The following is a 44,640-nucleotide window of genomic DNA, read 5'->3' as shown; positions in this document are numbered from 1 at the left end:
AGTAAAAATCACAAAAATGTGGCGCAAGCTAGGGGCCTGGTACTGGTTGGCTACACAAAATATCGACGACCTGCCGCGCGCCGCGGAGCCCATGCTCAACATGATTGAGTGGTGGTTGTGCCTGTCGATGCCGCCGGACGAAGTGGAAAAGATCGCTCGGTTCCGCGAACTCTCGCCCGCGCAGAAGGCATTGATGCTCTCGGCGCGCAAAGAGGCAGGCAAGTTCACCGAGGGTGTCATCCTCTCCAAAAGCATGGAGGTGTTGTTCCGCGCCGTGCCGCCGAGCCTTTACCTCGCGCTCGCGCAGACCGAGCCCGAGGAGAAGGCCGAGCGCTACCAGCTCATGCAGCAATACGGTTGCACCGAGCTGGAAGCCGCCTTCAAGGTGGCCGAGAAGATCGACCAGGCACGCGGCATCGAGTCGCCCGCCTTGGAACTTTCGTAAGCCGGAGAACGCCATGGAACAGAAACGTCCTTCCATTCCGATGCAGGTCCAGGCGTTCCGCCGTCGGCGCTGGCGGCCCCGCTGGCCCTGGGCGTTGGCCGCCGCGCTGCTTTCGCTGATGCTGATCTGGATCGTGTCCCGCTTGCCTGGCGAGTCCACGCCTCAGACTTCAGCGCCGGCCAGCGAGACGCAGGTGGCTGGGCCTCCGTGGCAGATGGGCAACCCGGCAGGCCGTTTCACGCTGACGCTCTACGCGGACCTCGAATGCCCGTTCTGCCGGTCCTATCTCCCAGTAATCAAGCGTTGGGTGGCCGGCAATGCGGACGTGGCCTTGCAATGGCATCACCTGCCGTTGGCCGCGCATGAGCCGGCCGCGTCCGCGGAAGCGCGCCTGGCGGAATGCGCGGGCGAAGCCAACGGCCATGCCGCCTTCTGGCAGGTCGTCGAGTGGGTCTATGCCCATACACGCAGCGACGGCCAGGGCGTGCCCGAGGACCTGCGCTACCCCGACCTTACGCCAGCCATCGAGCAGTGCATCGCGAGCGAGCGGCCCGACGCGGCGATTCGCACCCAAACTGCGGAAGCCACGAACAGCGGCGTGACCGCCACGCCGTCGCTGCGGCTGCACGATCGCGAAACCGGCAAGGCGATTCTGCTGCAGGGTCCGATCGAGGGCGATGCCTTGCTGTCGGCCATGGACATGCTCGCGGCCGGCGATCCCGCCGCCACACCCACATCGGAAATGCCTGCCGACGTCGTCGGCGACATGCCCAGGTAGCCCCGGTCTTCAAGGCTACGGCGCAGTCCGCTGCGCTGACCGCACCCCGTTCGCCTCGCATCCTGGTCGCGAACGATCACCGCTGCCGCGGTGATGGATGCAGTTTTTTCGTTCCCCAGGAGGGCTTGCCCTCCCAGGGCGCGCGCCCTCCGATCTCACCGTCTGGAGGTTCGCCATGTCTTTCGTCGTCAATGACTCCTGCCTGGATTCGCTTTCCGCCATCGCTGCCCAACACGAGGACTGGATCATCCAGCACGCCATCGTGCTGCTGGAGAGACGGATCTTCAAAGCTGGACCGTGCCTCAGCCGACCGGCCGCCGTGCGGGAGTACCTGCGCCTGAAACTGGTCGCCGAGCCCAATGAGATATTCGCCGCTGTGTTCCTGGACAGCATGCACCAGGTGCTGGCCTACGAGCCGTTGTTCAGGGGCACGATCAACTCGACTTCGGTCTATCCGCGTGTCGTCGTGCAGCGTGTGCTGGAGTTGAATGCCGCCGCGGTGGTCTTCGCCCACCAGCATCCCTCGGGTGTCTCCGAGCCGTCCAGCGCGGATCGCATGCTGACCCAGCAACTGCAAGCTGCGCTGGCACTCATCGATGTGCGGGTACTGGACCACATCATCGTCGGCCAGGGCGCCCCGTTCTCCTTTGCGGAGTCCGGCCTGCTGTAAGGGTTGCACTGCTTCGTTGATCAGCGCGGAGGCTTCGGCCTCCGATTTTTCTTCGCGGCGACACAAGCAGGTATGCGGGGAGGCCGCAATGCGCATTGTTTGTTGGGGCCGCATGGGGTTCGGCGTTTGACTATGGCCCTGATCAACTTCCGGGGTGCAAGACATGCCAGGAGCTTTTACCCGGTTCGCACCAGGCTGGCGAACCCTTGGCCTGGCCGTGGCGCTGCCGGCGTCTCTGGCGGTGTTCAGCCCGGCCACCTTCGCTGCCGACGTGGTGGTCGTCACCGACAGTCGCCACCCGGTCAAGACCATGGGCGGCGAACGGCTGATCGAGTTGGACCAGGCATCCCGACTCGAAGCTGAGCTTTCCGCGGATCTGCCAGCCGATTCCGAGCGGGCGGTAGCCGTCGTCCGGCAACGGCTGAACCATGGGGGCACCGACCTTCAGCGCCGCATCGGCACCGCCTACCAAGGCATCACCGACGCATGGAGCCTGGGCGTCGCCACCATCCCGGCCGTCGTGGTGGATCAACGCTATGTGGTCTATGGCGAGCCTGACATGGCCCGGGCCGTGTCCCGCATCGAGCAGCACCGGAGGACGCAGCCGTGACCCATCGCCCATTCGACCTGCTGCGCCGCCTGCGCGTCGCCGTGGCCTCGCTGCTGCTGGTCAGTGCCACGGGCAGCTACGCCCTGAACACCGCCACCATCGTGTCCTCCGTCATGTCGCCGGACTGCCTGGAGTACCGGGTGGTGGGCATCTGCTACTGGCTGTATTGCACCTGGACGGGCTGCACGGTGCGCACATCCACCAAGGTCCGGCACTACGTGCCCGATGCGGTCGTCTCCAGTTACAGCAACACCGGAGAGAACCCCTGGGTCGAAGTGCGGGCGATGAGCATGCCGAACGCCTCGGCCCAGGCGGGCGGCGACGGCACCACCAACGAAGACCACGAAAACAACCTCGCCAAATTCAAAAACAGTGACGTCATCGGACACCCCGGCGGCGAGGTGTTCAACCAGTTCGCCTCGTCCTCCGGCTACTTCTGCCAAGGCGCGGGCACGGCCTTCATGCCGTATCTGCTCAGCACCCTGGATACGCTGGCCTGGCGCTACAACGTGCCCGAGTCCGTCTATCCCGAGGCCCTGATTCCGGGAATGCGTGAGGTGGGCGCTCGTACCACCGTGAACCTCTGGGGCAATGTGTACCCCCGCGGTGGTTTCCTGCACCAGACCGACGACCACAAATCCGGGGCCGTGGTCGCCCAGCGTGCGGGCGATGTCGTCACGCGCCGCGGGCAGTTGCACGTGTACCAGCCGCTGCTCGCCAGCGCGCGCGATGGCTACTGGCCAGCCGGCGCGCTGGTCGAAGGCGATGCCTCCACCGGGAAGTGGCAAGAACTGACGCCTCGGCTGTCGAACACCTGCGTGGTTTTCCCCCACAGCGGCACGCTGACCCAGGCCCAGCAAGGCGATTACGCCTGGGCGCTGTGGCGGCCCTATGCCTGCTGCGAACGCCGTGGCCAGGTGTTTCTGGGCAGCGTCGATTTCCTCTGAGGTGCCACGATGAAGCGTCCTGAACCGATGAACCTCTCCACCAGGGCGTGCCGCCTGTTGCGCCCGACACCGCTGGCTGGCGCGCTCGCCCTGGTCTGCAGCCTGGCGTGGGCGCAGGTTGGATACCAGAACAGCGGCCCCGTCATCGGCGATGACGTCATGTACTCGATCGGTGGCGGCAGCGCCGTGTCCATGGGCCGCGCGGCCGGCATGCGCTCCATCGGCGTCGGTGTGGGCTGGAACAGCAACCTGATCTGCGGCGACATGAGCATCCAGACCACGCTGCGCAATCAGCTCAATGGGATCACGAATGGATTCCAGCAGATCATGAGCAACGTGATCCAGAGCGCGACCAGCGCGGTCGCATCGCTGCCTGCGCTGATCATCCAGCGGGCCGATCCGGGCTTGTATAACCTGTTGACCAACGGCGTGCTGCAGGCAAGGCTGGATTTCGACCGCTCGAAGCTGACGTGTCGCGCCATGGCCGAGAAGATGGCTGAGACGGCGGGCGGGCAGCTTGGCTGGAGTCAGATGGCCGAAGGCATGGCACTGCGCGATGCCGTGAGCAGCAACGATGCCGTGTCGGCCGTCGAGCAGGCCGAGACGCGCCGCGGCAACGACGGCGTGCCATGGGTGGGTGGCAGCAATGCCGGTGGCGCAGGCCAGTCCGCCATCCGGGTGGTCGGCGACGTCACCCGCGCGGGCTACAACCTGGTCAACGGTCGTGGCGTGACGGACACGTCCTCCATCGCGTCCGCCAGTTGTGCGAGCCTGTCCTGCCAGACCTGGACGTCGCCGCAGCAGGCGACCGAATGGGCCACGCGGGTCCTCGGAGAGCAGGTGCAGCGCACCTGCGACTCCTGCACCAAGACCGAGACGGTGCCCGGCGTCGGGCTGACGCCGCTGATCCAGGAAGAGTACGAGGCGAAGCTGGAGGTCCTTCAGGAGCTGGTTTCCGGCACGCGCAATACCACCTTTGAGAACCTGCGCGAGGCCGGCAGTACGTCGCTGCCAATCACGCGCGGCGTGATCGAGGCGCTGCGCGACGAGCCGGACCAGGACCTTCTGGCGCGGCGCCTCGCGTCGGAGGTGGCGCTGTCGTCGGTGCTGGAAAAAGCGCTGCTGCTCCAGCGCACGCTGCTCACGGGCAAGAAGGAGCCCAACGTCGCAGCCAACGAACTCGCGGTCGAAGCCGTGAACCACGAGAGCGACACGCTCGACCAGGAGATCCGCAACCTGAAGACGGAGCTGGAGCTGCGCCGCGAGCTGGCAAACAACTCACCGATGGCCATCATCCAGCGGCACGGCACGCGCGCGGCAGGCTCGCGCGGCATCTACGAGGGTGATCCGGTACCCGACCGCCTCGACCAGTTGCAGAAGGGCAATCCAGGAGCCAGGCCATGAGCGCGGCGCGCATGACTTGGCCCCCCTTGCGCTGGCTGTTCAGCCGGCGCGCGGCGAAGGCGCTGCTGTGGACGGTGCTGATCGTTGCCGCCGCGGTCGCGGCCAACATCGCCGGCATCTACCTGGTCGGCAGCGTTGCCGGATGGGAGCGGTGGCTCGCCGCCGCTGCGGGTTACTTCTTCGTGTGGCGGCTGTGTCTGTACGGGGCGACGGTGTACGGGTGGATCTGGATGCGCCGCCGGCTGCTGGAACGTGAGGACGACGCCCAGGCGCGGCGCCGCCTGGTGCGCACCGAGATCGCGGGCGTCATCGCCATCGTGGCGCTGGAAGCCAGCCTGCTGATGCAGGCGGGTTGAGGGGAGATGGCGCCATGACCCTGTTCACGACCGACTACCTAGAGTACTACCTGACGCTGGTGTCCTGGATCGTCAACAACGGCATCTGGGCCGTGCTGGTATCCAGCGGCGTCTTCGCGCTGCCTTTCGTGGCGATCATCGTGCAGGAGTGGTTGAAGGCCCGTGCAGAAGGCGCCGACGAGGGCAATAAAGGCGTGCTGAGCGCCGCCCGCATCGAGAACCGGGTCTTCGTCGCCATCGTGGTGGTGATGTTCGCGGGCATCCCGTTCATCGACGTGGACCTGAACACCATCCAGTACGACAGCTCGCGCTCGGCGCAATGTCAGGTCAGTGTGCCGCAGCCCTCGAATACCGGCTGGTCGCAATCTTTCAGCACGCTCAACAACCAGTCGGCGAAGGTGCCGGTGTGGTGGGCGTTCATCCACGCGCTCTCGCGCGCCGTCACCGGCGCTTCGGTGGCGGCAATCCCGTGCGGCACGGACCTGCGGCAGATGCGCATGGAGATCGACGCCACGCGCATCGACGACCCGGTACTGGCTCAGGAAGTGGCGGATTTCTCGCGGGATTGCTATGGGGCTGCACGGGCGAAATTATTCATGCAGCGCCCTCAGCTCGATGAGCAGCAGATGCACGACGTGACCTGGATCGGCTCGCGCTTCTTCACGGACACGAACGGCTATTACGACACGTATCGTTCCAGCACGCCGCGCGATGACTGGCCTTACGACAGCAACCGAGATGCAGGGCTCGCGCAGGTAGCAAGCGGCGGCGGCTACCCGACCTGCAGGCAATGGTGGGCCGACGGCAGCAATGGCCTGCGGGCGCGGCTTCTGGGCCAGGTGGACCCGAGCCTGCTCAATCGCTTGGCGGGCTGGGCTGGCTTCCTGAGCCGGGCCGACGTGGACGATTCGGTGATCCGCGCGATCGCGTCACCGCGGCAGCAGAAGCTGAACCAAGGCAGCGTCTATACGGACTACGGTGGCCAGATCGAAATGACCGACCCGAACATCATCACCCGGGCGGCAGCCGACGTAGGACTGGCGGTGGGCTCGTTGGGCTACTTCCCCTCCATGGATGCAATGCGCCAGGCCCTTCCGATGGTGCTGGCGCTCTTGAAGATGGCGCTGGTTATCTGCATTCCGGTGGTGCTCATGGTTAGCACCTACAACCTGAAAACACTCGTGACGGTCAGCGTGGTGCAGTTTGCGCTGTTCTTCGTGGATTTCTGGTTTCAACTCGCGCGCTGGATCGACAGCACCATTCTGGACGCGCTCTACGGATGGGGCTGGGGATGGAACCGGCCGCATACGAATTTCGATCTGGTCATGGGCCTCAACAATGCCTTCGGAGACATGCTGTTGAATTTCGTCATGGCGACGATGTTCATCGTGCTGCCCTTGTTCTGGGTAACCGCCTTGGGATGGGCGGGCTACGCCGTGGGGGGCATGTTGCAAGGGCTTGCTGCCGGTACGGCAGGCGCCAAAGCGGCCGGCGGCAAGGCCGCCGACATGGCCTTTGGCGACGCTATGAAGTGGGCATCGACACCTAGCAAGAAGAAATAGTGCCATGCTTCTTCGCTAGGTCTCATCAGATGGATCATGTGGATCTATCCGATACTCATCGTGGGTATAGAGGCCAAAACCGGCGTGGCCGTGCCGCCACTCTGGTTCGGGCGGCTCCCATTCGACGGTATCGTGCCCCTGGGCCACAAACACCAGCGCGACCAGCAGCAAGGCCAGCCAGAAAGCAACGTAGAGCAGCAGCCCCAGGACAGCCAGTTTGCCGGCCCACAGCAGCGCAGCAGCGCCGGCCAACGGCACACCCTTGGACACCAACCAGTTTGACGCCCGACGTTCGCTGCGCGCGTAGGCGCGCCACCCGCGGCCAAGGGCGCGGCCGAGGCGTTCTGCAGTGCTGATGCGGGTCGTGATGCTCATGGTCGTCTCCTGCTACTGAGGGATGCCTATTCGAGTTTGGTCCATTTCATTCTGCTGCGGGCTTCAAAGTGCTTCATGACGCTTCGTCATCCGGTTCCACCGGGCCGGGGTCAGGCTCCACGCCGACGCGATACGTGGCAACGAAGTGCGGCCAGTCCACATGGTCCACCAGGTCGATGTCATCGACAACGCCAACCTTTGCTGCCGCACGCTCGAACAGGGCGATGCTCTTGGCGGGATAGTTGTTGCGCGACGGATAGAGCACCCCATCGAACAGCGGCTGGCCATCGCCGCTGAACATCGCATGCACCTGGGCAGACACCTGCTGCGTGTGCGTGTAGTCGCGGCTGGCCAACTGCTCTAGGTTCAGGCCGAAGTAGCCCGCCATGACGCCCGACGCCGTGAGGTCGGCCAGGAGCACGTCGTCCATCACGCCCACCGCGCGCACCATCCGGGCCTGGACTTCTTTCAGCGCGATCGAGCGTTGCGTGTCCGCAAGCCACTGATGCTTGTGAAACACCGACTCCATCAGCGCCGTGGGCAGGTCGCGCCCCAAATAGAGCACGCCATAGGCCCGTGCCGGATCATCGTAGCGATTGGTGCTACCGCGGCCATAGTACAGCCTGCTGCCTCGATAGACGACACGGCTCACATGCTGGAGCAGTTCGCCGGCATCGATCAGGAACGAAGGCAGCTCGCGGCTCACGGCGGTCTTGCCTCAATGCACCTGAACGCCCAGCACGTTGAACACGGCCTCGGCCACGTCGTCGATCGTGCCATGCGTCACCGCATCCACCGGCGAGCGACCGCCCAAGCCTTCGAGCGGTTCGGTCAGCGCTCGGTAGATCGTCCAGGGGTCGATGCCCTCGACCTCCTGAAGCACGGTTTGGGTCAACTGCTGCTTCACCGGGTCGAGCTGCCAGTCGGGCAGCTTCTGGCCGCGCGGTCCCACGTTCAGCGCCAGCAGCCGACGGGCGAGGATGTCCTTGTAGATCTGCTGGCGCGACTTGTCCGCCAGCTTGGCGAACTCCGCGGGCGGCAGGTTGTGCGGCTGGTTGAAGGCCTCCAGCAGCACGGCGCGGCCACGCTGGACGTCGGTTTCAGTCGGTGCCCAACTCGTGTCGGCACGCAGCGCGGCCGCTTTGCGCTCCAGGGCATGCTCCACCGTTTCGCCTGCGAGGTTAGCGGGCAGTTTCACCGCTTCCACGCGCTCGTGAACGAACGCCTGCAACTCGGCCGCGAATGCCGTGGCGTCCCGGATTTCAACGGTATCCGCGAAACGGCGCACGTCCTCCACGGTGACGCGCGGAAGACGATCGGCAATGAATTCAATGGCGGTGGGCATGGTCATCTCCCAAGCAGGTTTGAGACAAGATTCACTCTAGTCGCGTTTGTCGCGTTTGTCAACTTGGACGCCTAGGGGCAACCTACCTGGCGGAAGCAGCATCTCCGCAGCATAGGCCGAGGCCATCACCTGGTCGCCGTCCAATCCATTCGAGCAGATTCCACATTGGCGCTGGAGCCGCAACCCAGGCCCCGCTATACCGAAACGGTTAAAGGCCAAAGGGCCGAAACGGCAAGGGAATGGGGTGCAAGGGGAAAGGCCCTACCTCGAAAAGGCGAAAAGGCCTCCCGGTCGGCCCGTCATCAGGACATCGACATGCTCTCCCTGTTCCAGCGAAAACGGCCCCCGGTCGCTGCCGCGCCCACGCCACCACCCGCCACCGTCCTCCCGAAAGGGCTGCTGCGGCCCGAGTCTGCCGCATCGATGCTGGCCACCCCGCGCCGGCAGAAACTGCTGGAGCACATCTGGCAGCGCACCTCGCTCTCACGCAGGCAATTCGCCACCCTGTACCGCGCGCCCCTGGAACGCTACGCCGAGTTGGTCCAGGCCTTCCCGGCCTCCGAGGCGCATCACCATGCCTATCCGGGCGGCATGCTGGACCACGGCCTCGAAATCGTTGCTTATGCGCTCAAGCTGCGCCAGTCCCATCTGCTGCCCATCGGCGCCAGTCCCGAGGACCAGGCCGCACAGTCCGAGGCCTGGACCGCCGCCGTTGCCTATGCCGCGCTGCTCCATGACATCGGCAAGATCGCCGTCGATCTGCACGTCGAGCTTGCCGACGGCAGCACTTGGCACCCGTGGCATGGCCCGTTGCACCAGCCGTACCGCTTCCGCTACCGCGACGACCGCGAATACCGCCTGCACAGTGCCGCGACAAGTTTGCTCTACCGCCAACTGCTCGACCGTGATGCCCTGGACTGGCTCAGTGGCTATCCCGACCTGTGGGCACCGCTACTCTATGTCCTGGCCGGCCAGTACGAGCACGCGGGTGTGCTGGGCGAACTTGTCGTGCAGGCCGACCGCGCCTCGGTGGCCCAGGAACTGGGCGGTGACCCGGCGCGCGCCATGGCCGCACCGAAGCACGCGCTGCAACGCAAACTGCTCGACGGATTGCGTTACCTGCTCAAGGAAGAGTTGAAGCTGAACCAGCCCGAGGCCTCAGACGGCTGGCTCACCGAGGATGCCTTGTGGCTGGTGAGCAAGACGGTCTCGGACAAGCTGCGTGCGCACCTGCTGTCCCAGGGCATCGACGGCATCCCGGCCAACAACACCGCCGTCTTCAATGTGCTGCAGGACCACGGCATATTGCAGCCGTCATACGACGGCAAGGCAGTCTGGCGCGCAACCGTGACCAGCGCCACCGGCTGGTCCCACTCGTTCACCCTGTTGCGCCTCGCACCCGCGCTGATCTGGGAGCCGGGGCAGCGGCCGGTACCATTTACCGGCACAGTGGCGATCGACGCAGCGTCCACGGGTAAGGAGGCCGATGTTTCCGCCACCCGCACGACGGAGGGGCCGCAGTCCAACTCGGACGGCCCGTCGGTTCCGCCATGGGAAAGCGGTGGCCCCCTCTCGGCGCCTCCATTGAAGGCCCAGGTCGTGCCCGACGTCATGGAGGACATGCTGTCGATGGTGGGTATGGGAGGCTCGCCCGAGACCCGGCAGGATGCGGAAGCGCTCCCCAAAGAGACGTCTACCGTGCGCCCCGAAGCACCAAGCTTGGCCGCGCCTTCGCCTTCGCCTTCGCCTTCGCCTTCGCCTTCGTCACCGGCGCCAGTGCCAGTGCCAGTGCCAGTGCCAACATCCTCGGCAGCGCCGCCATCAGGCGAGCACTTCATGGCGTGGCTGAAACAGGGCATCGCTTCCCGCCGGCTCATCATCAACGACGCAAAGGCGCTGGTGCACTCCGTGGACGACACCGCGTACCTGGTCAGTCCCGGCGTGTTCCAGCGTTACGCTCAAGAGCATCCGCAGTTGGCAGCCATTGCTCGCCAGGAAAAACTGGAGCCGTGGCAGTGGGTACAAAAACGCTTCGAGAAGCTGGCCGTGCACCGTAAGCAGGCCAGCGGCCTGAACATCTGGACTTGCCACGTCACAGGGCCGCGCAAATCGCGGCAGTTGCACGGCTACCTGCTAACGCAGCCCGGTGCGTTGTTCGAGCGAGTGCCGCCCAACAACCCCTACTTGTGCCTCGCCAACGAGGAGGCCGGGCGTGAGGCCTCGCTGGCTGCGAAATGAGGATATCCAGTGGCGAGGTCCGGATGCCCGCTTTTCGGTGCACAGGTCAGAGCGTAACCACTTGGGAAATGCCTTGCTGCGCCGCTCGGTATCGTCCGGGGGTCATACCTGTCCAGTGGCGGAACGCGCGATGGAAGACGGCGGGGGCACTGAAGCCCAAAGCATCGGATATCTCCTCCAGTGAGCCGTCGTTGCGCACAAGGTGGAGAATGGCCAGATCCCTGCGCAACTCATCCTTGATGCCCTGGAACGACAGCCCTTCCTGCTGCAGCTTGCGTATCAGTGTCCGCGAGGACATGTGCAGCCGGCTGGAAACATCATCCAGCGTCCGTCCGAGATCCATATGCAGCAACTCGCGCACCTTCAGCCGCAGGGCGTGCTCGTGGTAGGAGGTGAAAATCCAGTCGCGCGGCGCCTGCTCCAGGAAGCTGCGCGCGTCGGACGCGCTGCGTTCCGGCTGGACCTTTCCGAGTTCGGCGTGAAAGGTGACCTGAGAGTAAGGTTCGCAGAAATCGATCGGGGCCGGGAACAGGATCGAGTAGTCGGCAGCAAAGGACGGGCGTGGAAAAGCGAAGCCCACAGTGCGCACCGAGACCTCTCGGCCGGCGAGCCATGACACGATGCCGTGCGTCAGCTTCAGCATCAGTGCGTGCCCGAATCGGTTCACCCCCGTGTTGGAAGACCGCGGGACAAGGTCCAAGCGCAAGGAGGCGTCTGCCTTCGTGAGACTCAGCCTGTAGTCGTCCAGCAGCAGGTTCCAGACCTGCGTGAAGCGATACAGCGCTACCTCGATGCTTGGCGCGTCCATGACCGCTCGGACGATGTACTTCAAAGCGCCGGTCCGTATGGGCCGGCTCCACAGCCCCATCATTTCATCGCCGGTGGCGGCGGCGCTTCGCCGGTACAGCCCGACCAGTTGATCGTGCGTGAGACGCGAGCCGGGGTGGTTGATAAATGCCTTCACGATGCCGGCCTGCTGCAGGCAGCGATCCAGGGCCTGGTCCGAGCACAGCGAGCGCAGGCTGCGCAGCAGATCCTCCACCAGGTCGCATGAGACCGTGGCCGCCGCGACAGCCTTTGGGCTCGCAGGAAGCCCTCTTGGCGGCCGGACGAGATTGTCAGTTTTTGCAAACTTCACGACGCTATTGGCAATTGAGCCCAGCATCCCTGGTGGGTAATCTACGGGCATGGAAAAGATAAACGCCCCTTAATAGTATCGACTGTGAGGCTTGACCGCGACTCCAGGGGTCTATCCGCCATTTCGCGCCCAGGCCAAGCTCAATGCCCATGAATGGCGACATTGGCATGGAGCCTCGGCCTTGAACGGCATGGCCCGCTTCGGCGCGGGCCATGCCGTCACAGCGGCGGCCGATGCCCGCCGGACCGAGCACGTCGACCTGCCCGCCACAGCCCACCATGTTCATGACCCAGTGCCAGGAAAACTTCATGTCCGACCCCATTCTGCTGACCTCCGAACAAGGCAACATCGGCATCGTCACGCTCAACATGGCGCACAAGCGCAACGCGCTCAACGAGGATGCCATCGCCGCTATCGACGCCTATTTCTCGGCGGTGCCCAGCCACATCCGGACCATCCTCTTAACGGCCAAGGGCGATCACTTCTGTGCCGGCCTGGACCTCAAGGAGCACCACGACAAGGCGCGCAGCGGCGTCGAGTTCATGCGCGTCTGCCAGGGCTGGCACCGCGCGTTCGACAAGATCCAGCATGGCGGCATTCCCGTGATCGCCTGCCTGCAGGGCGCGGTCGTGGGCGGCGGTCTGGAACTGGCCAGCGCAGCGCACGTGCGCGTTGCCGACAGCCGCACCTTCTTTGCGCTGCCCGAGGGCACGCGGGGCATCTTTACGGGCGGCGGCGCGACGGTGCGCACTGCGCGGATCATTTCCGCGCCGCGCATGGTGGAGATGATGCTCACCGGACGGGTCCTCGATGCGCAGGAAGGCCGCGAACTGGGGTTGGCCCACTACGTTTGCGACACCGCGAAAGGCGACACGCCCGCACCGGAGTTGGCCCTGACTCTGGCAAAGAAGATCGCGGGCAATGCGCCGCTTTCCAACTACGCCATCGTCAGCGCCATCAGCCGCATCGCCGACATGTCGGCCACGGACGGGCTCTTCACCGAGGGGCTGGTGATGGCCATGATCCAGCAAGGTGACGATGTGCAGGAGCGCCTGGGCGAGTTCGTGAACAAGAAGGCGCACAAGGTACAACTGAATGCTTGATCTCCAAGACGCGCGCCACAGGCCTCAGCCAGCGACGCTTGATCGTGTCATGGTTGGGCTCAGGTGACTTGCAAGGACCCCCTGGCGCCCATCAGCAACTCCACCACATCGGCTGCATTGATGACGCTAAAGCGCGGGTCCATCTGCGCGGCGGTCATGCCGTTGTGGATCATGCAAGAGCCGCAAATGGCAATGCGACCTCCCTTCTCCAAGAACTTCTCCAGCAGATCGGCAACGGGTTCGAAAGGCTTGCCGATGTCCAACCCAATGGCCGCGCCGGGTTTTCCCAGCTCCACGGCTTCCACCATCAGGACGATGGTCGCCGTATGTCCCTTGAGCAGCGCGTTGAGTGCCATGGTAAAGGTCACGGTCACCTTGTTGGGATTGCTTCTCCCATCAAAAACTGTCGCAACGAAGTCGGTGGTCTGCATGGTTAGGCCTTTGTGGTAAACAGTGGTTGCGGGGATGCAAGTTGGAGGGAGCGAAGCTCTGGCACCGGATGCAGGCGGTCCGCGGCGCCGCACGACGGTCCGGGCCCAGGCTACGGGGCGCTGGCCGGCGCGCCCGGGTTGCTGGACAGCGCCGCGAACTCGTTGAAGGCGGCCACCGCGTTCGATGCGTACATCGCCGACGGGCCCCCTCCCATATAGATGGCCACGCCCAGGGCCTCATGGACCTCCGCAGCCGTCGCGCCGAGCCTGACCAATGCCTTGACATGAAAGCCGATGCAGCCATCGCACCGTGCGGCCACGCCGATCGCCAACGCGATCAGCTCTTTCGTCTTGGCGTCGAGTGCGCCGTCGGCGATGGCTGCCTTGCCCATCTCACCAAAACTCTTCATGACCTGCGGCACTCCCTTGTGCAGAGGCGCCAGATTGGCCACCACGTCCTGCGTCAGTTGCCGGTAACTTGTCGTCATCGCGAACTCCTCATGGTTTTGGAACATCGAATATGAAACGGGGTTGACCCGCACGCTCGACCGGACCCAGACGGCTTCATGGCGCGGCGGCTGCCGCCGACTGCTGGCGGTTGCGCCAAGCCAGCCAACCCAGCAGGGCCAGCACGAGCGCGATGAGCGGCAGCATCAGTCCGTTGATGGTTTCCCAGCCCGAGCTGTTCAGCAGCCGGCCCGACCCGAAAGAGGCGGCGGCCACGGTGCCGAACACCAGGAAGTCGTTGAGTGCCTGCACCTTGGCGCGCTCGGGCGCGGCGTAGCAGTCGGTCACCAGCGCCGTGGCACCGATGAAGCCGAAATTCCAGCCCACGCCCAGCAGGATCAGCGAGCCCCAGAAGTGCAGAAGTTCGAGCCCGGCCAGGGCCAGCAGGCCGGAGGTCCCGATCAACACCAGTCCGCACGCCGTGATCGCGATCTTGCCGAAACGCGCGATCAGGTGGCCGGTGACGAAACTCGGCGCGAACATGGCCAGCACGTGCCACTGGATGCCCAGCGCGGCCTCGCCCACGGTGTGGCCGCAACCCACCATGGCCATCGGCGCGGCGGTCATGATGAAAGCCATCAAACCGTAGGACACGATGCCCGCCGTGACGGCCACGACGAAGCCTGGGCTGCGCGCGATCACCGCCAGCGGGCGCGCCGCGCCCACGACGGCCGCTGCCTGGGGCGGCGGCATGCGCAGCATCAGCAGCAGCGGCAAGGCCAACAGCGCCAAGCCTGCCTGCCCGAGGAAGCTGCCAGCAAACGGCGCCATGGGCCAGGCGTCGCGCGTCCAGATGACGACCTGCGGGCCGATGACCGCGGCGATCAGGCCGCCGATCATGATGCGCGAGATGACGGTGGCGCGCTGCGGCGGCGGCACCGCATCGCTGGCCGCGAAGCGGTAGCTCTGCACGCACGCGCCGTAGAAGCCGGCCATCGCCGTGCCCATGCAGAAGGTCTCGAAGCTGCCCCACAGGACGCCCAATGCGGCGATGAGTCCGGACACCGAACCCAGCAGCGCCCCCAACGCATAAGCCGCGCGCCGGCCGAGACGACGCATCAGCAGGGCCGCGGGGATGGTCGACAGCGCCAGCCCCAGGTTGTAGAGGCTGACCGGCAGTGTGGCCAGCGAAGGGTTGCTGGCCAGCATCTGGCCCACGATGCCGCCCAGCGAAATGATGATGGGTGGCGCGGCGCCGCCCAGTGATTGGGCGGCCATCAGCAGTCCTACATTGCGTCGAGCGTCTGTCGCAATTGGCGGTGGCAGCGAAGCAGGTGGCGTCATGAAGAAATCAGGAATGAGGTGTCAGGTGAACCCATACCGCAGCATGGGAACACCGGCCGGAAGACCTGCAGCACTCCCTGCCTTGGAGGAATTTCCTTGATCTTTTATTAGTTTATGCTAAATTAGATAAACATGAAATACAAGCTGCCATGATGGTTGACAAGAAAGACCAGTCGTTTCTACAGGACGGCGCGGCCAAGGCTGCGGCCATGCTGCGGGCAGTCGGCAATGAGCATCGCCTGCTCGTTCTGTGCCTGCTGATCGAGCATGGCGAGATGACCGTCGGCGCCCTGCACGAAAACGTGGCGCTGAGCCAGTCCGCCTTGTCCCAGCATCTGGCCAAGATGCGCGAGGAAGGCCTGGTGACCTACCGGCGCGAGTCGCAGACCCTGCACTACCGTATCGACAATCCGGACGTGGCCAAGCTCATCGCCACGCTCAAGGCCATCTTTTGTCCATGATCCGCCCTAGGAGGCCCTTGCCATGTCCCTGAAATCCATCTCGCCCCAAGCCGCCAGCGAACTCGTGAACCAGGGTGCCGTCCTGGTGGACATCCGTGCGGCGGACGAACATGCCCGTGAGCGCATCGCACAGGCACGCCATGTGCCGATGGACCGCCTGCGAAGTGGCGGCCTGCCGCTCGACGGCGCTTCGGCAATCATCTTCCACTGCCGCTCGGGCAACCGGACGCGGGTGAACGCCCCGACGCTGGGTGCGTGCACGGCCTGTGACGCCTACGTGCTCGAAGGCGGCCTGGACGCATGGAAGAAAGCCGGCCTGCCCGTCGTGGCCGATGCCTCTCAACCCCTGGAACTGCAACGGCAGGTGCAGATTGTTGCGGGGTCCTTGATCGTGCTCGGTGCAGTGCTGGGTGCCACGGTCTCGCCATGGTTCCATGTGCTTTCGGGCTTCGTGGGCGCGGGGCTGGTCTTCGCCGGTGTCTCGGGGTTCTGTGGGCTCGCGCGCGTGCTGATGCGCATGCCCTGGAACCGCCGCGCGCTGCCCGGCTGAGTCAACGGGCGGGGAAGCGATTCCTTCACCCGGCAGCCGGCCGGCAGGAACATGCGACGACAGATTTTTAATTTTGAGTTAATTCGGCCCGGACACCATCTGACATTTGAGAACGCCCCAGAAAACATCCGATCAAAGGAGCATGGGCGACAACAGACGGGTCATACGTCAGCGAGGCAAAGGCACCGTGAAAATCGAACCCTTCTTTGACGAGGACAGCAGCACCTTCAGCTACATCGTGCTCGACACGAACAGCGGTCAGTGCGCCATCATCGACAGTGTGCTCGGCTACGATCCCAAATCCGGCCGCACCTCGCGCGCCGGTGCGGACCGCATGGCCGAGCGCGTGCGGGAACTGGGCGCGCGCGTCCAGTGGATTCTGGAGACGCATGTGCACGCCGATCACCTGAGTGCCGCGCCGTATCTCCAGTCGCTCGTGGGCGGCCACACCGGCATCGGGGCGAACATCCGTACCGTACAGCAGGTGTTCGGCCAGCTCTTCAACGCGGAGCCGGCGTTCGCGCGTGACGGCCGGCAGTTCGACCGTCTGTTCGACGACGGCGAGACCTTCATGCTCGGAACGCTGCAGGTGCGGGCCATGCACACCCCCGGTCATACGCCTGCGTGCATGACCTATGTGGTCGAGGACAACACCACATCTGACGCGCCTGCCGCGGCCTTCGTGGGAGACACGCTGTTCATGCCCGACTATGGCACGGCGCGCTGCGACTTTCCGGGTGGCGACGCACGCACGCTGTTTCGCTCGATCGGCCGCGTGCTCTCGCTGCCGCCTGAGACCGTGCTCTACATGTGCCACGACTACCGCCCCGGGGGACGCGAGCTTCAATGGAAAACCACCGTGGCCGAGGAGCGGGCGCACAACATCCATGTGCGCGACGGCATCAGCGAGGATGACTTCGCGGCCACGCGCGAGCAGCGCGACGCCACGCTGGCGATGCCCGTGCTGCTGCTGCCCTCCGTACAGGTGAACATGCGGGCCGGCGAGTTGCCGCCCGCCGAATCCAACGGCGTCCACTACCTCAAGATTCCCATCGATGCCCTCTGAGAGCGGCACCGACCGGCTGAAAGGACAATTTTCGGGCAGGAGACCTCATGGACATCAAAGCCTTGGATCAGGGACTGGCCGTCAGCGGCCAGATCGCTGCTACTGACCTGAAGGCCATCGCCGAAGCCGGCTACCGCGCGGTGGTTTGCAACCGGCCCGATGGAGAAGCGGGCGACCAACCCGGCTTCAGCGAAATCGAGCAAGCCGCGCAGGCACTGGGTATGGCGACGACCTACCTGCCGGTCGAGTCCGGCAAAGTGACCGACCAGCAGGCCCAGGCCTTCGGGACGCTGATGACGCAACTGCCTGGCCCGGTGTTCGCCTACTGCCGCACCGGCACGCGCTCGGCCACGCTGTGGGCGCTGAGCCAAGCACAGCGCCAGCCGCTGGCCTCCATCCTCGAAGCCGCACGCGGTGCCGGCTACGAGCTTTCCGGCGTGGCCCGGCGCATCGCCAACGGCGGTCGCACACCCACCGAGGTCGTGGACGCCACGCATGACATCGTGATCGTCGGCGCGGGCGCGGCGGGCATCGCGGTGGCGTCCAGTCTGCTCGCGCGCAAGCCGGACGCGGACATCGCCATCATCGACCCGGCGGACGTGCACTACTACCAGCCGGGGTGGACGATGGTGGGCGCGGGCATCTTTCCACCTGCGCACACGGCGCGCACGATGGCGAGCGTGCTGCCGCGCGGCGTCAAGTGGATCAAGATGGCCGTCGCCGCGTTCGAGCCCGAGCGCAACGCCGTGGTGCTCGACGGCTGCCGCGTCGTCAAATACCAGCAGCTCGTGGTCTGCCCGGGCCTGAAACTCGACTGGAACGGCATCGAGGGCCTGCCGGAGACACTGGGCCGCAACGGCGTCACCTCCAACTACCGCTACGACCTCGCGCCCTACACCTGGGAACTGGTACAGAACCTCAAGAGCGGCCAGGCCCTGTTCACGCAGCCGCCCATGCCCATCAAATGCGCGGGTGCACCGCAAAAGGCGATGTACCTCTCGGCCGATCGCTGGAAGCGGCACGGTGTGCTCAAGAACATCCACATCGAGTTCTGCAACGCGGGAGGCGTGCTCTTCGGCGTGCCGGACTACGTGCCTGCGCTCATGGAGTACGTGAAGGCTTACGGCATCGATCTGCAGTTCAACCACCAGCTCGTGGCCGTCGATGGCGCAGCGCATGAAGCCACCTTTGTCCGCACGAACGCCGACGGCACCAAAGAGCGCATCACCCGTCCATTTGACCTGCTGCACGCCGTGCCACCTCAGAAGGCGCCGGACTTCATCCGAGTGAGCCCACTGGCGGACGGTGCGGGCTGGGTGGACGTGGACCCATCGAGCCTGCGCCACAAGAAGTACGCCAACGTTTTCGCACTGGGCGACTGCACCAACACCACCAATGCCAAGACTGCCGCGGCCGCGCGCAAGCAAGCGCCGGTGGTCGCGCACAACCTGCTCGCCGCCCGGAGCGGGTCCACGCGCCTAGCCAGCTATGACGGCTATGGCTCCTGCCCGCTCACCGTCGAGCGCGGCAAGATCGTGCTGGCGGAATTTGCCTACGGCGGCAAGCTGGCACCTTCGTTTCCGAAATGGTTCATCGACGGCAAACGGCCGTCATCGCTGGCGTGGCTGCTGAAGGAACGCATCCTGCCGCCGGTCTATTGGGACGGCATGCTCAAGGGCCGCGAATGGCTCGCGCATCCTGTCCTCTCGGACGGATGAGCAGCGGCGTGCGTCGTCGCCGGGACATGGGAAGCCGACGCCTTTAGTGGGGGCGAACAGCGGGCGAAAGGAGGGCGGCATTCGGCCCTTCGACCCTCAACGCCGGCTACCCCTTCCAGGGCTGACGGTCCTTCGGGATGCGGGTGGGTACAACGGATACGTGCTCCGTTGTGATTTCCTGCGCAAGGCGAACGAGCGTTCGTCCCGACCCGTGCCAGGGCAGACCCCGGCGCAGCGTCGGCGTCTGCCGCGAGGCGAACGAGACCTTCGCATCACGACGATTCGAATACCCCGGCCGACTGTATTTGGCTCTCGCCATCCAGGCTGCCCACTGTCAAAGAACGCGGGGCGCCTCGAAGAACGTTCTTAACTTTCGCTTAATCGAGGCTGACCATCATTCTCGCGATTCACCTGTGACATTCATAAAAAAAATGCCGAGGCAAGCCCTGATGGAACACTATCGCCAACGCCAGTGGTTGGCATCGGAACCAATTCGAACGGTTGCGCGCCATTTCTGGAGCGCCCATGAATGAGAGCCTTGGGTTACTCCTTGCTCTGAGCTTCATCGTCTCGCTGGCGGCTCTGGGCGCATTGATCTGGTCCATCGTGACGCGCCAGATTCGTGCGGGAAAGAAAGAGGCTTCGACCATATTCCTGGAGGGTGAGGCCGGCACCCCGGATGACCCATCTTCATTTGATGAAGGGGCGGCCGAGCATCGATTCGACGCCTTGCGTGCCGGCGTCGACGCCCCGGGTAGGAACGTCGTACTGGTCCTGTCCATCGTTTCCTTCGTGTTCCTGATCGTTGGCTCGCTGTTCGGGATGATTGCCTCACTGAAGTTGCACTGGCCCGACTGGCTGGCGAATGAGGCGTTCACCACCTTCGGGCGCGCGCGCACCGTCCATCTGAACCTGGTCGCGTACGGCTGGCTGTCCACAGGAGGTATTGCGGTCGCGCTCTGGATCATCCCTCGCATGTTTCATACGCCCCTGCGGAGGCCCGCCATGGCGATGGTGGGCGCGGTGCTGTGGGCCCTCGGCGTGGCGGCCGGCGCCATCGCCATTGCCAATGGATGGAGCGACGGACTGGAATGGCTCGAAATCCCATGGCAGATCGACATTGTCCTGGCCCTCGGCGGCTTCTTCATCGCATGGTCCGCCATCGCGACGACCCGAAAACGCAACGTTCACCACATCTACGTCAGCGGCTGGTACTACCTCGCGGGACTGGCTTGGTTCCCCATCCTGTTCTTCATCGCGAATATCCCGGGCCTGCATTCGGGCGTGCAGCAAGCGACCACCAACTGGTGGTTCGCGCACAACGTGCTCGGCCTCTGGCTGACACCGCTGGGCCTGGGCGCGGCCTACTACCTGATTCCCAAGATCATCGGCAAGCCGATCTATTCCTACAGTGTGTCGCTGCTGGGCTTCTGGGGCCTCGCCTTGTTCTATAGCCAGGTGGGGATTCATCACCTGATCGGTGGGCCAGTGCCGACGTGGGTGGTCACGCTGTCGATCGTGCACAGCGTCATGATGTTCATTCCTGTCATCGCGGTGGCGATCAATCAGCACGTGACGGTCGCACAGAATTTCTGGGCGTTCAAGGAGTCCATGGCGCTACGCTTCGTGTCCACGGGCGCATTGATGTACACGGCCGCATCCTTCCAGGGATCGCTGGAGGCCGTACGGGCCATCAACTCGATCACCCACTTCACGCATTACACGGTAGGGCATGCGCACCTGGGGGCTTACGCATTCGTCTCCATCGTGCTGTTCGGCGCCTTTTACTATCTCTTGCCCTACCTGACAGGCAAGAACTGGCCCTGTCCGCGGCTCATCGCCCTCCACTATTGGCTGACGGTCTTGGGTTTTCTGATCTATTTCCTATCATTGACCATCGGCGGTTTTCTGCAAGGCATGTCGCTGCTCGATCCGCAGACCAGTTTCGCCGACATCACCCGCAACATCGTGCCGTATCTCGAAGGTCGATCGGTGGGCGGCGGCATGATGACGCTGGGACACTTCGTCTTTGCCTTCCATGCGATGGCCCTGCTCTGGTCGAAACGGCGAGGTGACGCATGAACCGGCTGATTCCATTGTTCGTCGGCGCTGTCGGAATCCTGGTGTTCGCGACCATCATGCTCGTGGTGCTCCCCGGCCTGCAGGTCCGTACGGTCCAGGCACCTGCGCAGTTGCAGAACTACACAATCGAACAGTTGAGAGGCCGTGCGCAGTACGTGGCCAATGGCTGTGTCTACTGTCACAGCCAGCAGCCCCGTTCGAGCGGCCAGACGCTGGCGGACCAGGCCCGGGGCTGGGGAAGGCCGTCCACGCCGGGTGATTACGCCTACGACGCCCCCCAACTGCTCGGGACGATGCGCACCGGCCCCGATTTGCTGAATGTCGGGGTGCGTCTGCCAAGCCGGGACTGGCAATTGACCCACCTGTACCAGCCCAGGGCCATTTTCGACTGGAGCATCATGCCTTCGTATCCCTTCCTCTTCGAGGTCAAGGAGAAGGCCGCGCCCGGCGAGGTCGTGGTCAAGCTGCCGCAGAAGTACCGCCCTGCGGACGGGAAGGTGGTGGTGGCCCGCCAGGAGGCGCTCGACCTGGTCGCGTACCTGTTGAGCCTGGATCGTTCCTACCCCGTCAGCGCCAAAGAGGCGACGTTGCGTGATCGTGGCTACGATCCGAAAACTCAGCAGGGCTCGCGTCAATGAGGGGCCAGATGAAATCCGATCTGAGCGGCAAGGGGCGTCGTGTTCAAGACGTGGACCCGACGTTCGACCCCTGGGAGCAATCGCGTCCCATTCCCTTGTTTGTGCTGGCCATCTTCCTGGCGCTGGCGATCTGGGGCGCTTTGAGCTACATCGCCGACCTGGCGCCGAATCGCGGGGCGGCGATTGGCGGGGCCGTTGCGCCGAAGCAGCAGGCCCCCGCAGTTGCCGCTGACGCGCCGGCGCTCGTCTTTCAGGGGAACGACATCGTCTGGGCCTGCGCGTCATGTCACGGCGACCATGGTGCCGGCGCGGGGCTGACGCCTGCGCTGGCTGGCTTGTCCGAAGCCTACATCGCGAAGCAACTCCACGACTTCGCCACCGGAAGCCGCCCCAACGAGTCCATGCAGTACGTGGCCAGCGCAATGAGCGCCGAGGAAATCGGGCAAGTCGCGGCCTACTACGCCGCGTTGCCGCGCGTTGTCGGCCCGCCCGTCGATCTGGGCGGAGACGCGGCACGTGGAGAGGCACTGAGCCGAACCGGCGACTGGAAAAAGGATATCCCGGCGTGCGTGACCTGTCATGGCCAGCAGGGCGAGGGCGTCGGTGGCCATTTCCCTGCGCTGGCGGGGCAGCAGCCCGAGTACATCTTCCACCAGTTGGTCTCATGGAAAGGCGGCCATCGCCACAACTCGCCGCAATCCTTGATGGATGACATCGCGTCGCGCATGTCGGAGCAAGACATGCGCGATGTGGCTCAGTATTTCGGATCTTTGCGTCCAGGCAGCAAAGGAGGCAATCATGATGAACAACGGTGATCGCCGCTCTGCGCATACGGGGACACTCAGGCGTGCCGGTTATGCCGCGGGGCTGGGTATCCTGCTGTTTTCGGCGGGTTACGGCATCTACGAGAGCGGCGTCATCGGGCGTCTGTACAGCGCGATCAGCGGCAAAACGGTCACGATTCCTTCGGCCGCGCCCTATTCGAGAGCAGACATGGAAGCTGCTCGCAAGGCCTATGCAAAAGACGCCAAGGCGTCTGCGCCCGGTATGCCTGTCGGTGCGGACGGCTATTACATCCCGCCTGCGGAGGATGACATTCCGAAGGGACCCTATGGCGATGCCATCCGGCGAGGAATGAAAATCTTCACCGACACTGGCGCCATGGTCAAGGACCACGTGGGCAATTCGCTGGCCTGCGCGAACTGCCACCTCGACTCGGGACGCCGCGAGAATGCCGCACCGATGTGGGCGGCTTATGCGTCCTATCCCGCTTTTCGCAGCAAGACCGGGACCATCAGCACGCTCGAAGACCGGATCATGGGATGTTTCACCTATTCGATGAACGCCCAGGCGTCGTCCTCGGGAAAGCCGCCACCTGCTGGCAGCGACGTGTACCGCGATCTCATGACTTACATGGCCTGGATGGCCGATGGGTTGCCTGCTGGCAACAAGCCGCGCGGAGCGCTCTATCCCAAGGTGGCGAAGCCAAAGGACGACTACGACGTGGGCCGAGGCCTGGCGGTCTATCAACAAAATTGCGCGCTGTGCCATGGTCCCAATGGACAGGGGACCCGGGAGGCGAACGGAAAAATGCGATTCCCCCCGCTTTGGGGAGCAGAGTCGTATAACTGGGGCGCCGGCATGGCCCGCATCGATACCGCAGCGGGCTTCATCTGGGCGAACATGCCCCTTGGAAAGCCGTACAGCCTGACTGAACAGGAGGCCTGGGACGTGGCGGCATTCATCAACAGCCACGAACGCCCCAAGGACACACGCCAGACCGGAACCGTGGCTGAGGCGCTGGAGAAATACCACGAAGGTGAGCAAAGCTACTACGGGAAGGTCTTGGGTGGGAAGCTGCTTGGGGTTGGAACGGATGCCACGAGCGGACCGTAGTCCCGGCGCGGATTTCGACTATGAGCAGGCCCGTGTCGCGGGCCGGATGGTGTTTTCCGTGGACGGGCTTTGGTGCGTGAGCTGCGCGATGGCCTTGCAGCGCGTCCTGCAGCGTGTTCCCGGCGTGGTCTCGGCGACGGTGAATTTCACCTCGGGCTCGGCACTTGTGACCTGGGCCCCGGAGTCGATCGACTTCCCCTTGCTGCTGCGAAAGGCCGAGGGCCTGGGCTACGCACTGTCGCCGTTGAAAGGCACCGATGAGCTGGAAGCGGCCCTGCAGCGGCAGGCTGGGAAGATCCGCTTGCAGCTTACCGTTGCAGTCGTCTTCGGGATGTGGAGCATGCTCGGCTCATGGGTGCTTTACCTCAATGCCGACGAGGGGGCAGCGCTCGCCATTGCTTGGGCCAGCGTCGTAGCGAGCCTTCCCGTCGTCGGATATTCGGCTTTGGACTTCTACCGCGCCGCCGCCCGTTCACTGCGTGCCGGGATCGCCGGGATGGACGTCTTTGCCTCTGTTGCTGTCCTGGGTTCCCTCTTTGTGTCGGTTGGCTCCCTGGCAATGGGGGCCGTGGCGATTTACACCGACGCTGCCACCATGTTGATCACTTTTCTGCTGATCGGACGACTGATCGAAATCCATGCCCGGCAGGAGAGCGGACTTGCCGTGCAAGCATTGCGCAGCCTTGCGCCGGAAACCGTGACCAAGCTGACTTCGTCCGGCGGCACAAAGGCCGAGAGCACCGTCCTGCTGGCAGAGCTTGCGCCCGGTGATACCGTTCTGATACGCGCCAACGAGCGCATCGCGGTCGATGGCATCGTCGTGGCGGGAAAGTCGGCCGTCGATCTCTCGCTGCTGCAAGGCGAGTCCGTTCCTCGCAGCGTTCAGCCTGGCGAGCGGGTCTTCGCCGGGTCCGTGAACCTGCGCGGTCCTCTGACGGTCCACGTGACCGCCGGTGCGGGAGAGCGAAGATTGGATGTCCTCGGCCTGCGCATGCTTGAGCTGTTTGGCGCCCGGTCGTCGTTGTCCGAGACGGCCGAGCGCTTCGTCCGGATACTGCTTCCGGTCGTGGTGACGGCATCTCTGCTCGCCTTCGTCCATTACCTGTGGAGCGGCACAAGTGCAGATCGGGCGTTGCTCGGTGCGCTGAGCATCCTTGTCGCAGCCTGCCCTTGTGCGGTCGGTCTGGCAATGCCGCTGGCCTACGCATTTACCTGCCGCGAGGCCGCTCGGCGCGGCGTCCTCTTAAGAGACTCTGCGAGCGTCGAAGCGTTGGCCCGCACGAGGATCATGGCGTTCGACAAGACAGGTACGTTGACGTGCGGTCAGATGCGTATCGTCAGCATCCAGACGCGGGAGGGATGGTCTGAACAGGACCTCATCGACCTTGCGGCAAGGGCTGAGGCCGGCGTCGTGCACCCCATCGCACACGCGGTGGTCCTCGCGGCCCGGCAGTCTGGAATGAGCAGCGCGTGCGAGCCCGACGGATGCCAGGTGACGGCATGCGCGAAAGGCGTGACGATGCAGGTGCCCGGCGGCGAGGCCGTGCGGGTGGGTGAAAGGAATTGGCTGCTTGCCGCGGGTGTCGAGGGCATGCCGCCGGAAGATGGCATGCCGGGGCTGGTACACGTTGCCAAAGGCAGGGATTGGCTCGGCTCCTTGCGACTACAGGATGCCCCTCGCGACGATGCTCGTTCGTCACTGCAGCAGTTGCGTGCGCAGGGATTGAAACTCTGGTTGCTGACCGGGGATTCCAGCGCAGCGTCCGACCGCCTGACGGCTGACCTGGGCATAGACTTCGACCGGGTCGAGACCCACTGCTCTCCAGAAGAGAAAGCCGACATCGTGGCAAAGAGCCCAGCGCCTGTCGCCTTCGTGGGAGACGGCGCCAACGATGGCTTGGTCCTGGCCCAGGCAGCCTGCGGAATCGCCATTCCAGGATCGAGTTCCGTGGCTGTTTCCGCAGCCGGGGTGGTGATCGCACACGGCAGCGTGGGCGCTGTCGTCGAGACCCGTGAGTTGGCTCGCAAGTTCGATCGCATCGTCCGGCAGAACCTCGGGTTTTCCGTCGCGTACAACCTCGCCGTGATTGTCGTGCTGTTCGAAGCAGGCGTGACGCCCTTTGCGGCCGCGCTCGCCATGCTTGCCAGCAGTGCGTCGGTATTTCTGAACACCTGCAGGCTGCTGCACGGCCGCCCTGTCTTGGACAGGTCGATGCAGGCCGACCCTGCTACATCCTGAAAGGAGCACTGGAATGCTCAGGCCGTGAGCAAGGTCGTGCGGTGGGGAAATGCCGTGACCTTGGCGCTTGCCGGCAGCGCACATGCGTTGACGTTCGCCCCGGATCCGCTGCCCCAGTGGTCGCTGCCCATCGTGCAAATCCTCGCGCTGGCGGTTCTGGCACGCGCCAGCTTCGCCGCCGAGCGCGGCCGGCAGGCATTCCTTCGCGGATGGGGGTTCGGTTTCGTCAATTTTGCGGTCGGCTTGTACTGGCTGTTCATCAGCATCCATGACTACGGTGGTTTGTCCGCGCCACTGGCCGGGGCCAGCGTCGTGGCGCTGTCTGCCTTTCTCGCGCTGTTTCCCGGTCTTGCCTGTGCGATCAGCAAGTGGCTGCAGTCCCGCATTCGGCGGCGAGCGGCACTGTCACACGTGCTGGCCTGGTCGGCTGCTTGGGCCGCCTCGGAATGGCTGCGCGGCGTGCTGTTCTCGGGCTTTCCGTGGCTGAACATTGGCTACGCCCATGTGGACAGCCCATTGGTCGGCTGGGCGCCGTTGCTGGGCGTGCATGGTGTCGCGCTGCTCGCGGCGTACCTCTCAGGGACCGTGGCGTTCCTGTCGCGTCCGGCCGCGGCGTCCATGCGTTGGAACGTGTCCTTGCTGGCGACGGTGCTGATCCTGATCGCCATGGGGTGGATACTTGCTCGTCTCGATTGGTCGACGGCCGAAGGCGAGCCATTGAATCTGAGGCTGGTACAGGCAAACATCGATCAATCGCAGAAGTTCGATCCGACGCGGCTCGAAGACGGCATCGTCAGGCACTTGCGGCTGGCTGCGCAGCCACCTGGTCCCGGAGAGCCGCATCCGGACCTGATCGTCCTGCCAGAGACGGTCGTGCCCATATTCCAAGACCAGCTCAACCCGACGATCTGGAAAGCCTGGCTTGACGTCGCCGCGCACCAGCGCAGCATGATTGCGATGGGCGTTCCTTTGCACAGCATGGCGGCCGACGGCAGCTCGCGGTACACCAACAGCGCCATCGGCTTCGACGCCGGCACACCTTTGCAGCAGCTTGTCGACGCCTCCCTGCCGCTACGCTACGACAAGCACCACCTCGTTCCGTGGGGCGAGTATGTACCGGCCGGGTTCGAGTGGTTCACGCGAATGCTGGACATGCCGCTGGGCGATTTCGATCGCGGAGCCCCGGTCCAGCTACCGTTCTCGGTGAATGATCAGCACTTGGCGTTCAACATTTGCTACGAGGATGTTTTCGGTTCCGAGCTGCTCCCGTCGCTCCTGCCGAACCCCGGCGGAGGACCCGGCGCGAGCGTGCTTGTGAACTTGAGCAACCTCGCCTGGTTCGGCCAGACCTGGGCGCTTCGCCAGCATCTGCAGATCGGGCGGATGCGCAGCATCGAGACCGCACGGCCTATGGTGACCTCCACGAATACAGGCATCACAGCCTCGATCGATCCGAAAGGACGGGTCGCTGCCGCTCTGCCGCCACACAGGCCGGGCGTGTTGTCCGTGACCGTACAAGGCATGAGCGGCCTGACGCCGTACGTTCGCCATGGCGACCAGCCCGTCCTGTTGCTCATAGGGATGGTGCTGGCTGGTCTCGCATGGCGCCCGACCCGACGGTAGCCGCAAGACCGGCAGCCGCACGAGCACTGCCATGCGCCCGATCCCCGGCGGCGGGTTACACCCAAGTCAGACGATAGATCGAACGAAGGGGAACCACATCAGCATGCATCCGTCCCTTGGCTGTAACCCCGCCATCCATGGCAGCACACCAAACCTACGGCTTTGAATCCAAACTGCGTCCTGCAGGCCAGGCTTGGCTTTTTTTGGGTGCAGGGTCAGTGGGCACGAGAAATTTCGCAACCAGACCTCCCCCTTCCCGGGGTTCGAGATTCAGTGCCCCACCAAATCTCTCTGCAATGGCCCGCACGATCGAAATGCCCAGGCCCGCCCCGTCCTTACTCTTTCGGCCCTGGTCGCCGCGCCAGAAACGTTGGCCGATTTGGGATGCCTGCTCGGCAGTCAGCCCGGGGCCACGGTCCGATACGGTAACCACACACCGCTGTGCATTCGGATCCAGGAACACGCCAACCTCGATCGCCGCATCTCGCGGCGAGTAGCGCATTGCGTTGTCAACCAGATTGCGAACTGCCGTTTCCAGCATCGACTTGGGCACCGGAGTTCCGGTGTCCTCGCCGATGATGTTCAACGACAAGCGCTCATTTTCGTGCGCCTTCCACTGTTCCAGCACGCCGCCGACAGAAGCGACCACAGAGGTGCAACCGTCCGCCTTGTCGGCAGACGTCTCGGCGCGGGCCAGCGTCATCATCTGGTCCAAGGTGCGCCGCAGTCGTTTCACGCCTTCCTCTGCACTGGAGAGAGACGATGCCACCTCGTCGCCTTCACTGAGCCGGGCCACCTGCAGATGCGTATCGATCACGGTCAACGGTGTGCGCAGCTCGTGCGCCGCGGCATCGGTGAATGCCCGCTGGCTGGCAAGTGTTCGTGCCAGGCGCTTGAGAAGCCCATTCATTGCGTCCAGAACCGGGCGCAGTTCCGAGGGCGAATGGTTGACAGCAATGGGGGACGTGTCGTCCGCGTGTTTGTCGCGCAATTGCTGCGACAGAGCCTCCAGGGGGGCCAGCCCCCGGCCAATGCCGATCCAAAGGGCAGCCAGGCCGCCAAGGAAAGCAATCAAGAATGGCACGCCAGCCACGCTCAGCAGTTCGTTGATCAGCATATCCCGCTGATCCACGCGATCCGCCGTCGTGATCTGGTAGCCATTGGCACGAAGAACGTAGACCCTCCACTGATGTCCCAAAACGTCCCGCGTGCTGAAGCCGGCCGGCAGTGACTCGAACTCCGAGTGAGGTCCAGTGGTCGTTCGTGCCAGGATCTCTCCCTGCAAGGACCGGATTTCACATGCGATGCCCTCCTTGCCGCTGACGCGCACCGCCTCGGTGAAGTCGTTGGACGCCGCATTCGGAGCCAGCGCGGCGCGTTCAAGAAGCCCGGACACCATGCGTGCCGACATGGCAAGGCGGCCGTCGAGGGTTCGGTCGAGATTGGAATGAACGCCGCGCATCATCCAGCCGGCGGCAGCACCCCACAGAACCAACAGCGAGATACCGGCGATCAGAACAGCCCGAAGGCGCAGGCTCATGATGCGAGCCTCCAGCCCAGCCGATAGCCGAGCCCCCGGACCGTCTCGATGGCTTCGGCGCCGAGCTTGCGGCGGATGTTGTGGATATGCACATTGAGCGCATTGCTGCCGATCTCTTCCCCGAGGCCATACAAGCGCTCGTTGAGCAGGTCGGGCGGGACCCACCGGCCATCGGCGTTGGCGAGATGGGCCAGCAGATCGACCTCGCGGCGCGACAAGGAGACGGACTCGCCCTGGAACCAGGCCAGCCCGCTCTCCGGCTCCAGCCGCAGGGGGCCGGCCGAGATGACCTGGGCCGCACGGCCTTGCGTGCGTCTGACCAGCGCATGCAGCCGGGCCGCGAGTTCACGCAGATCGAACGGTTTGACCATGTAGTCGTCGGCACCTTCATGCAGCCCTTTGAGCCTGTGTTCGATGGCGTCCCGCGCCGTGAGGATCAGGACAGGCAACTGAGGCTCGACGGCCCGCATGCTGGCCAGCAACTCCATGCCGTCCCGGTCGGGAAGCCCGAGATCGAGCACCAGGGCATGGAAGGTGTCTTCTGCATGCGTGGCTTCGGCTTCTTCTGCGGTGGCGACGTGATGCACCGCGATGCCGTGCTTGTGCAGACCGGCCACGATCCCTCGCCCGATCAGTTCGTCGTCTTCCACCAACAGTATTCGCATGGCGCCTACCCACCTGAGTTTGCTTGTTTGACACGCTCATGTTAGGCCAGAAATGACAGCAACGTAGGACGCAAGTTCCCGCTAATTCTCAGTTAATCGGGAGAAGACATGATTTTGAAGATTGCCCCTTGAGGGCGCACCTTCCAAGGATGCCCATGTGTATGAACTATGACCCGGCCCATGCTTGAAGCTCTCGATCTGGTGGGCATTCGGGGGGAGCACCGACTGTTTGACCATTTGACTTTCCGGATCGCGCCGGGCGAGTGCCTGTTGGTGCAAGGCGAGAACGGCAGCGGGAAGACCACGCTATTGCGATCGCTCGCAGGCTTCGCAACGCCGGATGCCGGCAGAGTTTTATGGAAAGGAAAGCCGCTACGCAATCAATGGAGTGAATACCAACGCGAACTGGTCTACAGCGGCCATGGCATTGGGCTCAAAGAAGACCTGAATGCCTTGGACAACCTGCTCGCCGCAGCCGCCATTGCAGGTGAGCCACTCACCCCGGAACGTGTGGAATCAGCGCTGGACGACGTTGGCTTGACCGAGCACAGGCATCTGCCGGTCCGGATGTTGTCGCAAGGCCAAAAGCGCCGTGCAAGCCTGGCTCGACTGCTCCTCTACAAGAGGAAATTATGGATTCTCGACGAGCCCTCCACAGCGCTGGACAAATTCGGTGCGCGATGGCTTGGTGAAGTGATCCATGGGCACCAGTCCCGTGGCGGAATGGTCGTTCTGACAAGTCACCAAGAGCTGGCCGTGAAAGCTTCTCAGACCGTCCGGATGGGGGCATGAGCCAGTGAGCCAGCCCCTCGTTGCCCATCCGGTGTTTGTCGTGATTCGCCGGGACTTGGAAGTGGCCTTGCTCCGAAGGTCAGACGCGCTGATACCTCTTTTCTTCTTTGTCGTCGTCGTCAGTCTGTTTCCCTTGGGTATCGGCCCCGAGCGCGAAATACTCCGGCGGATCGCTCCAGGCGTCCTGTGGGTGTCGGCATTGCTGGCCAGCATGCTTTCGCTGAATCGCCTGTTCGAGCAGGATCACGCCGATGGCACGCTGGAGCAGATGATGCTGTCGCCGGCGCCGTTGGCCATGTTGGTCGTCGGCAAGATCACGGCACATTGGCTGTTGTCCGGTTTGCCCTTGGCCTTGCTTGCGCCCGCGCTGGCATTGCAGTTCGACCTGCCTGCCTCGTCCCTCTGGATTCTGACCGCATCGCTCGCTATCGGTACGCCTGTGCTCAGCCTCATCGGCGCCGTCGGCGCGGGGCTGACGCTGGGCGTACGCGCAGGGGGTGTTCTCGTTGCTGTGCTGGTGCTGCCGCTCTACATCCCGGTGCTGATCTTCGGCGCCGGCGCGGTCGATGCGTCGATCCTCGGTCAGGGTGCGTCGGCCAACCTCTCCTTGCTCGCCGCCGTGTTCGTCTTGGCGGCGTTCTTCACGCCATTCGCAACGAGTGCATCGCTGCGCATCGCACTTGAGTATTGAGGAGCGAAGCGAATGGTCAACTGGTTCAAATTTTCATCTCCCAAAGCGTTTTACCCTATCGCGGGAAAGCTCATCCCTTGGCTCGGCGTGACCGCCGCGGCGCTGTCACTCGCTGGCGTCTGTGTGGGGTTCTTCTTGGCACCCACGGACGCCCAGCAGGGAGAGGGATATCGCATCATCTTCCTGCACGTGCCGGTTTCATGGATGTCCATGGTCATCTACCTGGCGATGGCGTTCTGGGCCGGCATTGGCCTGGTGTTCAACAGCCGCCTGTCGGCAATGATGGCCTCGGCGCTGGCCCCCACGGGTGCACTGTTCACCTTCCTTTCGCTGTGGACAGGCGCCTTGTGGGGAAAGCCGATGTGGGGAACCTGGTGGGTCTGGGATGCACGACTGACCTCTGAACTTGTCCTGCTGTTTCTGTACGTCGGCTTCATCGCACTCCAATCGGCGATCGAAGATCGTCGCCGTGCCGATCGGGCAGGCGCCGTGCTGGCGCTGGTCGGCGTGGTGAACATCCCTGTGATCTATTTCTCCGTGCAATGGTGGAACACCTTGCACCAGGGTGCCTCGGTATCGCTGACTCGCGCGCCCTCCATGGCGATGGTCATGTTGCTGGGCATGCTGATCATGGTTCTTGCGGCCTGGGCTTACACGGCTGCGGCGGCGCTGGCGCGCGTGCGCTGCATCATCCTGGAACGCGAACATCACGCCGGCTGGTTGCAGGACATCGAGGAGGTGAAGCGATGAACTGGGCCAGTGTCGGTGAGTTCCTGGCGATGGGTGGTTATGGTGTGTACGTTTGGGGATCCGTCCTGATGACGGTGGTGTTGCTTTGGACGGAATGCCGAATGCTTCGGCGCCGGCGCCGAGCAGCACTACGGCGCATCCAGTCGGAATTGCCGGGCAAGGAGGTGCGGCGTGAAGCCACGACATAAACGCATCGCACTCATCGTCGCCGGGCTATCCGCCATCGGCATCGCCACGGCGCTGGTGCTCAATGCCTTTCAGAGCAACCTTGTGTTTTTCTTTACGCCCTCGCAGATCAGTGCCGGGGAGGCACCATTGGAGCGCACCTTTCGAGTCGGCGGCATGGTGGAACGAGGCAGTCTGAAGCGACAGCGTGGTGAGCTTGCCGTGCAATTCGTCATCACCGATACGGTCAAAACAATCCCGGTCACTTATTCGGGCATCTTGCCCGACCTGTTCAGTGAAGGAAAAGGGGTTGTTGTTCAAGGACGGCTGGACAGTGCCGGCCTCTTTCGCGCCGAGGAGGTGCTGGCCAAGCACGACGAGAACTACATGCCACCCGAGGCCCAGCATGCACTGGACGAGGCCCAGAAGAATTCAGCTTCAAGGAAGCCTTGACCCATGATTCCAGAAATCGGCCACCTCGCCCTCATCGCCGCCTTGTTCGTGGCACTCGCTCAAGGTGTTCTTGCCCTGGCCGGCGCGGCGCGAGCCAACCTCACCTGGATCGCGTTCGCCCGTCCCGCAGCACGCACGCAATTCCTGCTGGTGATCGTCGGTTTTACAGCGCTCACCTGGGCCTTTGTCGCGAAGGACTACTCGGTCGCCTACGTCGCTCAAAATTCCAATTCTCAGCTCCCGCTGGGCTACAGAATGGCCGCGGTCTGGGGCGGACATGAGGGTTCGCTCCTGCTCTGGCTGCTGATGCAGACCGGATGGGCCTATGCGGTCAGCCGGCTGTCGAAGCAGCTTCCGGATGCCATGGTGGCGCGCGTTCTGGGTGTGCTCGGGCTGGTGACGGCCGGTTTCCTGCTGTTCGTCCTGTTGACCTCCAATCCCTTCGAACGACTTTTCCCGGTCCCGCAAGACGGATGGGATCTGAATCCGCTCTTGCAGGATATCGGCTTGATCTTTCATCCGCCGCTGCTTTACATGGGGTACGTCGGATTTTCGGTGGCCTTCGCATTCGCGATCGCCGCATTGCTTGCCGGACAACTGGACTCGACGTGGGCGCGCTGGTCGCGTCCCTGGGCCACCGCAGCCTGGGCGTTTCTGACGGTCGGCATCGCCTTGGGAAGTTGGTGGGCCTACTACGAGTTGGGCTGGGGGGGATGGTGGTTTTGGGACCCGGTCGAGAACTCATCGTTCATCCCCTGGCTGGTGGGCACTGCCTTGATCCACTCTTTGGCAGTAACGGAAAAGCGGGCCAGCTTCAAGAATTGGACGGTGCTGCTGTCCATCGGTGCATTTTCATGCTCGTTGCTTGGTGCCTTTCTGGTGCGCTCGGGCGTACTGACTTCCGTGCATGCATTTGCCACCGATCCACGGCGCGGACTGTTTATTCTGATTCTGCTGACTGTCATTGTGGGCACGTCGCTCGCTTTGTTCGCATGGCGAGCCCCCAAGGTCGGAATGGGAGGACGGTTCGACACGGTCTCCAGGGAGTCCTTGCTGCTGGCGAACAATGTGCTGCTGGTGGTCACTGCCGGCGCGGTCGCACTCGGTACGCTGTACCCACTGCTCATCGACGCGTTGGGCCTGGGCAAGCTCTCCGTCGGGCCGCCATACTTCAATGCGGTGTTCGTGCCATTGATGATCCCCGCGTTACTTCTGATTGCGGTCGGACCCGTCGCCAATTGGAAGGCCGCCCAGTTCGGTGCCATCTTCAGGCAGTTGCGCGTTCCGATGATTGCGGCACCCGTGGTGGGCCTGACCGCTCCATTCGTGCTGGGACACTGGTCAGGCTCCGCGGCGTTGGGCTTGATGCTGGCCACATGGATCGCCGTGTCCGTGGGGACGGGCATCTTCGGTCGAATGCGCGCCACCCGCGGCGGGTTGCGTGCCCAGCCGCGCAGTTGGCTTGGGATGCATATGGCGCATCTGGGCATCGCGGTATTCGTGACTGGCGTGACCATCGTCAGCGGGTATGAGACCGAGCGAGACGTTCGATTGGCCCAGGGAGAGTCCGTCAGCATCGGCGGCTACAACCTCACTTTGGTCGGCGTAAGGAGCGCGCGAGGACCCAACTACGTGACGCAGATAGGCGATATCGAACTGTCGCGCGACGGCAAGGTCTTGCGTCGGCTCCATCCGGAGAAGCGCAACTACCCGGCCTCGCAGATGCCGATGACCGAAGTGGCGATCGACGCAAATGGACTGCGCCACGTCTACGCGGCGCTCGGCGAACCGCTCGGAGAGGGCGTTTGGAGCGTTCGCGTCTACCACAAGCCGTTCGTCGACTGGATCTGGATCGGCTGCATCCTGATGGCGCTTGGCGGCGGCTTGGCCATCAGCGATCGCCGATACCGCCTGAAGCCTCGCCGTCAACACGCCGCCCAGCCATTGCCCGAGGCCACATCATGAACCGCTTCCTATGGCCGCTGCTCGGATTCTTTGTATTGGTGTCATTTCTCGCGATGGGACTGACGCTCAAGCCCAGCGAGGTGCCGTCGCCCTTGATCAACAAGCCCGCGCCACGCTTCAGTCTTCCGCAACTGCAAGCCCCGGACAAGACCTTCTCGCCCGAGAGCATGATCGGGAAAGTATGGGTACTGAACGTGTGGGCTTCCTGGTGCGCGCCCTGTCTTGAGGAGCATCCCGTCATCACCGAATTGGCCAGCAGGCATGCCGTCTCGGTGGTCGGCATGAACTACAAGGACACGCCGCAGAACGCCATCGCCTGGCTAGGACGCAATGGCAACGCCTTTGAAACGACGATCTCCGATGCGCACGGGGCTGTCGGCATCGACTTCGGGGTGTACGGCGTGCCGGAAACCTATCTGATCGACAAGGCGGGCATCATTCGCTACAAGCATACCGGGCCGATGGACGCGGGTGAAATGCGCAGCGAGCTGCTGCCGCTGGTGCAGGAGCTTGAGAAATGATCCTCTGGCGGCTGGCATTGTTTTTCTTTTTGTTCACGGCTCCGGTCTGGGCCAGCGACCAGGCGGCCGAGGACCGCATGCTGGGCATTGCATCCGAGTTGCGTTGCCTGGTTTGCCAGAACGAGTCGATTGCAGCTTCGCAGGCCGATCTCGCCGCCGACTTGCGTCAACAGATTCGCGAGCAGATCCGTGCCGGAAAAAGCGATGACGACATCCGAACCTATATGGTCGAACGATACGGCGACTTTGTGCTTTACCGCCCGCCATTGAAGCCGACAACGATGCTGCTTTGGTTTGGCCCGTTCGCGCTGCTTGCCCTGGGCTTTGTGGTCTTGGTCATGAGTCTGCGCAGCCGAAACCGCAAGCCGAAGAATGCTGCCCTCAATGAAGAGGAGCGCAGACACGCGGACGCGCTGCTGGCTCCGCCACACAATGCCCTGGACGAGTCATGAGCATCGTTTTCCTGGTTCTGGCGTCGGTGCTCGTGGGAGGCGTCTCGCTATGGCTTTCTTTCCTCCTCTGGCGAGGGGGACATGGTGCGGGCAACCAGGTTGCCCCTGACAGCGTGAACGCCGCGGTACTGCGCGATCAATGGGCGGAGTTGGAGAGAGACCACTTCAATGGCACGCTGTCGGCCCATGAATTGGCCGATGCAAGATCCGATCTGCAACGGCGAGCGCTGGATGAAACTGCTCCATCGCCGTCGAGATTGGGGCCACCTGCTGGAAGCAGGGGGGCAGCGATCACTGTCGCCATTGTGCTGCCGATCGCGACGGCGCTGACCTATTCGTACTTGGGGAATCCGGCCGCCGTGGACCCGCCACAGGTTCGCAGCGCGGGTATGACGACGCAAGCCGATGTGCAAGCCATGGTGGCCTCACTGCAGGCACGACTGGCCCAGCACCCCGATGATCCTGGAGGCTGGCTCATGCTGGCGCGTTCCTACCGCTACTTCGGCGATCATGAGCAAGCCGTCAATGCCTTCACTCGCGCCAATGAACTTGTCCAGAACGATCCACAAGCTTTGTCGGAATACGCGGAGTCGCTGTCCAGAATCCGCGGCTCCGGCTTTGAGGGAGAGCCCACCCGTATGCTTGAGCGGGCCTTGTCGCTCGATCCCAATGCAGCCCTGCCTCTGACTCTGGCCGGCGCTGCTGCGGTGCAGCGCCGGGACTACCAAGCGGCCATCGCGCACTGGCAGAAGCTGCTAGGGATGATGCCCCCCGACTCCGAGGCGGCGAAAGTCGTCGAGGCCGGGATCGAACGGGCCCGGACGGAGCAGGCGGAACTCGCCCACGGTCGATCATCAGAGCCAAGCGCAAAGCATTGATGGCATCCCGGTTCCCAGGGGCCGTGCGGGGGACCTTTAGTTTCGCTTAATCGGGTCATCGCATGATCCAGGCAGCTTTGCTTGGAGGATTCGGATTTGGCTTTTCATCGGCGCGTCGTAGCGATCTTTCTCCTGTGTTGTTGTGCGGTCGGCAGCGCGTGGGCGAATGGCCTTTTTTCCTCCTGGGGCAGCAGTGAACGGCAATTTCTGGACGTTGCCGAAGTTCTCAAGCTGGACCCTGCGCAGCAGCAGGGCGATTCGTTCTCGGCCGCTGGGCACATCGCCGATGGCTACTACGTCTATCGCCATGCCCTCAAGTTGGTCGATGCCCAGGGCCATGAGGTCAGCTTGAGCCTTCCGGCAGGAACGGCCAAACACGACGAATTCTTTGGCGACACGGAAATCTATACGGGCGAGGCGCTCAAGCTGCGCTTTCCTGCCACTGCCCCCGGCCCGCTGACGCTCCACTGGCAGGGCTGCGCGGAAGCAGGGATCTGCTATCCGCCGCAGACCATGAACGTGGCACTGCCGGCTGTGGTGGCCGGTACCTCCCCGGCCGGCAATGATTCCGTCCAGGGGAGTTCGGCCGTGGCCGCCACCCATGCAGGCAGCCAGGGTGGGCCGACCGAGGTGGCGGAGGATCAAGCCGCAGCGCAGCGGCTTGCAGCGCTGGGGCCCGTGTGGGGGACGCTGCTGTTCTTCGGCTTCGGGTTGCTGCTGGCTTTCACGCCATGCTCGCTCCCGATGATCCCCATCATCTCCACCATGGTGGTCGGCAGCCAGGCCAGGCCGCGGCGGGCTTTCTTCCTCTCCCTGTCCTATGTCTTGGCGATGGCGGGCACCTACGCCGCGGTAGGTGTGGCCGCTGGCCTGGCCGGGGCCAATCTGCAGGCCACACTGCAATCGCCTTGGCTGCTCGGAGCGTTTGCAGCCTTGTTCCTGGTCCTGGCGAGTTCCTTGTTCGGTCTGTTCGAGCTGCAGATGCCCTCGGCGCTGATCAATCGGGTCGAATCCGCTGGCAGAGAGCGCTCGGGCGGGAGCCTCCCCGGCGCGGCGGCGCTGGGCTTCCTCTCGGCGCTTCTGGTCGGGCCTTGCATGACCGCTCCATTGGCGGGCGCATTGCTGTACATCGGGCAGACCGGCAGCGCGGTCTACGGCGGCATGGCCTTGTTCGCGCTGGGTTTGGGCATGGGACTGCCCCTGCTGGCCATCGCCGTGTTCGGTGCCCGGGTCCTGCCGCGGCCTGGCGCGTGGATGGACCGCGTGCGCGTGGCATTCGGCTACGTCATGGTGGGCATGGCCGTGATGATGCTGACGCGCGTCCTGCCCGGCACGGTCAGCCTGGTTCTGTGGGGCGCGTGGGTCTTGTCGGTGGCGATTGGACTGATCGCTTGGGGCCAGGCCGTGGCAGCAAAGCATCGGCTGGCATGGACGCTGCGGTCCGGCGCTGTCTTCGCCGGCTTGTGGTCCATCCTGATGCTGGTCGGCGCGGCCTCTGGCGGCGAATCGGCATTGCAGCCGCTGGCACACCTGCGCGGGGATTCGGCTTCGGCAGCACCGGCGACAGGCGGCGTCGCTTACCTGCAGGCCAAATCGGTCGAGGACGTCGATGCGCATCTGGCACAGGCCGCCTCACGCGGTCAATGGACTCTGATCGATTTCTACGCCGACTGGTGCGTCAGTTGCCATGTGATCGAACGCAACGTATTCGGCGACCCGGCCGTCGCGTCCCGACTGGCCCGGATGCAGGTCGTGCGACCGGACGTGACGCGCAATGATGCGACCGACCAGACCTTGCTCAAGCATTGGGGTGTCATGGGACCGCCTACTCTCATTCTCGTCGGTCCGGATGGCAAGGAACGGCGCGATCTGCGCGTCGTCGGCGAGATCGATGCCAGCGCCTTCTTGGAGCGCTTGGACAAGGCTGGTTCCTGATGATCAGCATCGGTCCATTCTCCGTTCAGGTGGTTGCCGTCTTCTTGGCCATCCTGCTGGCCTGGGTCGTGGCGCGCATGGTGGCCAAGCGGTTGCCCGACTCTCCGTACAAGGCGGCCGGTGGCATGCTGCTGGACGCCGTTTTTGTGGGGCTTGTGGCAGCTCGCCTCGGCTACATCGCGCAGTGGTGGGAAGAGTACGCGCAGTCGCCAATGTCCATGATTTCCATTGGCGATCAAGGCTTTTTGTGGTGGGTCGGTGTCCTGGCCGCGGTGACGCTCATCTGGTGGCGCACCCGTGCGGTTCAGGCATTGCGCCGGCCTGTGCTGGCGGGAGTTGCGGCCGGACTCTTGGCCTGGTTTGCGGCCGGTGGCGTGCTGGCTTTGCTTCAGCGCTCGGCGCCGCCATTGCCGGCCTTGACGCTCGCAACGCTCGATGAACGGCCTGTCGTCCTCAATTCCTATGCTGGGCGGCCCGTCGTGCTCAACCTCTGGGCTTCATGGTGTCCACCATGCCGTCGCGAGATGCCGGTGTTCGAGCAGGCGCAAGCGCAGTATCCCGGTATCGCCTTCGTCATGGTCAACCAGGGAGAAAGCGCCCAGCAGGCCCGCGCCTTTCTTGAAAGCGAACGCCTGCAGCTCAAGGATGTGCTGCTCGACCCCGCTTCCCAGACCATGCAGGCCGTCGCCTCGCGAGGCCTGCCCACCACCTTGTTCTTCGATGAACAAGGACGCCTGGTGGATACCCATCTGGGCGAACTCACGATGGCAAGCCTCAAACACACGGTGTCGCGCCGATTCGCGCCAGCCCAACAGATCAAGACAGACAAGGAGTAATCATGTTTGCACAACGCTCGCACATTTCGTTCCTCTTGGCCGCCAGCTTCATGGCGGTCACCGGCTGCAGCAAGGCAGAGACGGCGGACAAGCCGGCCGTCCTCAAGGCGCTGGAGGGCCAGGGCCTGACCGTCACGCAGGAATTCAAGGTCGGCGGTGGTCTGCGCGCCTTCGCCGCCGTCGCGGGTGACCGGCCCATTGCCGTATACATCACGAGCGACGGCAATGCCATCGTGGGAACTCGCCTGAACGCCAAGGGCGAGCCGATGGACGAAGCGGACCTCGAAAAGCTGGCCGCCAAACCGATCAGCGACAAGGAATGGTCGCAGCTCCAGTCGTCTACCTGGGTGCTGGACGGCAAGGCAGATGCGCCGCGCGTCATCTACACCTTCAGCGATGCCAACTGCCCCTATTGCAACGCCTTTTGGGAAGCTGCACGCCCTTGGGTGGATTCCGGCAAGGTCCAATTGCGGCACATTCTGGTGGGCATCATCAAGGATGACAGTCCGGCCAAAGCCGCGGCCATCCTTGGCGCGCCTGACCGGAGCGCGGCATTGTTGACGAACGAACGACAGTTCGGCCAAGGCGGGATTACGCCAGCCAAGAGCGTGCCTGCCGATGTGCGCAAGATCCTCGATGACAACCTGGCACTCATGGCGAGCACCGGCTTCCGGGGGACGCCCGGCATCGTCGTGCGCGGCCCCAACGGGGTCCTCAAGAAATACAACGGCATGCCGCGAGGGGCGCAACTGGGTGAAGTGCTGGGACCGCGCTGAACCAGCCGCCGAGGCACCGAACCTGATGGCCACTTCTCTCAGACCGCATCCCAGGCTGTTCAACGGAAATTGCACAAAGGATCATTCACCATGCTCTCGCTGACGGGTGGAGTGCTGGGCCTCATCATTGGAGCCGTGCTGGGATTGACTGGGGCCGGCGGCGGCATCTTCGCCGTGCCGGCGCTGGTATTCGGCCTGGGCATGGACATCCGTCAGGCCGCGCCCGTGGCGCTGCTCGCCGTGGGCGCTGCGGCGACCCTGGGGGCTGCGCAGGGCTTGCGCCAGGGCGTTGTTCGGTACAAGGCAGCGATGATGCTGGCGGCTGCCGGTACCGTGACGGCTCCGCTGGGCGTGCAGCTCGCTCACTGGCTTTCGCCTCGATGGCTGAACCTGATCTTCGTCGCCATCATGCTCGTGGTGGCTTACCGTATGTTCATGTCATCCCGTGGCAACCAGCCGCAGGGCGATTCGGCTGACGAGCAGGGCCGGGTCTGCAAGATCTCCAAGGACACCGGCCGCTTCGTCTGGAACGTGCGAACCGCGACCACGCTGGGAAGCATCGGCGTCGTCTCCGGTTTGGCCACGGGCATGCTGGGGGTGGGCGGCGGATTCATCATCGTCCCGGCCCTGGCGCATTTCAGCGAGCTGCGCATGCACAGCATCGTCGCGACCTCGCTCATGGTGATCGCGCTGCTGTCCGCGGTGACCGTGTTCATCGCGTGGAGTCACGGCCTGACGCTTACCGCACCCGCCTGGACATTCGTTCTCACGGCGCTCGTGGGCATGTCAATTGGCCGCGTTCTGGCACGCAGGATTCCCTCAAAGATGCTCCAGCGGGTGTTCTCGATCACCTGCGTGGCCGTGGCGGCCCTCATGCTCATGCGCAATGTTGGCTAGAGGTCCGATGTTCGATGTTCGATTAATTGATGTGGACGGGAATATTCAATGCAGACAAGGAAAGCAGATATCGCCATCATTGGCGCGGGAACCGCTGGCAGCACCGCATTCCACGCGCTGAAGGCGGCAGGCAAACAGGTGGTTCTGATCGATCGGGGGCCATTGGGGACGACCTGCGCGCGCGTCGGATGCATGCCTTCGAAAGCGGCGCTGCATGCCGGCATGCACTGGAAGGTTGCCAAGGCACTCGCGGCGAGCGCCACGCCGTCGACCCAAGGGCCGCAGGCCTTGTGGTCCCACGCCCGCCAGACCAGGGATGCGCTGGCCAGCGCCGCCGCGGAACGCACACGCAAGGCGGCCGGCGAGAGCCTGATCATGGCCGAAGCGCGCTTCGTCGCGCCAGGCATCTTGCAGGCGGGCGAACAACGGATCGAGGCCGGCGCCTTCATCGTGGCGACGGGCTCCCGCCCGGTGGTTCCCAAAGCGCTCGAAGGTGTCGCCTCCCGCGTTCTGACCACCGATACCCTGTTCGACCTGGAAGTCCTGCCGGCCCGGATGGGGATCCTGGGGCTGGGCGCCATCGGGCTGGAACTCGGCTTGGCCCTGTCTCGGCTGGATGTGCAGGTGGTCGCGGCAGACCAGAAAGACACCATCGGCGGTATCCAAGACCCCGATGTCCTGAAGCGAGCGATCGCCAGGTTCGAGACCGAATTGCCGATGTGGCTGGGCGCCGCCGTCGAAGTCAGCCTTGAGGGCGACCAGGTACGCATGCGCACCGGCGAGCGCGAGGCCCTGGTGGATCGGCTTCTCGTCGTGACGGGACGACAGCCCAATACCGAGGCGCTCGACCTCGCCGCGGCCGGCATCTCCCTGGATCAGGCTGGCCGACCGAGCATCGACCCCGCGACCATGCAGGCCCCCGGGTCCTCCCAGGTGCCGATTTTCTTCGCAGGCGACGTGCAGCCGGATCGCCCCCTGATGCACGAGGCCGCGGACGAGGGCCAGATGGCGGCGCAGGCCGCGTTGTCGAGCTTGCGCGGGGAAAGCTGGCCAGGGGCATCGCGGCGCGTGCCGATCACGATCCTGTTCACCGACCCGGATGCGTGCGCAGTCGGCATGACCCATGAGGCCGCGATGCAGGAAGGCGCGGTCGTCGGCACTGCGGAAGGCAGCGGCAACGGGCGCTCCAAGATCCTGGGAGCCCCGGAAAACCTGCTGCGCATCTATGCCGACCCCGGCTCAGGCGCCTTGCTCGGTGCCAGCATGCTCCTGACGCAAGGCGAGCATCTGGCGCACCTGATCGCCTGGGCGATCCAGGCAAAGCAGACGGTCAACGATCTGCTGGCCATGCCGTACTACCACCCCTCCATCGAGGAGATGCTGCAAAGCGCCTTGAAATCCGCATCCCAGCAGATGCGCCCGTGAACGACCTTTCTGACGGCCACAGCCGAGCGACCATGACCCAAGACACCCAACGCCCTACATTGAAAGTGATCATCCACGCACCGACGGCAGAAGCCTTTGAGCGTGCGCGAAACAATGCAAGCAATCTCAAGCGCGCGGCGCCCGATGCCGATGTGCGCATCGTCGCGAACGCGCAAGCCGTCGCTGCCGCCCTGGACACGGCACCTTCCGACCTCGACACGCTCACCTGGGTATGTCCCAACACACTTTCGCGGATCGGCAGGGAGAACAGAGAGCCGCTCGAAGTACTGGACGGGCCTGCCGTCATCGAGATGGCGCGCATGCAGCAAGCGGGATGGACCTACATACGGGCGTAGCACGCGATTGCCCGTTCGGCATTGGGGGGGTGAGACCATGGAATTACGACATCTGCGCTATTTCATGGCCCTGGCTGAAGAGTTGCATTTCACGCGGGCCGCCGAGCGCCTGCACATCGAACAGCCCCCCTTGTCCCGTGCCATCAAAGAACTGGAGGACGAGCTAGGGGTCGTGCTGTTCGTCCGGAACCGCCGTGGAACCGTGCTGACGCCGGCGGGTGTCGTCTTTCTTCAAGATGTCCGCAGATTGTTCACCGTGCTCGAACAGGCACGCGAAAGCGCCCACGCCGTGGCAGCGGGTTTGCGAGGCAGTCTGCGCATCGCAATTTCCGACGGGGCGATCGATGCTCGCCTGTCGGCATTTCTGGCCCGGTGTCGTGCGGAGGAGCCGGAGATCGAGATACGTCTGTCCGAGGTTCCGCTGGCCGAGCAGTTACGCGGCCTGCGGTCCGGGGATTTCATGATCGGATTCGCGCATACGGCCGACGTCGGCGACGACATACGGGCTGAGCCCATCTGGCGAGATCCATTGGTCATCGCCGTGCCGGCACGGCACGCACTGCTCGCCCACAAAAAGGTCCCGCTCCAAGAAGTCGGGATCCATCCACTGGTCTTGTGTGATCCCCATGCATGCGAGGGCTACTGCCGGGAACTGACACGACTGCTGCAGGTGCTTGAGCACAAGTTGAACGTCGTCGAGGAGGTGTCCTCGCTGGACATGATGCTCACCTTAGTCGGTGCCGGCTACGGCATCGGTTTTTTGGCTGCAAGCAAGATTCCGGTTTGCCAACGCCCAGACGTGGTGATCCGTCCCCTGGCCATCGATTCAGCCGTCATCACGACTTACTTGCTGCGACCTGACAGCAACGATTTGTCGGCTTCGCTGGAGCGATTCATCGTTCGCCTACGTGAGTCTGCGAGCGGCTGACGCAGCCCCGCTGGCAGACACCCTCAAAGATCGGTTTCGGCACGAAGATTGCGCTCGGTGGCCGCCATCAATTCTGCCGCGCTTATCCTAAGTGCTACTGAAATTTTCAGTATGAGGGGCAGCGTGGGCACGTGCTCACCACGCTCGATCTTGCCCATGTGCGAGCGCGAAATGCCTGCCCGAGATGCGAACTCGTCTTGCGCGACTCCTTGTGCGACGCGCGCAGCGCGCACGGCCTGTCCGAAAGCTGTCGCCGCTGCGGATTCATACGTTTTTGTACCAGAAGGACGGCCTGGCTGAATGGTTGATTTCTGCATCAGCAGAAGCGTCAAACAATCTGCCAAAATTAACCACGTTAAAGATAACGGCGTTAAACTTCACTCTTGACCACGATGCAAGTTCACCTCCTCGGCCAGAACACTTTTTGGGGGCTCGCATGCATGATGCCACCAGCCAGTTTTCCCATCTCAGGCTTGCCATAGCACCTGGCGTGCCATCCTCATGCTTCTCCTCGCTTCTCGCCCTGCAACGCGCGGAAGAGCCAGAAATCACTATCGCGTTCTTTGAGACATCAAGTGACGACCTGGTGACGGGCATTGATGAAGGTCGCTACGACGCAGGAATGTCGCTCCGGGCCGTAAGCGCTCCGTCTCTGAATAGCCAACCATTGTGGCTTGAGAACATCGCTGTTGCCATGCCATGGCGGTCCCCGTTACTTGCCCAGACAAAACTCACGCTCGCCGAGCTTCTGAACTACCCCGTGTTTCGCTGGCCGGCAGAAAGCTGCTCACCGCTGGATCAGCGACTATCATCCCTACCACCGTTGAACCAGCAGAGTATCCAGCACGTGACCTCGTTCGAGATGTTGGCGCTATGGGTTGGCGCTGGCTATGGCGTTGGGATCACAGCGCAATCGCGCATCAAGCGTGCTGATGCATGGGGGATCACCGCCCGGCCGCTGGCTGAGGGTCCCTACGAGGTCGTGACGCATCTGCAGCGACCCAAAGGACGAGCCAACGCGGTTTCTGAGCGGTTCGAGCGCAGAGCGATGCAGGTAGCCAAGGATAGCGCGGTCCAATCGAATACCCGATAGCGTGCCCGCGCTGAGCGTCCCCTGATGTGCAGATGCCGAACCTGTCAGATTTTTTG

General features: G+C 63.8%; 46 protein-coding genes and 1 pseudogene. 37 read left to right on the top strand and 10 right to left on the bottom strand.

From position 1 onward, the window contains the following. The 8 genes and pseudogenes from K206_RS0121805 to K206_RS0121770 all read left to right on the top strand — a co-directional run. Positions 1 to 445, top strand: a pseudogene (locus K206_RS0121805) (conjugative transfer ATPase); the annotation flags it as partial. A gap of 13 nt (positions 446 to 458) precedes the next feature. Further along, entirely contained in the window at positions 459 to 1,223 is a 765-nt protein-coding gene (locus tag K206_RS0121800; RefSeq protein WP_021195316.1) for a thioredoxin domain-containing protein, read from the top strand. A gap of 175 nt (positions 1,224 to 1,398) precedes the next feature. Continuing rightward, on the top strand, positions 1,399 to 1,893 hold the full coding sequence (locus tag K206_RS0121795; protein ID WP_020204513.1) for a JAB domain-containing protein: 495 nt from the start codon (positions 1,399 to 1,401) through the stop codon (positions 1,891 to 1,893). Between the two features lie 163 nt (positions 1,894 to 2,056). Then, positions 2,057 to 2,503, top strand: coding sequence for a TIGR03757 family integrating conjugative element protein (locus K206_RS0121790; RefSeq protein ID WP_029043922.1), 447 nt, complete (start codon positions 2,057 to 2,059; stop codon positions 2,501 to 2,503). After that, on the top strand, positions 2,500 to 3,450 hold the full coding sequence (locus tag K206_RS0121785) for a TIGR03756 family integrating conjugative element protein (protein WP_020204511.1): 951 nt from the start codon (positions 2,500 to 2,502) through the stop codon (positions 3,448 to 3,450). The genes K206_RS0121790 and K206_RS0121785 overlap by 4 nt, the downstream gene beginning before the upstream one ends. Before the next feature lie 9 nt (positions 3,451 to 3,459). After that, positions 3,460 to 4,854 (top strand): integrating conjugative element protein, encoded by a 1,395-nt coding sequence (locus tag K206_RS0121780; protein ID WP_029043921.1) that lies wholly within the window; start codon positions 3,460 to 3,462, stop codon positions 4,852 to 4,854. After that, positions 4,851 to 5,210 carry a hypothetical protein gene (locus K206_RS0121775; RefSeq protein ID WP_020204509.1) on the top strand — a complete coding sequence of 120 codons (360 nt, stop codon included), beginning with the start codon at positions 4,851 to 4,853 and terminating at the stop codon, positions 5,208 to 5,210. The genes K206_RS0121780 and K206_RS0121775 overlap by 4 nt, the downstream gene beginning before the upstream one ends. Before the next feature lie 14 nt (positions 5,211 to 5,224). After that, positions 5,225 to 6,772: a conjugal transfer protein TraG N-terminal domain-containing protein gene (locus K206_RS0121770; RefSeq protein ID WP_020204508.1), complete on the top strand. Its 1,548-nt coding sequence runs from the start codon at positions 5,225 to 5,227 to the stop codon at positions 6,770 to 6,772. 15 nt (positions 6,773 to 6,787) lie between these two features. On the opposite strand, the gene K206_RS0121765 is transcribed toward K206_RS0121770, so the two are convergent. The 3 genes from K206_RS0121765 to K206_RS0121755 form a co-directional block, all read right to left on the bottom strand. Then, the gene (locus K206_RS0121765; RefSeq protein ID WP_020204507.1) at positions 6,788 to 7,147 is read right to left on the bottom strand and encodes a DUF3742 family protein; all 360 of its coding nucleotides are present in this window, start codon (positions 7,145 to 7,147) and stop codon (positions 6,788 to 6,790) included. Positions 7,148 to 7,220: 73 nt separating this feature from the next. Continuing rightward, positions 7,221 to 7,853 (bottom strand): RES family NAD+ phosphorylase, encoded by a 633-nt coding sequence (locus tag K206_RS0121760; protein WP_020204506.1) that lies wholly within the window; start codon positions 7,851 to 7,853, stop codon positions 7,221 to 7,223. Between the two features lie 12 nt (positions 7,854 to 7,865). Continuing rightward, positions 7,866 to 8,492 (bottom strand): hypothetical protein, encoded by a 627-nt coding sequence (locus K206_RS0121755; protein ID WP_029043920.1) that lies wholly within the window; start codon positions 8,490 to 8,492, stop codon positions 7,866 to 7,868. Positions 8,493 to 8,807: 315 nt separating this feature from the next. Here K206_RS0121755 and mobH point away from each other — a divergent pair, with 315 nt between their 5' ends. Then, positions 8,808 to 10,730, top strand: coding sequence for a MobH family relaxase (mobH, locus tag K206_RS38930; protein ID WP_043366971.1), 1,923 nt, complete (start codon positions 8,808 to 8,810; stop codon positions 10,728 to 10,730). Positions 10,731 to 10,776: 46 nt separating this feature from the next. On the opposite strand, the gene K206_RS0121745 is transcribed toward mobH, so the two are convergent. Further along, entirely contained in the window at positions 10,777 to 11,895 is a 1,119-nt protein-coding gene (locus K206_RS0121745; RefSeq protein ID WP_231401647.1) for an AraC family transcriptional regulator, read from the bottom strand. Between the two features lie 281 nt (positions 11,896 to 12,176). On the opposite strand from K206_RS0121745, the gene K206_RS0121740 reads away from it, so the two are divergent. After that, entirely contained in the window at positions 12,177 to 12,971 is a 795-nt protein-coding gene (locus K206_RS0121740; RefSeq protein WP_029043919.1) for a crotonase/enoyl-CoA hydratase family protein, read from the top strand. A gap of 59 nt (positions 12,972 to 13,030) precedes the next feature. Here K206_RS0121740 and K206_RS0121735 read toward each other — a convergent pair whose 3' ends face one another. The 3 genes from K206_RS0121735 to K206_RS0121725 all read right to left on the bottom strand — a co-directional run bounded on the left by K206_RS0121735 (position 13,031) and on the right by K206_RS0121725 (position 15,193). Then, positions 13,031 to 13,402, bottom strand: a complete 372-nt coding sequence (locus K206_RS0121735) for a DsrE family protein (RefSeq protein WP_020204501.1) — start codon at positions 13,400 to 13,402, stop codon at positions 13,031 to 13,033. Between the two features lie 110 nt (positions 13,403 to 13,512). Further along, positions 13,513 to 13,890 (bottom strand): carboxymuconolactone decarboxylase family protein, encoded by a 378-nt coding sequence (locus K206_RS0121730; protein ID WP_020204500.1) that lies wholly within the window; start codon positions 13,888 to 13,890, stop codon positions 13,513 to 13,515. Positions 13,891 to 13,966: 76 nt separating this feature from the next. Then, a complete protein-coding gene (locus tag K206_RS0121725; RefSeq protein ID WP_052165953.1) occupies positions 13,967 to 15,193 on the bottom strand; it encodes an MFS transporter in 1,227 nt (408 codons plus the stop codon). A gap of 149 nt (positions 15,194 to 15,342) precedes the next feature. On the opposite strand from K206_RS0121725, the gene K206_RS0121720 reads away from it, so the two are divergent. The 10 genes from K206_RS0121720 to lnt all read left to right on the top strand — a co-directional run bounded on the left by K206_RS0121720 (position 15,343) and on the right by lnt (position 27,466). Next, positions 15,343 to 15,654 (top strand): helix-turn-helix transcriptional regulator, encoded by a 312-nt coding sequence (locus K206_RS0121720; protein ID WP_020204498.1) that lies wholly within the window; start codon positions 15,343 to 15,345, stop codon positions 15,652 to 15,654. A gap of 22 nt (positions 15,655 to 15,676) precedes the next feature. Beyond that, positions 15,677 to 16,204 (top strand): rhodanese family protein, encoded by a 528-nt coding sequence (locus tag K206_RS0121715; RefSeq protein ID WP_020204497.1) that lies wholly within the window; start codon positions 15,677 to 15,679, stop codon positions 16,202 to 16,204. Between the two features lie 142 nt (positions 16,205 to 16,346). After that, positions 16,347 to 17,270 carry an MBL fold metallo-hydrolase gene (locus K206_RS0121710; protein WP_052165952.1) on the top strand — a complete coding sequence of 308 codons (924 nt, stop codon included), beginning with the start codon at positions 16,347 to 16,349 and terminating at the stop codon, positions 17,268 to 17,270. A 47-nt stretch (positions 17,271 to 17,317) separates the two neighbouring features. Next, positions 17,318 to 18,988 carry a bifunctional protein tyrosine phosphatase family protein/NAD(P)/FAD-dependent oxidoreductase gene (locus tag K206_RS0121705; RefSeq protein WP_020204495.1) on the top strand — a complete coding sequence of 557 codons (1,671 nt, stop codon included), beginning with the start codon at positions 17,318 to 17,320 and terminating at the stop codon, positions 18,986 to 18,988. 525 nt (positions 18,989 to 19,513) lie between these two features. Then, the gene (locus K206_RS0121700) at positions 19,514 to 21,070 is read left to right on the top strand and encodes a cbb3-type cytochrome c oxidase subunit I (RefSeq protein ID WP_020204494.1); all 1,557 of its coding nucleotides are present in this window, start codon (positions 19,514 to 19,516) and stop codon (positions 21,068 to 21,070) included. Then, entirely contained in the window at positions 21,067 to 21,708 is a 642-nt protein-coding gene (locus K206_RS0121695) for a cbb3-type cytochrome c oxidase subunit II (RefSeq protein WP_020423863.1), read from the top strand. Before K206_RS0121700 ends, K206_RS0121695 begins: the two co-directional genes overlap by 4 nt. 8 nt (positions 21,709 to 21,716) lie before the next feature. Then, on the top strand, positions 21,717 to 22,523 hold the full coding sequence (locus K206_RS0121690; protein ID WP_020204492.1) for a cytochrome c: 807 nt from the start codon (positions 21,717 to 21,719) through the stop codon (positions 22,521 to 22,523). Continuing rightward, positions 22,507 to 23,604 carry a c-type cytochrome gene (locus K206_RS0121685; RefSeq protein WP_020204491.1) on the top strand — a complete coding sequence of 366 codons (1,098 nt, stop codon included), beginning with the start codon at positions 22,507 to 22,509 and terminating at the stop codon, positions 23,602 to 23,604. The genes K206_RS0121690 and K206_RS0121685 overlap by 17 nt, the downstream gene beginning before the upstream one ends. A gap of 46 nt (positions 23,605 to 23,650) precedes the next feature. Continuing rightward, on the top strand, positions 23,651 to 25,843 hold the full coding sequence (locus K206_RS0121680; RefSeq protein ID WP_230878316.1) for a cation-translocating P-type ATPase: 2,193 nt from the start codon (positions 23,651 to 23,653) through the stop codon (positions 25,841 to 25,843). A 24-nt stretch (positions 25,844 to 25,867) separates the two neighbouring features. Continuing rightward, on the top strand, positions 25,868 to 27,466 hold the full coding sequence (gene lnt / locus K206_RS0121675; RefSeq protein WP_020204489.1) for an apolipoprotein N-acyltransferase: 1,599 nt from the start codon (positions 25,868 to 25,870) through the stop codon (positions 27,464 to 27,466). A gap of 154 nt (positions 27,467 to 27,620) precedes the next feature. Here the strand turns inward: lnt and K206_RS0121670 are convergent, their stop codons facing one another. Together K206_RS0121670 and K206_RS0121665 are read right to left on the bottom strand one after the other, a co-directional pair. Further along, complete coding sequence (locus K206_RS0121670; protein ID WP_020204488.1) at positions 27,621 to 29,006, bottom strand: ATP-binding protein; 1,386 nt, start codon at positions 29,004 to 29,006, stop codon at positions 27,621 to 27,623. Beyond that, positions 29,003 to 29,671, bottom strand: a complete 669-nt coding sequence (locus K206_RS0121665; protein WP_020204487.1) for a response regulator — start codon at positions 29,669 to 29,671, stop codon at positions 29,003 to 29,005. Before K206_RS0121665 ends, K206_RS0121670 begins: the two co-directional genes overlap by 4 nt. A 168-nt stretch (positions 29,672 to 29,839) precedes the next feature. On the opposite strand from K206_RS0121665, the gene ccmA reads away from it, so the two are divergent. The 16 genes from ccmA to K206_RS0121590 all read left to right on the top strand — a co-directional run bounded on the left by ccmA (position 29,840) and on the right by K206_RS0121590 (position 43,491). Then, the gene (gene ccmA / locus K206_RS0121660) at positions 29,840 to 30,463 is read left to right on the top strand and encodes a cytochrome c biogenesis heme-transporting ATPase CcmA (RefSeq protein WP_020204486.1); all 624 of its coding nucleotides are present in this window, start codon (positions 29,840 to 29,842) and stop codon (positions 30,461 to 30,463) included. Between the two features lie 4 nt (positions 30,464 to 30,467). Next, entirely contained in the window at positions 30,468 to 31,154 is a 687-nt protein-coding gene (ccmB, locus tag K206_RS0121655; RefSeq protein ID WP_020204485.1) for a heme exporter protein CcmB, read from the top strand. A 12-nt stretch (positions 31,155 to 31,166) separates the two neighbouring features. Continuing rightward, the gene (ccmC, locus tag K206_RS0121650; RefSeq protein ID WP_020204484.1) at positions 31,167 to 31,904 is read left to right on the top strand and encodes a heme ABC transporter permease CcmC; all 738 of its coding nucleotides are present in this window, start codon (positions 31,167 to 31,169) and stop codon (positions 31,902 to 31,904) included. Then, a complete protein-coding gene (gene ccmD, locus K206_RS44355; protein ID WP_081651476.1) occupies positions 31,901 to 32,092 on the top strand; it encodes a heme exporter protein CcmD in 192 nt (63 codons plus the stop codon). Before ccmC ends, ccmD begins: the two co-directional genes overlap by 4 nt. Continuing rightward, complete coding sequence (ccmE, locus tag K206_RS0121645) at positions 32,076 to 32,522, top strand: cytochrome c maturation protein CcmE (protein WP_020204483.1); 447 nt, start codon at positions 32,076 to 32,078, stop codon at positions 32,520 to 32,522. The genes ccmD and ccmE overlap by 17 nt, the downstream gene beginning before the upstream one ends. Before the next feature lie 3 nt (positions 32,523 to 32,525). Continuing rightward, complete coding sequence (locus K206_RS0121640; protein ID WP_020204482.1) at positions 32,526 to 34,487, top strand: heme lyase CcmF/NrfE family subunit; 1,962 nt, start codon at positions 32,526 to 32,528, stop codon at positions 34,485 to 34,487. After that, positions 34,484 to 35,008 (top strand): DsbE family thiol:disulfide interchange protein, encoded by a 525-nt coding sequence (locus K206_RS0121635; RefSeq protein WP_029043915.1) that lies wholly within the window; start codon positions 34,484 to 34,486, stop codon positions 35,006 to 35,008. The genes K206_RS0121640 and K206_RS0121635 overlap by 4 nt, the downstream gene beginning before the upstream one ends. Beyond that, a complete protein-coding gene (locus K206_RS0121630; protein ID WP_020204480.1) occupies positions 35,005 to 35,460 on the top strand; it encodes a cytochrome c-type biogenesis protein in 456 nt (151 codons plus the stop codon). Before K206_RS0121635 ends, K206_RS0121630 begins: the two co-directional genes overlap by 4 nt. Next, positions 35,457 to 36,338, top strand: a complete 882-nt coding sequence (gene ccmI / locus K206_RS0121625) for a c-type cytochrome biogenesis protein CcmI (protein WP_029043914.1) — start codon at positions 35,457 to 35,459, stop codon at positions 36,336 to 36,338. Before K206_RS0121630 ends, ccmI begins: the two co-directional genes overlap by 4 nt. 81 nt (positions 36,339 to 36,419) lie before the next feature. Next, the gene (dsbD, locus tag K206_RS0121620; protein WP_020204478.1) at positions 36,420 to 38,273 is read left to right on the top strand and encodes a protein-disulfide reductase DsbD; all 1,854 of its coding nucleotides are present in this window, start codon (positions 36,420 to 36,422) and stop codon (positions 38,271 to 38,273) included. Then, positions 38,273 to 39,109 carry a TlpA disulfide reductase family protein gene (locus K206_RS0121615; RefSeq protein ID WP_020204477.1) on the top strand — a complete coding sequence of 279 codons (837 nt, stop codon included), beginning with the start codon at positions 38,273 to 38,275 and terminating at the stop codon, positions 39,107 to 39,109. The genes dsbD and K206_RS0121615 overlap by 1 nt, the downstream gene beginning before the upstream one ends. 2 nt (positions 39,110 to 39,111) lie before the next feature. After that, positions 39,112 to 39,885 carry a thiol:disulfide interchange protein DsbG gene (gene dsbG, locus K206_RS0121610; RefSeq protein ID WP_020204476.1) on the top strand — a complete coding sequence of 258 codons (774 nt, stop codon included), beginning with the start codon at positions 39,112 to 39,114 and terminating at the stop codon, positions 39,883 to 39,885. 90 nt (positions 39,886 to 39,975) lie between these two features. Further along, on the top strand, positions 39,976 to 40,782 hold the full coding sequence (locus tag K206_RS0121605) for a sulfite exporter TauE/SafE family protein (protein WP_020204475.1): 807 nt from the start codon (positions 39,976 to 39,978) through the stop codon (positions 40,780 to 40,782). 48 nt (positions 40,783 to 40,830) lie between these two features. Then, a complete protein-coding gene (locus tag K206_RS0121600; RefSeq protein ID WP_020204474.1) occupies positions 40,831 to 42,207 on the top strand; it encodes a dihydrolipoyl dehydrogenase in 1,377 nt (458 codons plus the stop codon). Between the two features lie 32 nt (positions 42,208 to 42,239). Beyond that, the gene (locus K206_RS0121595; RefSeq protein ID WP_029043913.1) at positions 42,240 to 42,563 is read left to right on the top strand and encodes a hypothetical protein; all 324 of its coding nucleotides are present in this window, start codon (positions 42,240 to 42,242) and stop codon (positions 42,561 to 42,563) included. A 37-nt stretch (positions 42,564 to 42,600) separates the two neighbouring features. Continuing rightward, positions 42,601 to 43,491, top strand: a complete 891-nt coding sequence (locus tag K206_RS0121590) for a LysR family transcriptional regulator (RefSeq protein WP_029043912.1) — start codon at positions 42,601 to 42,603, stop codon at positions 43,489 to 43,491. Between the two features lie 23 nt (positions 43,492 to 43,514). On the opposite strand, the gene K206_RS41790 is transcribed toward K206_RS0121590, so the two are convergent. Beyond that, on the bottom strand, positions 43,515 to 43,808 hold the full coding sequence (locus K206_RS41790; RefSeq protein ID WP_081651477.1) for a helix-turn-helix domain-containing protein: 294 nt from the start codon (positions 43,806 to 43,808) through the stop codon (positions 43,515 to 43,517). Between the two features lie 119 nt (positions 43,809 to 43,927). Here K206_RS41790 and K206_RS41785 point away from each other — a divergent pair, with 119 nt between their 5' ends. After that, positions 43,928 to 44,584, top strand: coding sequence for a substrate-binding domain-containing protein (locus K206_RS41785; protein ID WP_081651475.1), 657 nt, complete (start codon positions 43,928 to 43,930; stop codon positions 44,582 to 44,584). The last annotated feature ends 56 nt before the right edge of the window (positions 44,585 to 44,640 follow it).

The organism is Cupriavidus sp. WS, from assembly GCF_000395345.1.
GTDB lineage: Bacteria > Pseudomonadota > Gammaproteobacteria > Burkholderiales > Burkholderiaceae > Cupriavidus > Cupriavidus basilensis_B.
The sequence above is the reverse complement of the archived record's forward strand: the minus strand, read 5'-3'. Positions and strand labels throughout refer to the sequence as shown.

Coding starts and splice junctions, on each gene's coding strand:
- K206_RS0121800 (WP_021195316.1), top strand. CDS start 459: ATGGAACAGAAACGTCCTTCCATTCCGATGCAGGTCCAGGCGTTCCGC.
- K206_RS0121795 (WP_020204513.1), top strand. CDS start 1,399: ATGTCTTTCGTCGTCAATGACTCCTGCCTGGATTCGCTTTCCGCCATC.
- K206_RS0121790 (WP_029043922.1), top strand. CDS start 2,057: ATGCCAGGAGCTTTTACCCGGTTCGCACCAGGCTGGCGAACCCTTGGC.
- K206_RS0121780 (WP_029043921.1), top strand. CDS start 3,460: ATGAAGCGTCCTGAACCGATGAACCTCTCCACCAGGGCGTGCCGCCTG.
- K206_RS0121775 (WP_020204509.1), top strand. CDS start 4,851: ATGAGCGCGGCGCGCATGACTTGGCCCCCCTTGCGCTGGCTGTTCAGC.
- K206_RS0121770 (WP_020204508.1), top strand. CDS start 5,225: ATGACCCTGTTCACGACCGACTACCTAGAGTACTACCTGACGCTGGTG.
- K206_RS0121765 (WP_020204507.1), bottom strand. CDS start 7,147: ATGAGCATCACGACCCGCATCAGCACTGCAGAACGCCTCGGCCGCGCC.
- K206_RS0121755 (WP_029043920.1), bottom strand. CDS start 8,492: ATGCCCACCGCCATTGAATTCATTGCCGATCGTCTTCCGCGCGTCACC.
- mobH (WP_043366971.1), top strand. CDS start 8,808: ATGCTCTCCCTGTTCCAGCGAAAACGGCCCCCGGTCGCTGCCGCGCCC.
- K206_RS0121745 (WP_231401647.1), bottom strand. CDS start 11,895: ATGCTGGGCTCAATTGCCAATAGCGTCGTGAAGTTTGCAAAAACTGAC.
- K206_RS0121740 (WP_029043919.1), top strand. CDS start 12,177: ATGTCCGACCCCATTCTGCTGACCTCCGAACAAGGCAACATCGGCATC.
- K206_RS0121735 (WP_020204501.1), bottom strand. CDS start 13,402: ATGCAGACCACCGACTTCGTTGCGACAGTTTTTGATGGGAGAAGCAAT.
- K206_RS0121730 (WP_020204500.1), bottom strand. CDS start 13,890: ATGACGACAAGTTACCGGCAACTGACGCAGGACGTGGTGGCCAATCTG.
- K206_RS0121725 (WP_052165953.1), bottom strand. CDS start 15,193: ATGACGCCACCTGCTTCGCTGCCACCGCCAATTGCGACAGACGCTCGA.
- K206_RS0121720 (WP_020204498.1), top strand. CDS start 15,343: ATGATGGTTGACAAGAAAGACCAGTCGTTTCTACAGGACGGCGCGGCC.
- K206_RS0121715 (WP_020204497.1), top strand. CDS start 15,677: ATGTCCCTGAAATCCATCTCGCCCCAAGCCGCCAGCGAACTCGTGAAC.
- K206_RS0121710 (WP_052165952.1), top strand. CDS start 16,347: ATGGGCGACAACAGACGGGTCATACGTCAGCGAGGCAAAGGCACCGTG.
- K206_RS0121705 (WP_020204495.1), top strand. CDS start 17,318: ATGGACATCAAAGCCTTGGATCAGGGACTGGCCGTCAGCGGCCAGATC.
- K206_RS0121700 (WP_020204494.1), top strand. CDS start 19,514: ATGAATGAGAGCCTTGGGTTACTCCTTGCTCTGAGCTTCATCGTCTCG.
- K206_RS0121695 (WP_020423863.1), top strand. CDS start 21,067: ATGAACCGGCTGATTCCATTGTTCGTCGGCGCTGTCGGAATCCTGGTG.
- K206_RS0121690 (WP_020204492.1), top strand. CDS start 21,717: ATGAAATCCGATCTGAGCGGCAAGGGGCGTCGTGTTCAAGACGTGGAC.
- K206_RS0121685 (WP_020204491.1), top strand. CDS start 22,507: ATGATGAACAACGGTGATCGCCGCTCTGCGCATACGGGGACACTCAGG.
- K206_RS0121680 (WP_230878316.1), top strand. CDS start 23,651: ATGGTGTTTTCCGTGGACGGGCTTTGGTGCGTGAGCTGCGCGATGGCC.
- K206_RS0121670 (WP_020204488.1), bottom strand. CDS start 29,006: ATGAGCCTGCGCCTTCGGGCTGTTCTGATCGCCGGTATCTCGCTGTTG.
- K206_RS0121665 (WP_020204487.1), bottom strand. CDS start 29,671: ATGCGAATACTGTTGGTGGAAGACGACGAACTGATCGGGCGAGGGATC.
- ccmA (WP_020204486.1), top strand. CDS start 29,840: ATGACCCGGCCCATGCTTGAAGCTCTCGATCTGGTGGGCATTCGGGGG.
- ccmC (WP_020204484.1), top strand. CDS start 31,167: ATGGTCAACTGGTTCAAATTTTCATCTCCCAAAGCGTTTTACCCTATC.
- ccmD (WP_081651476.1), top strand. CDS start 31,901: ATGAACTGGGCCAGTGTCGGTGAGTTCCTGGCGATGGGTGGTTATGGT.
- K206_RS0121640 (WP_020204482.1), top strand. CDS start 32,526: ATGATTCCAGAAATCGGCCACCTCGCCCTCATCGCCGCCTTGTTCGTG.
- K206_RS0121635 (WP_029043915.1), top strand. CDS start 34,484: ATGAACCGCTTCCTATGGCCGCTGCTCGGATTCTTTGTATTGGTGTCA.
- K206_RS0121630 (WP_020204480.1), top strand. CDS start 35,005: ATGATCCTCTGGCGGCTGGCATTGTTTTTCTTTTTGTTCACGGCTCCG.
- ccmI (WP_029043914.1), top strand. CDS start 35,457: ATGAGCATCGTTTTCCTGGTTCTGGCGTCGGTGCTCGTGGGAGGCGTC.
- K206_RS0121615 (WP_020204477.1), top strand. CDS start 38,273: ATGATCAGCATCGGTCCATTCTCCGTTCAGGTGGTTGCCGTCTTCTTG.
- dsbG (WP_020204476.1), top strand. CDS start 39,112: ATGTTTGCACAACGCTCGCACATTTCGTTCCTCTTGGCCGCCAGCTTC.
- K206_RS0121605 (WP_020204475.1), top strand. CDS start 39,976: ATGCTCTCGCTGACGGGTGGAGTGCTGGGCCTCATCATTGGAGCCGTG.
- K206_RS0121600 (WP_020204474.1), top strand. CDS start 40,831: ATGCAGACAAGGAAAGCAGATATCGCCATCATTGGCGCGGGAACCGCT.
- K206_RS0121595 (WP_029043913.1), top strand. CDS start 42,240: ATGACCCAAGACACCCAACGCCCTACATTGAAAGTGATCATCCACGCA.
- K206_RS0121590 (WP_029043912.1), top strand. CDS start 42,601: ATGGAATTACGACATCTGCGCTATTTCATGGCCCTGGCTGAAGAGTTG.
- K206_RS41790 (WP_081651477.1), bottom strand. CDS start 43,808: ATGCAGAAATCAACCATTCAGCCAGGCCGTCCTTCTGGTACAAAAACG.
- K206_RS41785 (WP_081651475.1), top strand. CDS start 43,928: ATGCATGATGCCACCAGCCAGTTTTCCCATCTCAGGCTTGCCATAGCA.